Below are 57541 nucleotides of genomic sequence, written 5' to 3'. Positions count from 1 at the left end.
GCGAAAAGGGCGTGCCGGTGCTGGTCGACGGAAGCCAGGCCGCCGTGCACATGCCGGTCAACGTGGCCGATATCGGCTGTGATTTCTACGCCATCACCGGGCACAAGCTTTATGGCCCCAGCGCTTCGGGCGCGATCTGGATCCGGCGCGAACGCATGGACGAAATGCGTCCCTTTCTGGGTGGCGGCGACATGATCCGCGAGGTCCACAAGGACGAGGTCACCTATAACGACCCGCCGATGAAGTTCGAGGCCGGCACCCCCGGCATCGTCCAGCAGATCGGGCTGGGCGTCGCGCTGGACTACATGATGGATCTGGGGATGGAGAATATCGCCGCCCATGAAAAGGCGCTGCGCGACTATGCCCGCGCCCGGCTGGACGGGCTGAACTGGCTGACCGTGCAGGGGACCACCCCGGACAAGGCGGCGATCTTCTCCTTTACCATGCAGGGCGCGGCCCATGCGCATGACATCTCGACCATCCTTGACAAAAAAGGTGTCGCGGTGCGCGCCGGGCATCACTGCGCCGGGCCCTTGATGGACCATCTTGGCGTCTCGGCGACCTGCCGGGCGTCTTTCGCGCTGTACAACACCACCCAGGAGGTCGACGCGCTGATCGACGCGCTGGAACTGGCGCACGATCTGTTCGGCTAGGGCGCATCGCACAAAGCACACCGCATTGGGGCCAGCCCCGTGCGGTTACGTCTTGCAGGGCATTTGCAGGGCGGTTATAGACGCCAAAGCACGCACCCGTAGCTCAGCTGGATAGAGCGCTGCCCTCCGAAGGCAGAGGCCAGAGGTTCGAATCCTCTCGGGTGCGCCACTTCCCCTTTGAATTCTGAATGGTCACGCGGCTTGGGCGCGGCGGTTCCCTGTCTTGCGGGGGCTGTGTTTGTTTAGCCTGGCTACAGCAATCATTAAGTCATTCTTCTTTGTCGCTCTTTCGGGATTTGGCTAATCAGGGTCAAGGGCAGGCGCCCGGCAACAGGAGCACAGCGATGAAGGTTCAATCCGAAACGGCCCAGGCGCCAGATCTGCGCGCGATGGCCCATGCCATGCGCTTTTTGTCGATGGACGCGATCGTACGGGCCGAGGACGGGCATCCCGGCACGCCCCTGGGCGGGGCGGATATTGCCACGGCGCTGTTCAGTCAGGCACTGAAATACGATCCCAAGGTACCCGACTGGCCCGACCGCGACCGGTTCGTGCATTCTGCGGGGCATGGGTCGATGCTGCTGTATTCGGCGCTGCACCTTGCGGGCTATGACAAGATCGACATGGCGCAGATCAAGGCGTTTCGCGTGCTCGGTTCGCACACCGCCGGGCACCCGGAGTTTGACATTCAGGCCGGCATCGAAACCACCACCGGGCCGCTGGGGCAGGGGATCGCCAATGCGGTGGGCATGGCGGTGGCCGAACGCATCCTGAACCACCGCTTTGGCGACGGCATCGTCGATCACTACACCTATGCCTATACCGGCGATGGCTGCCTGATGGAGGGGATCGCCGCCGAGGTCATCGCGCTGGCCGGGCACCTGAAACTGGGCAAGCTGATCTGGCTGTGGGACGACAACCAGATGACCGACGACGGGCCGACCGATCAGGCGGTGTCGGAAAACCAGCAGATACGCTTTGAAAACAACGGCTGGCATGTGCAATCGGTCGATGGCCATGACGCGCAGGCCGTGGCGGCGGCGATTGCGGTGGCCAAGGGCGATCCGCGCCCCTCGATGATTGCCTGCCGGACGCTGATCGGGTTCGGCATTCCGCGCATCCAGAACGACCGCGCCGCCCATGGCGGCAAGATCACCAAGCAAGATACCGACGCCGCCCGCGCCAACCTGGAATGGCCCTATGCGCCCTTCGAGATCCCGCAGCACATCTATGACGCCTGGGGCGTGGCGGGGCAAAGCGGGGCAAAGGCCCGCGCCGCCTGGCAGGCCCGCGTCGACGCCATGGACCCGCAGGACCGCGCCGAGTGGGACCGCGTCATGGCCGGCAAACTGCCAGAAGGCTGGCAGCAGACCATCCGCGAGGCCAAGCAACGCTTTGTCGCTGAAAACACCCCGCGCCCCGGCATCCAGGCCTCGGGCGAGATGCTGTCGGCGCTGGCAGAATGCATCCCCGAACTGATCTCGGGCGCGCCCGATCTTGAGGCCGCGACCAAGCATAAACGCCAGCTGGCGCCCTTTACCGCCAGCGATCGCGGCGGGCGGTATATCCACTATGGGGTGCGCGAACACGCCATGGGCGCGATGATGAACGGCATGACGGTGCATGGCGGGCTGGTGTCGATGGGCACCACCTTTCTGGTCTTTTCCGACTATATGCGGCACACGCTGCGCATGGCCGCCTTGATGCGGATCCCGGGGTTGTTCGTGTTCAGCCACGACAGCATCGGCATCGGCAAGAACGGCCCGACCCACCAGCCGGTGGAATATCTGGCCAGCCTGCGCGCCTTTCCCAACATGTGGACGATCCGCCCCGCCGATGCGGTGGAAATGGCCGAGGCCTGGGAACTGGGCCTGCATCACCGCGAAGGGCCGACCGCGATCATCGCCTCGCGCCAACCGCTGGACGTGCTGCGCGGCGGGGCGGGGTCGGAAAACCGGACGGCGCGCGGCGCCTATGTCCTGGCCGAGGCGGCAGACGGCGCGCGGCGCGTGACCCTGATCGGCACCGGCTCAGAGGTCGCGGTGGCGCTGAAGGCGCGCGAGGTGTTGCAGGCCAAAGGCATCCCGACGGCGGTCGTGTCCATGCCCTGCTGGGAGCTGTTCGAGGCGCAGGACAGGGCCTACCGCGATGCGGTGCTGCCGGCGAATACGGTGCGCGTGGCGGTCGAGGCCGCGGTGCGGCTGGGTTGGGACCGCTACATCGGGCCAGAGGGCGCTTTCATCGGGATGGAGGGGTTCGGCGCCTCGGGCGATTATCCGGACCTGTACCGCCACTTCGGGATCACCCCCGAGGCGGTTGCCGCCGCCGCCGAGGCGCGGCTGTGATCGGCCGGGAAGGGGGCGCTGCCCCCTATCTGCGTCGCCAGGCTGTCCGCCAAGCTGAAACAGGCCTGCAACGCGTTCCGTGTGGCGGCCGGTGGACCGGATTGATGGTGCAGCCGTCCGATCCGTAAGTCCGCATTTTGCAGGTACTTTCGCGGGCTGGCGTCCGCCGGGGGGCGTGAGCCTGCCCATGATGCTTTGCGCGGACATGACACTGCCCAGGCGTCTGCGCCGCCGATCGTATCCAATTGCATGGCGGCCGGCCAATCCCATTGAGAAGGGGCAAGTTTCGGGCGGCCAGGTTGGGCGCGGATAGCCCGCGCGCTTCCGCGTAAAGCGGTCAAATCCCGGACACCCAGAAAAGAACTCCGCTGGGGCAAGTCTTGCCTTGGTGTCGCGCGAAATGAACCCTTTACCTGACTAAAATACTTGGATTATAGCGGTGCGAAAACATGACACAATCACTCACCTATTCTGCGCACCGCGACGAACCGCAAATTCAGTCCGCGCCGCAGGCAAAGAAAGACAGCCACGATGACCAATGACCCGATCCCTGCCAGCATCTCGACCGACCCGGCCGACGGCACGGTGCGGTATGACGCCGAAAGGCTGATCCCGAACAAGGTGAAGGCCGAAATTGTCCTGAATGGCCAGTCCTATACCTTGCGGATCACCCGAACGGGCAAGCTTATCCTGACGAAATGACCCAGCCCGCCCTAGCCGGGCTGCCGGCTGCCTCGCTTTCCGGCTATCAGGACCGGGCAGAACGCAGTCTGCCGACAGACCTTGCCGCCTATTTCCTGCGCGGCGCCGGGCAAGAGCGGACGTTGAACCGCAACCTGTCCGATCTGGGCCAAGTTCGCCTGTTGCCGCGCGCACTGCGCGATCTGCGCGGGGGCAGCACGGCGCTTGCGCTGTTCGGCCAACGGCTGGCCGCGCCCATCCTGGTGGCGCCGATGGCCTGGCAGAGGCTGCTGCACCCGGACGGCGAAGCGGGACTTGCAGCGGCGGCAACGGCGCAGGGGCTGGGAATGGTGCTGAGCGCGCAGGCATCGACCCCCATGGCGCAGGTCCGGGCAGCGGGGGCGGGGTGTGGCTGGTTCCAGATTTACTGGCAAAACACGCGCACAGACACCCTGGCGCTGGCGGCGCGGGCCGCACAGGCGGGGTTCAAGGCGCTGGTGGTAACGGTCGACGCCCCGGTCAGCGGGCTGCGCGACGCCGAGATCGAAGCAGGCTTTGCGCTGCCCGGCGACATGGTGCCGGTGAACCTTGTCGGGTTTGCGCCGCCATCCTTCGCGCCGCTGACCGAAGACGAATCTGCGATCTTTGACCGTATCGCCCATGTGCTGCCCGATTGGGCGGACCTGGCCTGGTTCTGCGCCAACGCGCCCTTGCCGGTCCTGGTCAAGGGCATCCTGCACCCCGAGGACGCGGCGCTGGCCGTGAAGGCTGGGGTGGCGGGCATCATCGTGTCGAACCACGGCGGCCGGGTTCTGGACGGGGTGCCTTCGGCCATTTCCGTGCTGCCTGCCGTGGCCGCGCGGGTCCAGGGCGCCGTGCCGCTTCTGATGGACAGCGGCATCCGCCGGGGCGAGGACATCTACAAGGCGCTGGCGCTGGGTGCGACGGCCGTCCTGGTCGGGCGCCCGCTGTGCCACGGGCTTGCCCTTGGCGGGGCGCTGGGGGCAAGCCACGTGCTGCGCCTTTTGCGCGACGAGTTGGAGGTGACGATGGCGCTGATGGGGCGGCGAAGGCTGGGTGACATCGGCGGCACGGATGTCGTGCTGCCGCCCGGTTTCAGCCCTTTCTGATCCGGTAATTCAGCGGGATCACCAGGGTAAAGCGGTCGCCTGCCAGGTGGTTGGGCGGGGTCGGCAGCTTGTCCAGCCCGTCAAAGACCTGCAACGCCGCCTTGTCCAGAACCGGATACCCCGACGAGACATGCACCGCCCGGTCCAGGATCGCACCATAGCGGTCGAGGGTGAATTTCACCATCACTTCGCCTTCGATGCCCTTCTTGCGCGCAAGCTGCGGATAGGCCTTGGCCTTGGCGATGCGCAACACGACGGCCTTTTGCCAGTCGGTGACCTCTTGCAGTTGCTCGGCTGTCAGACCCTCGCTGCTGGCTTCGGCCTTGTCGGCCTTTGCCTCGGCTTCGACCCCGGAGACCGAAGCCGTCGCGGCGTCGGCCGCAACGGCGCCCATCTGCGACGCCTGGTCGATCTGCTCTTCGACAAATTCCTGCGCGATTTGTGTTGCCCTCTCGGCGGTGTCCTCTGCCGGATCCGGGCTGGCGATGCGGAATTTCAGGTCATCCTCGGCCACGTCATACGGGGTCTGGTTCAGCTGCGGCGCGTCGACGGCGCGGGCTGCCTCGACCGCTTCGGGGGATTCGGTGACGGTTGGCGCGTCGATGGCCTCGGCCACCTCGGCGCTGTCTTCGCCGGCGGCCGAGGGGGCTGCGATGATGTCGGACAGATCGAACAGGATCGCGCCCTGAACGCCGGTTTCCTGCTGCGCGACGTCCGGTATCGGGGCCTGCGCGCGGGTCAGCACCCCGGCGGGCAGGGCGACATGCGCCGACAGGCTGAGCGCAAGGCCCAGCGCTGCCAGCGGCCAATGTCCAGAGGAACCGCGATAGCTCAGGCTCATTTCGGGGCCTCTGGTTCGGGGGGCGCCGCGGCCTCGTCCAGCCCGACAAGGCCGACCTTCAGGTATCCTTCGGCGCGCAGCAGGTTCATGACGGCGATCAGTTCGCCGTAGGGCACGGATTTGTCGGCCCGGATATACAGGCGTTCATCGCGGTTCAGCCGCGTGGCGATGCCGATTTCCATGAGCAGCGTGTCGCGGGTGGCAGCCGCATTGCCCACGGCCAGCGACAGGTCTTCCTTGAGGGTGACAAAGACCGGATCAGAGGGGCGCTGCGGAGCGTCGGCCACGGCCACGGGCAGTTCCACGGGAATGTCGACGGTCGAAAGCGGCGCAGCCACCATGAAGATGATCAGCAGCACCAGCATGACGTCGATGAAGGGGGTGATGTTGATGTCCGCGTTTTCGGCAAGATCATCGCCTGCCTCGGGTCCGATGCGCGCGCCCATGAGCCTACTCTGCCGCCTGTGCCAGGCTGACGACATCGCCGGCGCGGGTTGCAAGATCCAGATCGCGCGACAGGGTGCGCAGGACCAGCGCCGCCGCGTCGGCCAGGTCCACCCGGTAGCCGCCCGTCCCCCGCGCAAGCAGGTTGTAGAAGATCACGGCCGGGATCGCGGCCACAAGGCCGATGGCGGTGGCCAGCAGCGCCTCGGCGATGCCGGGCGCGACGACGGCAAGGTTGGTGGTGTTGGTCTCGGCGATCGAGACAAAGCTGTTCATGATGCCCCAGACGGTGCCGAACAGTCCGACAAAGGGTGCGGTCGATCCGGTGATCGCCAGCAGGCCGGTGCCGCTCTGCATGCTGCGGGCGGCGCCTGCCTCGATCCGCGACAGGGCGCTGTCGGCGCGTTCCTTGATGCCATCGGCGGGCGCGCCGCCCGAACGCTGGCGTTCATCCAGCGCGGCGCGCACCATCGCGCCGACCACGCCGTTTCCGCGGGCAAAGCGGCCCCGCGCGGCATCCAGCGAACCGGCCCGGTCCAGCGCACGATAGGTCCGGCGCAGGCGGCGGCGGGCAAAGGCCAGCAGCACCAGCCGGACGACAAAGACCGCCCAGACCAGGACAGAGGCCACCGCAAGCGAGACCATCACACCCTTCACCACCATATCGGCGGCCAAGTACATCCCCAGCGGGGACATGTGATCCTGCCCGGCCTCGGCCAGCCAGGCGGCAAGCGCGGTGCGCAGGGGGGCAAACCAGAGTTCCATGCTCAGACCTCGGTCCATTGGCGGATCATGTTGTGATAGATGCCGGTCAGGCGCAGGACCTCGGGATCGTCGGTGCCAAACCGTTCGGCCAGCGACTGGATCGTCTGGTCCAGGTCGAAAAGCATGGTGCGCTGCTGGTTCGAGCGCACCATGCTTTGCAGCCAGAAAAACGATGACACCCGCGCCCCGCGCGTGACCGGGGTCACCTGATGCAGCGATGTCGATGGGTAAAGCACCATGTCGCCGGCGGGCAGCTTGACCTCTTGCAGGCCATAGTGGTCCTCGACCATCAGGACGCCGCCGTCATAGCTGTCGGGTTCGGAAAAGAACACGGTCATGGACAGGTCGGTGCGCAGCCGTTCGCCGGTGCGCGGATTGATGCGGATGGCATTGTCGACATGCACGCCAAAGGTTTCGCCGCTTTCATAGCGGTTGAACATGGGCGGCAGGATGCGCAGCGGCAGGGCGGCGGACAGGAACAGCGGGGTCTGTTGCAGGCGTTGCAGGATGGTCTGCCCCAGATCCTCGGACAGTTTTGTGGCTGTGCCAAGCTGCTGGTTGCGCTTGACCTGCTGCGACTGCACGCCCGCCGTCAGGCGTCCGTCCTGCCAGTCAGCAGCGTCCAGACTGGTGCGAATGGCCTGCACCTCGTCCTTGCTGAACAGCTGGGGAATGGTGATGAGCATGTCTGCTCCTTTCAGGAATTGGGGGTTGGGGCCGGCGCACTGGCCGGCCCCTGATCGGTGCGAAAGCTAGAATTTCAGGTCCATCGCGGCCCAGATCTCGCGGCCCGGCGCGACATAGGTGAAAGGCTCACCGGACCGGTAGGCGGTATCGTAATTGACCGCGTCCAGCGCGTTCTTGACGCCAAAGCGGACTTCGGCCCTGTCGCTGAGGTCGTAGGACCCGACAAGGTCAAAGGACCAGTAGGCCGGCAGGGTGTTGTCGTTCGGGGCCAGGGTGCCCAGTTCCCGTTCGCCCATCCAGTTGGCCTGAATACCCAGCATCAGGTCGTTGCTGACGTCATAGGTGGTCAGCAGGTTGAACTGTTGGTGGGCAACCGTGGCCAGCGATTCACCGATTGCCGTGGGATCGTCGGATTCAAGGATTTCGCTTTCCATGTAGACCGCCCCGCCATACAGGCCGATCCGGTCGTTCAGCTTGCCCGCGACACCCAGTTCGATCCCGCGGAACCGGTATTTCAGCGTGTCCTGCGTGACAGTGGCCCCGCGCGGCCCGACGTCTTCGCGCGCGTTGTCCTTGGTGGTCTGGAACAGCGCCGCAGTCAGCAGCAGGTGGTCACGCAATTCATACTTCACCCCCAGTTCGAACGCGGTGTTGCGTTCCGGCGAAAGATCTTCGCCGCCCTCGTCAAGACCGCCGTAAAACCCGCCGCCCGCTGCGATTTCCTGCCCCATCGGGTTCGTCGACGTGCCGTAGGCGCCATAGACCGAAACGTTTTCACGGGGCTTCCACGTCAGGCCAAGGTTGCCGTTCCACATCGTATCGCTGCGCGACAGGCTGTAGGCATCGCCTGCGCGATCCTTGCCGGTGCGCGTGATGTCATAGTGATCGACGCGCAGGCCCGCATCCAGCAGCCATTGCGGCGTGATTTCGATGCGGTCCACGAAATAGGCCGAAATGGTCCGAACGTCGGTTTGCGTAAAGTCGTCCGAACGCACCGGTTGCACACCCATCCAGCAGGCCGAGGGATCGGGGTTGATTGCGCTGACGGTGCAGCCGCGTTGACCTGCGGGGGGCTCATAATCCTCGGATTGCAGATTGTCGTAGCCGGTGGCGCGCACCTTTTCGTGTTGCAGCAAAAGCCCGGCGACGAAATCATGTTCAACGCCAAGCCATGACGCGCTGCCGGTCAGCTCGGTCGTGTTCGAGATCACGTCGGTTTCCTGGTAGGTCGATTTGAAGCTGAGCCCGACGGTCCAGTCCTGCGGGTTGGCCGAACCGTTGTCTTCGACACTGCTGGGGGCGGTCAGGACATAGTCATTGACGCTGGTCGAGCCGCGCAAGGTGTTGGTTAGCTTGAGGTTGCCGTCGATATCCCAGATGGCGCGGGCGGTGGCGGCATGGCGCGTGACATCCTGAAAATCGCGGCCTTCGACCCCGTAGAACGTGTTGCGGTCGATGCCATGGTCGGTGACCGGCCCGCTGGGGATCGAAACGCCATCGGTTTCGTCACCGTCGGTGATGAACGGCACGCCCCAATCGGGCATCTGCTCGATCTTCGTGTAGGAATATTCGCCCTCAAGGGTGACGCTGTCGCTCAGCCTGTAGCGCAGGGCGGCGGCCAGCCCCTTGCGGTTGTCATGGGCCGCGTCACGCCCGGCGACAGCTCCGTCTTGCAGCAGGCCGTTGAACCGCAGCTGCAGACGGTCATCAAGGACCCGGTTCAGGTCAAAGGTCTGACGCACGGTGCCGGCGCTGGTCAGCTCGGTCGAAAACTTCGAGAAATCCACATCCTGCGGTTTCTTGGTGGCGACGTTCAGCGCGCCGCCCGTGGTGCCGCGTCCGGCGACCGACCCCGAGGGGCCCTTGAGCACTTCGACCTGCTCGGTGTCAAAGGTTTCGCGCACCGATACGCCGGGATCGCGCACGCCATCGACGTAGATGTCGTTGTTGGCCTTGAAACCGCGGATATAGATGTTGTCGCCATAGGCGTTGCCGCCTTCGCCGAAGCCCAGCGAAACACCGGGCGTCGACCGGGCCAATTGCCGGATCGAGGTGGTGTTGGTGGTGGTCAGCACCTCTTTGGTGATGGCGGTCACGGTGCGCGGCATGTCCGCGATGTCACCCTGCAAGACAGAGTTCGTCAGGCCCGTTGCGCGGAAAGGCGCGTCGGGGTCGGCGTTGGGGTTTGATCCGGCGCGGGCCTGTGCCTCGGCTGCGGCCTGGGCGGCTGCGGCCTGCGCTGCGGCGCGTTCGGCGGCTTCTTGTTCGGCGCAGATCGGGGTGCCGGCGTAGTCCGGGGTGCAAACCGTCGGCGCGGCGGGGCGGTGCGCGGCGGTGCGGGTGGGCTTGGCCGCGGGTTTGGGGGCCGGGGCGGGCGCCTGCGTGGTTTCCACATCCACGGTCGGAAGCGTGATCACCCCACCGTCGGGCGCGGTGTCCTGGGCATAGGCGGCGCTGGCAAAGCAGGCGGCGGTCAGGGATGCCCCGACCAGGGTTGTGGCAACGCCACGGCTGTTGGCGGCCGCCAGGGGCCGCGCTCTCATAGTGCGCATGTTTTCGGTCCTCTCGAAATCCTGATTGTCGACGCTGATGAGGCTGTCTGGATCGAGAGGACCTGGATGGCGCAGCGAGTCGCGCCTTAATAGATGACTATTTTTGTCAACAAAAGGGGCTTTGCGAAAAATCGTACTGAAAAAGACCAGTAGCGCCGCCGAGCCCCGCGAAAGACAAACAGGATTTTCCGGCGGCGTGGGAGCGCCTGTCAGAGCTTGGCGCGGTCTGATTTCCAGGGCGCGATGGCAGTAGTCGGCTTCACTGCTGCTCAAATGATCAGACCGGGCCGCCGGGCATGGGCTGCAAGGATGGCGGCCGATCCTTCGTCAGATAGGGCACGAAGCACAAGCACCGGGTTTGGACGGTCGCCGTTTCCTTTTTAAGCAAATGATCCGTGCTTTTCCCCGGCCAAGGGGCGCCCAGGTGATTTTGAACGGCGCCACATGAAAAGGCCCTGAATACTTGGGCCTGCGATCCGAAAACCTGCCTGCCAAGCAGGCGTCTCGGGTTCCAGCGAAGCCCCGGAAAAGACCATATGGATGCCCGCCAACCGCTTCGGGGAAGAGATGATTAACCCGGCAGGAATAATCTGGACGTCACTCAACCAAATCGAAATGGCCCATGCCCACCCAAGTTGTGACCATATCAAATTGGAACCAAGCCGCATTCTGGGGGCAGGTTCAGGCGGATGCACCGGGCAGTGTTCTCGATTTCTCGGGCCTGCCCGACAACTTTGGTGTCACGCTGAACAGCGAGACCGGTTTGCTGACGATCACCGATGGCGTGACGGTCTTTTCGGTGGGGGAAACCGGCGGGACGGGAACACCGGACACGACGCTGGAACATGGAACCAAACTTGCGTTCTTCACCAGCATTCTGGGCGGCCAGGGCACGAACGATCTGGCCGGATCAGCCGAAGATGACGGCATCGTCGGGAATGACGCGGCTGACACGCTGACCGGCGGCAATGGCGCCGACTCGCTTTCGGGCGGCGCAGGCAGCGACAGGTTGCTCGGCGGTGCCGGCAACGATTTTCTGGATGGCGGCGCAGATGGCGATGTCTTCGTATTGTTCGACGGCTTTGGCAATGACACCATCGTCGGCGGAGAGGGCGTCACCCTGGGCGCCGATATCGACGTAATAGACCTGTCGGAACTGACCGGACCGATCACCGTGACACTGACCGGGAACGGATCGGGAACGGTGTCGGATGGTGTGCAGACAATTGTCTTTTCCGAGATCGAGACTCTGGTTCTGGGCAGCGGCGCTGACGTGGTCGATGCCTCGGCGGATGGTACAGGGCTGACAATTCTGGGCGGCGCTGGAACGGATGTGCTGTCGGGCGGTCTGGGCAACGACACGCTGGATGGCGGGCTGGATGCCGATACGCTGGATGGCGGCGACGGCGCGGACTCGCTGGTGGGCGGCGGTGGCAATGACAGCCTGCTGGGCGGCGCTGGAACCGATGTGCTGTCGGGCGGTCTGGGCAACGACACGCTGGATGGCGGGCTGGATGCCGATACGCTGGATGGCGGCGACGGCGCGGACTCGCTGGTGGGCGGCGGTGGCAATGACAGCCTGCTGGGCGGCGCTGGAACCGATGTGCTGTCGGGCGGTCTGGGCAACGACACGCTGGATGGCGGGCTGGATGCCGATACGCTGGATGGCGGCGACGGCGCGGACTCGCTGGTGGGCGGCGGTGGCAATGACAGCCTGCTGGGCGGCGCTGGAACCGATGTGCTGTCGGGCGGTCTGGGCAACGACACGCTGGATGGCGGGACGGATGCGGATACGCTGGACGGCGGCGACGGCGCGGATTCGCTGCTGGGCGGTGATGGCAATGACAGCATCCGGGGCGGCGCCGGCGACGACATTCTGTCAGGCGGACTGGGCGACGATACCTTTGCCATCGACGGCACCTCTGCGGGGCTGGACCAGATTTCCGGGGGTGACGGTTACGACGTGCTTTTGGGGGGCGCCGGGTCAGACAGCTTTCTTGTCACCAGCGGCCTGACAAACCTGTCCGAGATCGAAGAGATCGACGGCGGGTCAGGCGGCTTTGACCAGGTTCTGGGCACGCAGGGTGGCGATACCCTAGATTTTTCGGGCATCACGCTGACCAATATCGATCAGATCGATGGCCGCGACGGCGACGACGTGATTACCGGAACCGATCAGGGCGACCGGCTTCTGGGCAACGCCGGCAACGACACGATGTTCGGGGCCGGCGGGAATGACACCTTCAGCGTCTACAGTTGGGACGACGGAGTTGACCATTACGATGGCGGCGACGGCCATGACATCATTCAGGGCGGCGACAACGCCGATTATTTCCGCGTTTTGGATGGGCTGTCGAACCTTGTCTCGATCGAGGAAATTGATGGCGGCATCGGTGGCTATGACGTGGTCGAGGGGACTGCGACAAGCGAAACGCTGGATTTCTCGGGCATTGCGCTGACAGGCATCGACCTGATCGATGCAGGTCAGGGCGACGACCTGGTGACCGGCTCGGGCGCGGCGGACACGATAACCGGCAATGCCGGGGCCGATACGGTGCACGGCGGCGGTGGCGGCGACAGCCTGATCGGCGCGGATGGCGCCGACGTCCTGCACGGCGATGCCGGGGCCGACACGCTCAAGGGCGGATTGGGCAACGATCAGCTGTATGGCGGCGCCGACATCGATCTTGCGCAATTTTCCGGAAGCTTCTGGGACTATACCATCTCGGTGTTGCCGGACGGGCGGGTCACGGTGGCGGATGGGGTCGGCGGGCGTGACGGGACCGATACGCTTGACGGGATCGAAAAGCTGAGTTTTGGCACAGCAACCTATTCGTTGGTGACAGGCAGCGTCGCGGACGATCCGTTGCTGCAATTGGCGGATAACGGGCAGGCCGGGCTGATCGTGGCGGGGGCCGGCAACGATTCCGCCGTCGGGGGCAATGCCGCAGACGTGATCCTGGGCGATGCAGGTGACGACACGCTGAGCGGCGGCGCAGGTGCCGACCGGCTTGATGGCGGCACGGGGGCCGACGTGCTGTCGGGGGGGCTGGGCAACGATACATTCTACGGCGGCGCAGGCGCCGACTGGATGGAAGGCGGCGATGGGACCGACTGGTTCGTGCTGCGCGACGGCTTTGACAATGACACCGTGCTTGCGGATGCCGGTTGGGACGTGCTGGACGCCGGTGGCCTGACCACGGCCGCCACGGTGAACTTCAGCGGGCCGGGGAGCGGGACTCTGGCCAGCGCCGGCTATACGCTGAATTTCTCCTCGATCGAGGCGATAATCCTGACCGAGAGCAGCGATGCGCTGGACGCGACAAGCAGCTCTATCGGGCTTTGGCTTGATGCGCGGGGCGGAAACGACACGGTTCTGGGCAGCAGCAGCGGCGATGCGCTTGCCGGCGGCAGCGGAAACGACCTGCTGGAAGGGCGCGCCGGCGCCGACGACATGAACGGCGGCTGGGGTGACGACACGCTGCTGGGCGGGGACAACGGCGATATCCTGCGGTTCAACAGCGAAAACGGGACAGACGTCATCCAGGGCGGTGAAGGCGGGACCGGAAACGACACGCTGCAAATCGGCAATGCGTCCTTGGTCACCGGGGCGCAAGTGACCTTTACCGGCGACGAGGCGGGGACGGTGTCGTTCATGTCCGCGACCGGCACGGCCACCTTCAGCGAAATAGAACTCGTGCGCGGGACAGGGACCGGCGACAGTCTGGACGCCTCGGCCACCACGTCGGGGATCGCACTGGATGGCGCGGCGGGCAACGACACCTTGATTGGCGGGACCGGGGCGGACCTGCTGACCGGCGGCAGCGGGAATGACCGGTTCGTCATGGCCGACGGCTTTGGCACGGACACGGTGAGCGGTGACCTGGATTACGACACCATCGACTTTGGCGCAGTGTCCCTGGCGGTAACGGTGACTTTTTCAGGCGACCTTGCAGGGAGTGTCACGGACGGCGTTTCGACCTTGTCCTACCTGAGCACCGAACAGCTGAACCTGACCCAGCAGGATGACCTGCTGGACGGCAGCGCCGGTACGGCGGGATTTTCGGCCGCCGGGCTTGGCGGATCCGACACCATGACCGGCGGCAGTGGCAATGACACGCTGGATGGCGGAGACGGAGCCGACAGGCTTTTCGGAGGGGGCGGTGCCGACTGGATTGTCCTGGGCGACGACAACGCCGTTGGCTATGCCGACAGCGCAGAGGGCGGCGCGGGCAACGACACGATCCACAGCCTTGAAACGCTGGCGACATCGGCGGACACGGTGCGCGGCGGCGACGGCGACGATTCGATCTGGATGGCCGGGGGGTCCAACCTGCTGTTCGGCGACGCGGGGAACGACCTGATCTATGGCGGCACCGGCAACGACACCATCGAGGGCGGGACCGGTGCCGACACCATCTATGGCGAGGACGGCTCTGACCTTATCCGCGGCGGGGACGGCAACGACCTGCTGGTGACGGGCCTGGGCAACGATACCTTGTATGGCGACGCGGGCGACGACACGCTGACCAACTCGGCGGGTGACGACAGCCTGGTGGGTGGCACCGGCAACGACAGCATCATTGCCTCGCTGGGCAATGACACGCTGGAAGGCGGCGATGGCGATGACACGCTGATCGGCGGCGAAGACAATGACAGCCTCTTGGGCGAGGCCGGCAATGACCGCCTGGAGGCGGGGACCGGCAACGACTATGCCGATGGCGGCGCCGATGCCGACCTGTTCATCGTCCAGGATGGCTTTGGCAACGACACGCTGCTGGGCGGCGAGACGGTGACGACCGGCACCGACAGCGATACTTTGGATACGTCAGGCGTGACCGGGGGTGTCACGGCGACGTTTACCGGCACCGGTACAGGGGCGTTGACCGAAGGCGTGAATGCGCTGAGCTTTGACGGGTTCGAACGGCTGGCGCTGGGCGCTGGTGCGGATACCGTCGATGCCACGGCGGATGCTGGCGGAATGGAAATCGACGCCGGGGGCGGTGCGGACCTGGTCACCGGCGGCAGCGGCGCCGATACCATCGCGGGTGCGACCGGCGATGACACAGTGCTGGGGGGCGCTGGCAACGATTCCATCACTGGCGGCGATGGCGACGATTCGCTTGAGGGCGGTCTGGGGGATGACACCCTGGATGGCGGCGCGGGGGCTGACTGGTTCGCCATCGGCCAGGGGAATGACGTGATCACCGGCGGCGAGACCGGGACAGACGCGGACACGCTGAGCATTGCCGCGGATGGCGACGCGATCGATGTGGTGCTGACCGGCGACGGCGCGGGCAGTTACATTGACACGGGCGGCGCCAGCGGCACCTTGACCGGGATCGAGGTCTTCGATTTGTCCGCGGGGGCGGATACCTTTGACGGCAGCGGCGACACCACGGGGGTCACCGTGCTTGGAGGCGATGGCGCGGACACGATCCTTGGCGGCAGTGGCGGCGATCTGATTGATGGGGGCGCCGGGTCTGACACGGTGGACGGTGGTGCCGGACAGGACACGCTGGATGGCGGCGCCGGCGACGATCAGATCACGGGCGGCGCGGGCGACGATCTGTTTCGCGTGTCAGCCGGCAACGACACGATCACCGATTTTGGCGCCGGACAAACCGGCGTGGCGGGCGATGGCAACCCTGCAAACAATGACGCTTTGGACCTGGGCGCCTATTACGACAGTCTTGATGAACTGCGCGCGGACCAGGCCGATGACGGCATCCTGAACCAGTCGAACGCCTTTGACGACGAAGGCCGGGCAGTCGATTATTCCGACAACAGCCAGTTCGCGGGGGGCTCACTGACGGTTCAGGGTGCATCGCCATCCAGCTTTACCTACGACAACACCGGCGTGGTGTGTTTCGTCTCGGGGACGATTATCCTGACGCCTCGTGGCGAAATGCGGGTGGAAAGGCTGCGGGCGGGCGACTTGGTCTGCACGATGGACAATGGACCGCAGCCGATCACCTGGATCGGGCGACGCCATCTGGGACCGGCGCAGCTGATCGAGAACCCATCCCTGAAGCCTGTGTTGATCCGCCAGGGGGTGCTTGGCGCCAAGCGGGATCTGATGGTGTCGCGGCAGCACGGCGTGCTGATAACGCAAGATCACTTTGTCCGGGCGACCCAAATGGCCGGGACCATGCCGGGCGTGCGCCATGCGCTGGGCAAACGTTCGGTGACCTACTTCCACATCCTGTTCGAGGCCCATCAGGTCATTTTTGCCGAAGGCGTGCCGAGCGAAAGCTTCTATCCCGGCCCGATGTCCCTGCAATGGCTGGCGCACGGTCAGTTGCGCGAGGTGAAAGACCTGCATCCCGAACTGGATCGGTCTTCGGATCGTTGCGCCGTGCGCTCTTCCTACGGCGCTTTGGCACGTGATTTCATGGCACGGCAGTTTTTCGTGGATCAGGTGAAGCGCGGGACCGAATGGCCGCCGCCCCATGCGGTGCGTCAGTGAATAGTGAAACCTGCGTCATGGTCCTTTTCGACCGTGGGGGGCAGAGCCAGATGGCAAACGGCTGATACATCAGGCCGTTCGAGGTGGATTTGCCTTGGGTCCTTGAGGATGCTGCATTCAACAAGCAGGCATAAAGGTTGGAAAAGGGGGCGCTGCCCCCATCGCTGACGCGATTCCCCCGGAGTATTTTGACCAAGAAGAAGCCAGGGAAGGTGCCCTGGCGGCGGTCAGTCCTTTTCTGCCAGAAGAGCGGAGAGGCCGTCTTCGAGGGCTTTGAAGGCTGGTCCGAGTTGGTCTTCGATCCGGGCCTGGTATTCCATGGCCAGCGGCAGCAGGTCTGCCATCAGGGCGCGGCCCTTGTCGGTCAGGGTCAGCCGGATCAGGCGGCGGTCGGTTTCATGGGCGCGCTTGGCGATCAGCCCTTGTGCTTCGAGCCGGGTGGCGGCGCGGCTGACCTTGCTTTTCTCCATGGCGACGCGGATTTCGATATCGCGGATCGAGACATCCTGGGCCTGTGTCAGATGGACCAGGACCCGCCATTCGGGGATCGAGATGCCAAAGCGGTCGCGGTATTGGCGCGCCAGCTCTTCGCTGGTTTGCTGGGCGGCGACGGCCAGGCGGTAAGGGGTGAACCGCGCCAGATCGAACTGCGGCAGATCGGGTTTTGGCTGTTTGCTCATCGGGGTTCCCCTATCGTCTGTTTCGGGACAATGCCGGTGATGGCGCGCGCCCGCAACCGCGGCCCTGCGGCGGGGCGAAAAAGTCTGGGTATTGTGGGCGCTGCCCATTGCGCAGGGCCGCCGGATTTGCCACCGTTGCCACAGGGGAGAGTGACGGATTTGGCACTGCGCGATATCAGCTGGCTTTTGTTTTATGCGCTGGTCCTGGGGGCCTGGGCGGCGCTGTACCTGATGGCGCTGGGCAGCGGTGCGATTGCCTGGGGCGGTCCTGGCGCGCTGGCCGAGGCGCTGGCGACGCTTTGCACCGGGACCGGTGCGGGCGGCGCGGGCCTGTTGGGGCTGTGGACGATGTGGGCGGTGATGGGCGCGGCGATGATGCTGCCGACGTTGCTGCCCATGCTGTCGACCTACAGCGGGTTCGCCGGGCGGCTGCAGGGCGGGCAGGCCGGCTGGTGGGGGATCGTGGCGGGCTATGCGCTGGTCTGGGCGTCGTTTGCGGTTCTGGCGGCGCTGGTTCAGGCGGGGCTGGCGCGGGTCGGCCTGGTGGACCGGTTCGGCGCGGCGACCGCTGTCTGGTTTCAGGCGGGGCTATTGATCGTGGCGGGGGGCTATCAGCTGAGCAAGGCCAAGACGCATTGTCAAAGCGCCTGCCTGTCGCCCATGTCCTATTTCATGGGACGGTTTCGCCCCGGGTTGGCCGGCGGGGTCCGGATGGGGATCGAACAGGGGCTGTGGTGCGTCGGTTGTTGCTGGGCGATCATGGCGCTGGGTTTCGCCGGCGGGGTGATGAACCTGGCCTGGATGGGGCTTGCGACGCTGTTCATGGTGCTGGAAAAACTGCCGCAGATCGGGGCGCGGCTGCGCCGCCCTGCGGGCGTGATATTGGTGTTGGCCGGTCTGGCCCTTATGGCTTTTGAAATTGGAAAGGCAGGTGCGATATGGCTTTGATCAGGCGACCGGGGGCGGACAAGCTGCCCATTTCTCAGAGGATCGACCAGAGGATGCCGAACCCCAAGCGGCGGCAGATGCGGCCTACGGACTGGGCGATCAAGGGCGAATTGTTCCTGAACTGTTCGTGCACGGTGTTCTGTCCTTGCGTGGTGAGCCTTGGCAAGCATGACCCGACCGAGGGCACCTGCAAGGCCTGGATGGCGATTGCCATCGACGAGGGGCATTACGAGGGCGAGTCCCTGACCGGCGTCAATGTCGGGTTGATGGTCGAGATCCCCGGCAAGATGGCCGAGGGTGATTGGCGGGTGGCGGTCTATATCGACGACAAGGCGACGCCCGCTGCCTACAACGGCTTGCTCAAGATCCTGTCGGGCGAGGCGGGGGGCACCACGGGCCTGTTCACCATGCTGGTCAGCACCATCATCGGCCACGAGCGCGAGAAGGTCGAGATCGTGCGCGAGGGCAAGAAGCGCGGGCTTTACATCGGCCGCAAGATCCAGGGCGAGATCGAGATGATCGAAGGGTCGAGCCCCGATCACCCGGTCATGGTGTCCAACACCCAGTACTGGATGGGCCCGGATGTCATCGTCGCCAAGGCGGGCAAGAGCAAGGTGCGCGATTATGGCCGCATCTGGGACCTGTCCGGCAAGTCGGGCGAGATTTGCGCGATTGACTGGAAGGGCGCGGGCAAATGATGATCACGCCGGAGTATTGCCTGACCATGGCGCGCTATAACGCGTGGCAGAACAAGCAGTTGAAGGCGGCGTTCCAGGCACTGGGCGACAAGGAGCTGGGCAAGGATCGCAAGGCGTTCTTCGGCTCGATCCTGGCGACGGCGAACCATGTGCTGTGGGGGGATCGCCTGTGGTTGTCGCGCTTTACCGGGGTGCCGGCACCGGCGGGCGCCATCGCGGAGAGCACGGGCCTGACGGACAGCGGGGCGCAATGGGCGGTCGAGCGGTTTCGCACCGACGGCGCCTTGATCCAGTGGGCCGAGCGGCTGCGCGCGGTCGAATTGTCCGGGCCGCTGAGCTGGCATTCGGTGATCCTGGGGCGTGAGATCAGCAAGCCAAAGGCGCTGTGCGTCTTGCATCTGTTCAACCACCAGACCCATCACCGCGGGCAGATCCACGCCATGTTGACCGCCGCCGGGGCCGAGGCGCCGGTCAGCGATCTGGCCTTCATGCCCGAAGAGGGGCCGTGGCTGTGACGACGGTACGGCGCTCGGGCTGATGCCCGTCGCCCCGCCCGCCGTCCCATCACGCGGCATTGCAACAGAGTCAAACGAGACAGGAGAAAGAGCATGTTCAAGGCATTGATCGTCGAGAAGGACGAGGAAACCGGCAAGACCAGCGCCTCGGTGCAGCAGATCGGTGAAGACCGTCTGCCCGAGGGCGAGGTCACGGTCGCGGTGGAATATTCCACGGTGAACTACAAGGACGGGCTGTGCATCGGTCCGGGCGGCGGGCTTGTGCGCAATTACCCGCATGTGCCGGGCATTGATTTCGCCGGGACGGTCGAGGCATCGTCGGATGACCGCTACAAGCCCGGCGACAAGGTCGTGCTGACCGGCTGGCGCGTCGGTGAGGCGCATTGGGGCGGCTACGCGCAAAAGGCGCGGGTCAAGGCCGATTGGCTGGTGCCGCTGCCCGCCGGTCTGGACAGTCGCGCCGCCATGGCCGTGGGCACCGCCGGGTTGACCGCGATGCTGGCGGTGATGGCCCTGCAGGATCACGGGATGGTGCCGGGCAACGGCCCGGTTCTGGTCACGGGCGCTGCGGGCGGTGTCGGATCGGTCGCGGTGGCGATCCTTGCCAACCTCGGGTTCGAGGTGGCCGCCGTCACCGGACGCCCCGAGCAGGAATCCTATCTGCGCGATCTGGGTGCCTCCGAGATCGTGGCGCGCGACGAGTTGACCGAAGTCACCCGCAAACCGCTCGAGGCCGAGCGTTGGGCGGGCTGCGTCGATGCGGTGGCCGGGGCCATGCTGGGCCGCGTGCTGAAACAGATGAAATACGGCACCTCGGTTGCCGCCATCGGCCTTGCGGGCGGCGCTGCGATCGAGGGCGCGTTGATCACGCCCTTTATCCTGCGCGGCGTCAACCTGCTGGGCATCGACAGTGTCATGCAGCCCTATGACAACCGGTTGCGCGCCTGGGAACGGATCGCCAAGGACCTGCCGATGGACAAGCTGGAGGCGATGGTTCAGCCCGCCACGCTGGAGGACCTGCCGCAACTGGGCAAGGACATCCTGCAAGGCCAGGTCCGCGGGCGCGTGGTCATCGACGTCAATGCCTGACCCCAGTCCACAGGATCTGGACCGGATCGCCCGCGAACGACAAGAGATGCTGCGGCCGCAATGGCTGCTGCGGTTGTTTCGCGGCGATCTGCCCCTGGGCGAAACCTTTTGGGGTGGGCACCTGGGGCTGCAACTGGTGCTGATGCCGCTTTGGTTGACGCTGATCATGGTCGTGCCATTGGTGGTGCCGGGCCTGCGCCCGGCCAGCCTGATGCTGTTCTTTGGTCTGACCCTTGCCCTGTCGGTGGGGGTGACGCGCGCGGTGATCCTGGTCGCACCGCGCGCAGGCAAGGGGGGCTGGCGCTGGATCGCGGTGCTGGTCAGCCTGGTGATCACGGCGCAGCACATCTGGCTGCTGAGCATGTGGCTGCGCGGCGATCTTTGACCGCGCCTTAGGCCCTGCAACCCACCCCTGAAACGGGTGTCATCAAGAAGGAAACAACAGGTGTTGGATATCGATTTCGTCAGGGCGCAGTTCCCCGCCTTTTCCGAAGCCAGCCTGCAAGGTCAGGCGTTTTTCGAGAATGCGGGCGGGTCCTATGCCTGCCGCCAGGTGATCGACCGGCTGGACCGCTTTTACCGCCAACGCAAGGTGCAGCCCTATGCCCCCTACAAGGCCAGCCGCCTGGGCGGCGAGGAAATGGACGAGGCGCGCAGCCGGTTGTCGGCGCTTTTGGGGGTTGATCCGGACGAGCTGAGCTTTGGCCCCTCGACCACGCAGAACACCTTTGTTCTGGCGCAGGCCTTTCGCAAGTTCATGGCACCCGGCGAGGCGATCATCGTCACCAATCAGGATCACGAGGCCAACACCGGCCCGTGGCGGCGGCTGGCCGACGAGGGGATCGAAATCCGCGAATGGCAGATCGACCCGGAAACCGGGCATCTGAACCCCGAGGATCTGGAATCCCTGCTGGACGAAAAGGTCCGGCTGGTGTGTTTTCCGCATTGCTCGAACGTGGTGGGCGAAATCAATCCGGTGGTGGAAATCACCGCGCTGGCCCATGCGGCGGGGGCCTTTGTCTGTGTGGATGGGGTCAGCTATGCGCCGCATGGCTTTGCCGATATCGGCGAGATGGGGCCGGATATCTACCTGTTTTCGTCCTACAAGACCTATGGCCCGCATCAGGGCATCATGGTGATCCGCCGCGCCTTGGCCCAGGCGCTGCCGGGGCAGGGGCATTATTTCAACAACGACGTGCTGTACAAGAAATTCACCCCCGCCGGGCCGGATCACGCGCAGGTCGCGGCCTGCGCCGGGATGGTCGATTACATCGAGGCATTGGCGGACCATCACGGGGTCAGTCCGGGCGCGGTTCACGATCTGATGCGCGCGCACGAGGAAAAGCTGCTGCAACCGCTGCTGGATGCGCTGTCGGCGCGCAACTCGGTGCGGGTTTTGGGGCCGGACAGGGCGGCGGGGCGCGCGCCGACCGTCGCCGTCCATTGCACCCGTCCGGGCGAGGCAGTGGCCGCCGATCTGGCGGCACATGGCATCATGGCGGGGGGCGGCGATTTCTATGCGGTGCGCGCGCTGCAGGCGCAGGGCATCGACCCGGCGCACGGAGTCCTGCGGCTGTCCTTCACCCACTACACCACAGAGGACGAGATTTCGCGGCTGATCAACGCCTTGGACCACGTTCTTTGATCCAGTCGCCGCGCTGGCCCGTATCTGTTTCGACAAAAGGCCGTTTCGCGGCGTTTTACCCCAAGGCGCGGAGGCAGGCTTGCACGACACATCACCCATCATCGTCTGGATCAGGCGGGACCTGCGGCTGAGCGACCATGCGGCGCTTCATGCAGCCTCCGCGACCGGGCGGCCGGTGATCCCGGTCTTCATTCGCGACGCGCTGGTCGATGGGTTGGGCGCTGCGCCGAAATGGCGGCTGGGGCTGGGGGTCGACCATTTCGCCAAGTCGCTGGCGGCCAAGGGATCGCGCCTGATCCTGCGGTCAGGCCCGGCCGTCGATGTTCTGACGGCGCTGGTCAGGGACACCGGGGCGGCGGGCGTCTACTGGATGCGCGCCTACGATCCAGGCAGCGTCGACCGCGACACCAAGGTCAAGGCCGCGCTGAAGGACCTTGGCGTCGAAGCACAAAGTTTCGCCGGGAACCTGTTGTTCGAACCCTGGTCGGTGCAGACCAAGCAGGGCGGTTTCTACAAGGTCTATACGCCCTTCTGGCGCGCGGCGCGCACCCATGACGTGCCCGCGCCCCTGCCTGCGCCCAAAACCTTGCCCGCGCCGCAATCCTGGCCACAAGGCGAGGCGCTGGAAGACTGGCACCTGGGCCGCCAGATGCGCCGCGGCGCCGCCGTGGTGCTGCCCTATGTGCAGCTGGGCGAGCAGGCGGCGCAGGGGCGTCTGGGGGCCTTTGTCGCCAGCAAGGTGGCCGACTACGCCGATCAGCGAAACCTGCCGGGGGTCGATGGTACATCGTGCCTGAGCGAGAACCTGAGCCTGGGGGAAATCAGCCCGGCGCAGTGCTGGCACGCGGGACGCCGCGCCATGGAAGAGGGCAAGCAGGGCGCCGAAACCTTTCTGAAGGAACTGGCCTGGCGCGAGTTTGCCTATCACCTGATGTGGCACAGCCCGCATATCCTGACCTCCAACTGGCGCGAGGAATGGCAGGCCTTTCCCTGGAACGAAGACGAACGCCTGGCCGAGGTGAAGGCCTGGAAACAGGCGCGCACCGGCATCCGTTTCGTCGACGCCGGCCTGCGCGAGATGTACGTGACCGGGCGGATGCACAACCGTGTGCGGATGATCGTCGGATCGTACCTGACCAAGCACCTGCTGTGTCACTGGAAGATCGGGCAGGCCTGGTTCGAAGAGTGCCTGATCGACTGGGACCCGGCGGCCAATGCCATGGGCTGGCAATGGGTTGCGGGCTCGGGGCCTGATGCCTCGCCGTATTTCCGGGTGTTCAATCCGGTCACCCAGCGCGAAAAATTCGACCCGGACCGCGCCTATGTCGATCGCTGGATCGCCGAGGGGCGCAAATCGCCCTCGGCCGAGGCGCTGAGCTATTTCGACGCCATTCCGCAACGTTGGGGCATGTCCGCCGCGAACCCCTATCCAGACCCGGTCGTCGCCGTCGACGAAGGCCGCAAACGCGCGCTGAGCGCTTATGAAAACAAGGGCTTTTGAGCCGCACAACAGGTAGATACTTGCCAGATCGCGACGGTTTGTCAAAGCTGTCCGGGATGTCCAGTGGGAGGACAGTATGATGAAACACGCCAATGACACCCAGTTCGTAGAACCGCTGCTGACCAGCACCGAGGGGCAAAAGAACCTGCCGCGCTATTTCGCGCAGGTCTTTGCGGCGGCCAGTGCCATGAACAAGGGGCAGCTGGATTTCATCCTGCCGGACGGGCGGCAGTTTCGCGCGCAGGGGCGGCATCCCGGCCCGGTGGCGCAATTGCACATCCACAACGGCGACATCTTTGCCCGCCTGATCCGCGAGGGCGACCTGGGCTTTTGCGAGGCCTACCTGGACGAATGGTGGTCCTCGCCGGACCTGATGGCCTTTCTGGACCTGGTCCATGCGGACAACGACGACCTCTACGACGGTTTCCCGGGGATGAAGCTGGTGCGCGGCTATGAAATGCTGCGGTTCTGGCTGCAATCCAACTCCAAACGGCAGGCGAAAAAGAACATCTCGCACCACTATGACCTGGGCAATGATTTCTACGCGCTCTGGCTGGATCGGACGATGACCTACAGTTCGGCCCTGTTCGAGACCGGCAGCGAGACGCTGGAACAGGCGCAGATCGCCAAATATGCCTCGATGGTGGATCGGATGGGCGTGCAACCCGGCGATCACGTGCTGGAAATCGGCTGTGGCTGGGGCGGTTTCGCGGAATATGCCGCAAAGGAACGCGGGCTGCGGGTGACCTGCCTGACCATCAGCGAGGAACAGTTCAAATACGCCCAGGACCGTATTGAACGGGCAGGGCTGTCGGACCGTGTGACCTTCAAGTTGCAAGATTACCGCGACGAACGTGGCCAATATGACGGCATCGCCAGCATCGAGATGTTCGAGGCGGTGGGCGAAAAATACTGGCCGGTCTATTTCGAAACGGTGCGCCGGTGTCTCAAACCGGGGCGGCAGGCCACGTTGCAGATCATCACGGTGCAGCACCGCCGCTGGGATGTATACAGGAAGGGCGTTGATTTCATTCAGAAATACATCTTTCCGGGTGGCATGTTGCCCAGCCCGGTGGTGCTGCGCCAGCAGATCGAAAAGGCCGGGCTGGACGTGGTGGGCAGCCGTGAATTTGGCGAAAGCTACAGCCGTACACTGCGCCTGTGGCATGCGGATTTCAACGACCGCTGGGACCAGATAGCGCGACTTGGATTCGACACTCGGTTCCAAAGAATGTGGAATTTCTACCTTGCGTCTTGCGCCGCGACCTTTCACTTCGGTAACTGTGATGTGACCCAGATAACGATTGCAAGGCCGAGCTGACCCAGATGCCCACCGCCGCCAAACTTGTCGCAGCGCTTTGTCTTGCCGCTTTGGGATACGCCATCTCGGAGTTGATCAAGACGCTGGAGCCGGCAAGCACGGATTTCGGCATCTTCAGCATCGTCAATGCCCTTCTGGGGCTGATCTGCGGCTGGGTGATCATCGGCGGGCGCGCCGGGCGCGGGCAGGCGGCGGCGGTGTCCAACGGCATCACCGGCACCGTGGCGCTGGTGTTCTGGGGGCTGTTCATCCAGGGCGGCAACGAAATGCTGCGCCTTGCCATGCGCAACCGCTTTGACGGCCCGGTCGAGGCGCTGGCCGCGATTTTCGAGATCATGATCGACTTTGGCCAGGTCCTGCTGAACCCGATGGTGATTGGCGGGCTGATCTGCGGCGCGCTGGTCACCGGCTATCTCAGCGAAATCGCTGCCGGACGTTGGAGATAAACCCTGCCCGATCTGTTCTTTTACGGCACGCTGCGCCATCTGCCCCTGCTTGAACTGGTGCTGGGCCGCCCCGTGCCCGAAATGCGCCAGGCCCGCCTTGACGGCTATGCGGTGCACAGCGCCAAGGACCAGCCCTTTCCGATGATCGTCGCGCAGAACGGCGCGCAGGCGCAGGGCGTGTTCATGCCGGGGCTGTCCGCCGTGGACGTCGCGCGGCTGGATTTCTACGAAGGTGGCTTTGCCTTTGACCTGATCCCGGTCACCGTTCACACCGCCGACGGGCCCGCCGACGCGCAGGTCTATCTGCCGCGCGCCGGGCAATGGCAGATCGGCCCGCTGTGGTCGCTGGACGACTGGGCCGCCCGGTGGGGCACGATGACGGTGACGGCCGCCCGCGAAGTGATGGACCGTTTTGGCACGATGGAGGCCGACCGGATCATCCCGCTGCTGCCGTTCTTTCGCGCGCGCGCCTGGGCCCGGCAGATGGCCGCCAGCGGGGCGCCGCAGACCCTGCGCAACCCGATGACCATGGACGATGTGTCGATCGTGGCCGAGCATCCGGGCTTTGACGGATTCTTCCGCATCAAGTCCTTTGACCTGCGCCACCGCCGCTTTGACGGCAGTCAAAGCCCGGTGATGTCGCGCGAAACCTTTGTCGCCTTTGATGCGGCGCTGGTGCTGCCCTATGACCCGGTTCTGGACAAGGTGATGCTGATCGAACAACTGCGCTATGGCCCGATCCAGCGCGGCGATCCGGCGCCTTGGGTACTGGAACCCATCGCCGGGCTGGTCGATGCCGGCGAGCAGCCCGAAGACACCGTGCGCCGCGAGGCGCTGGAGGAAACCGGGCTGACCATCGGCCAGCTTTTGCCGATCAGCCGCGGCTATGCCTCGCCGGGGTATTCGACCGAGTTCTTTCACTGCTTCCTTGGGCTGTGCGATCTGTCCGGCTGGCAGGAAACCGGGCAGGGCGGGCTGGACAGCGAACACGAGGACATCCGCAACCACACCATCCCCTTTGATCACGCCATGGCCCTGATCGACAGCGGAGAGGTGAACGCCGTGCCGCTGGCGATGATGCTTTTGTGGCTGGCAACAAAGCGTGATCGGCTGCGCGCCCAGGCCTGAGTGCCCTTGAGTTCCGGCAGTCCCAGCCCTACACCTTGGGAAAGCACGCGTACGAAAGGACCCCCCATGCGGATCGCTCAGGATTTGGCTCAAGCCGTCGGCAACACCCCGTTGATCAAGCTCCGCAAGGCGTCGGAAATCACCGGCTGCACCATTCTGGGTAAGGCCGAGTTCATGAACCCGGGCCAGTCGGTCAAGGACCGCGCGGCGCTGTTCATCATTCGCGACGCGGTGCAAAAGGGTCTGCTGAAACCGGGCGGCACCATTGTCGAAGGCACCGCTGGCAACACCGGCATCGGGCTGGCGCTGGTCGGGGCCTCAATGGGGTTCAAGACGGTGATCGTCATTCCCGAAACCCAAAGCCAGGAAAAGAAGGACATGCTGCGGCTGGCGGGCGCCGAGCTGGTGCAGGTGCCGGCCGCGCCCTATCGCAACCCCAACAACTATGTGCGCTATTCCGGCCGTCTGGCCGAGGAGCTGGCCCGCACCACCAACGAAGGCGTGATCTGGGCCAACCAGTTCGACAACGTTGCCAACCGCCAGTCGCATATCGAAACCACCGGCCCCGAGATCTGGGACCAGACCGGCGGCAAGGTCGATGGGTTCATCTGCGCGGTCGGGTCGGGCGGCACGCTGGCGGGCGTCGGCATGGCGCTGCAACCCAAGGGCGTCAAGATCGGCCTGGCCGATCCGGACGGCGCCACGCTGCACAGCTTTTACACCACCGGCGAACACAAGGCGACGGGCGGGTCGATCACCGAGGGCATCGGGCAGGGGCGGATCACCGCCAACCTCGAAGGGTTCACCCCCGACTTGTCCTACAACATCCCCGACAGCGAAGCGCTGCCGGTGGTCTTTGACCTGTTGGCCGAAGAGGGCCTTTGCCTGGGCGGATCGTCGGGCATCAACGTGGCGGGCGCGATGCGCATGGCGCGCGAAATGGGGCCGGGCCACACCATCGTGACCATCCTGTGCGACTATGGCACGCGCTATCAATCCAAACTGTTCAACCCCGAATTCCTGGCCGAAAAGGGTCTGCCGACGCCTGGATGGCTGTCGCGCGCCCCGGCCAGCATTCCGGGCGTTTTCGAGGACGTATGACACATCTACTCAGCAGGCTGATCGGCTTTTGCGCGGCGCTGGTTCTCAGCGCCGCAATTGCCTTTGCACAAGACACGACCGAACTGGACTATGACGCCTGGCAAGCGCTTGCTTCGCGCGCTGAACAGTCCGTCGAGGAAGGCAGCGCCTCTGACAGCGCGCTGGAGTCGTTGCGCGCCGAGATTGTCGGCTGGCGCCAGGAATTCCTGGTGGCGCAGGATGCCTCGTCTTCGCGGATCGCCAACCTTCAGGCGCAGCTGGACGTGCTGGGCGCGCCGCCCGAAGAAGGCGCAAGTGAAAGCGCCGAAATCGCCGAACGGCGGGCCGAGCTGAACGATCAGCTGGCCCGGCTGCGCGCGCCGGTACGCCGCGCCGAAGAGGCCTATACCCGCGCCGATGGCATCATCTCCGAGATCGACACCATCATCCGCGACCGCCAGACGGACGAGCTGCTGAACCTGGGGCCGTCGCCCGTCAACCCAAAACACTGGACCCGCGCGATCGAGGATTTCTCCAGCTCGATGCGGCGGTCCTGGACGGAACTGTCCCGCAATCTTGGCTCGGAGGCGCTGCGTTCACAGGCGCAGGCCAACCTGCCGTTGATCCTGTTGCTGGTGGCCGTGGCGATCACGCTGTTGGCGCGCGGTCAACGTTGGGCGCGGGCGGGCGTCAATCAGCTGCGCGGCGCCACGGTGCGCGGCACCGGCGTGTGGCGCTTTGTGCTGTCGCTGGGGCAGATCCTGTTGCCCTTTGCCGGGATCTGGGCGCTAAGCCAGGCGCTGTTCGCCACCGGCATGATCGGCCCGCGCTGGACCATCGTGCTGGAGCAGGTGCCGTTCTGGGCGCTTTTGCTGCTGGGCATCCGCTGGCTGGCGGATCAAAGCTTCAACGCCAATGACGACATTGCCACCATCACGCTGGATGGGCCGGAACGGTTTCGCGCGCGGGCCTTCAGCAACCTGCTGGCGCTGACCTACGTGGCGCGCGATGCGCTGCAATCGCTGATCGAATTCGACAACTTCAGCACGGAAACGGCGGCGGTCCTGGATTTCCCGCTGCTGGCGCTGTCGGGTTATTTCCTGTTCCGGCTGGGACGCGTGCGCAACCGCGCGCCTTTCGCAGGCACTTCCGCAGCGCTTGTTGATGACGGCCCGTTCCGGCTGCGCTTTGCCCGGCTTTTGGGGCGCTCGGCGATGATTGTCGGGGTGGTCGGTCCGATCATGGCGGCCATCGGCTATTTCCGCGTCGGAGAGGCGCTGGTTTATCCTTTCATCGCCTCGCTGGCGATCATCGGTCTGGTGCTGGTGCTGCAGCGGGTGGTCAACGACCTGTACGAACTGGTGACGGGCGAAAGCGGCGCCAAGGCCGACAGCCTGATCCCGGTGCTGGTGGGCTTTGTGCTGGTGCTGCTGGCCTTGCCGCCGCTGGCGCTGGTCTGGGGTGCGCGGGTTGCTGATCTGACCGAAATCTGGGCGCGGTTCCGCGAAGGATTCCAGATGGGGGAAACCCGGATTTCGCCCACTGATTTCCTTGTGGTCGCGGTGGTCTTTGTCGCGCTTTACATGCTGACGCGGCTTTTGCAGGGGGGCTTGCGCAGTTCGGTCCTGCCCAAGACAAAGCTGGATACCGGGGCGCAAAACGCCATCGTGTCCGGTGTCGGCTATTTCGGCATCTTCCTTGCGACGATCATCGCCGTCACCGCCGGCGGGCTGGACCTGTCGTCGCTGGCCATCGTCGCCGGTGCGCTGTCGGTGGGCATCGGTTTTGGCCTGCAGAACATCGTGTCGAACTTTGTCTCGGGGATCATCCTGCTGATCGAGAGGCCGATTTCCGAAGGCGACTGGATCGAGGTCGGCGGGCGTCATGGCATCGTCAAGGACATCTCGGTGCGCTCGACCCGGATCGAAACCTTTGACCGCTTTGACGTGATCGTGCCCAACGCCGACCTGGTGTCGGGGCAGGTGACGAACTATACGCGCGGCAACCTGATTGGCCGGGTCACCGTGCCGGTGGGCGTTGCTTATGGCAATGACACGCGCAAGGTTGAACGCATCCTGCTGGGCATTGCGCGCGATCACGACATGGTGCTGATGAACCCGGCGCCCAGCGTGGTCTTTTCCGGGTTTGGCGCAGACAGTCTGGATTTCGAAATCCGGGCCGTGGTGCGCGATATCTTTTCGGGCCTGCAGATCAAGACCGAGATGAACCACCAGATCAATGAACGCTTTGCCAAGGAAGGGATCGAGATTCCCTTTGCGCAGCGCGATATCTGGATCCGCAACCCCGAGGCCCTGACCGGCGCCAAGCCGCCCGCCGCAGCGGCGGCCGAACCGTCGGCATCCGAAACCGGGGAAGATCCCGAGGCCGAGGACAAGGACGCGCAGGAGAAAGGGACTAAGGCATGAGCAGCCATCTGTACCGCAGCGATCCCTACCAGCGCGAAGCCCCGGGCCGCGTGGTCGCCCATACCGACGAGGGCGGCGTGATCGTCGAGCCGGCGCTGTTCTACCCCAAGGGCGGCGGCCAGCCCGGCGACAGCGGCTGGCTGGAATGGGACGGCAAACGCCTGCCCATCGCCACGGCGGTCAAGGGCGAGGATGGCCAAAGCTCGGTGCTGGTGCCGGCGGAACCGGCCGCGTTGCCGCCCAAGGGCGCGCATGTGGTGCAGGTGCTGGATTGGGAACGGCGGCACAGGCACATGCGCGTTCACACGGCGTTGCACCTGCTTAGCGTGGTGATCCCGCTGCCGGTGACCGGCGGACAGATCGGCGCGGGAACCGGGCGGCTTGATTTCATGATGCCCGAGCCGCCCTCGGACCCCGGCGCGCTGGAACGCGCGCTGAACGATCTGGTAGACCGCGATCTGCCCGTGGGTGAGGACTGGATTACCGAGGCCGACCTCGAAGCCAACCCCGAGTTGATCAAGACCCTGTCGGTGAAACCGCCGCGCGGGTCTGGCATGGTGCGGCTGGTCTGGATCGGGCAGGGGCGCGACCAGGTCGATCTGCAACCCTGCGGCGGCACCCATGTGGCGCGCACCGGCGAAATCGGCGCGGTGTCCTTTCGCAAGATCGAGAACAAGGGCAAGCAAAACCGCCGCGTCAGCATCACCCTGGACAGCTAGGCCGGGCGCGGCGCAGACCGGGGCGCGCAGCCCCCGGCGGCGGCTAGTCCTTTTTCAGGGGCACGCCGTACAGCTCCATTCGGTGGCCGGTCAGCTTGTACCCCAGCTTTTTCGCGATCCTTTCCTGCAAGGCTTCGATTTCGGGGTCGACGAATTCGATGACCTTGCCGGTTTTCACGTCGATCAGGTGGTCGTGGTGGGCGCGCTCGGCGTCTTCATAGCGGGCGCGGCCATCGCCGAAATCGACCTTGTCGAGGATCCCCGCCTCGTCGAACAGCTTGACCGTGCGATAGACCGTGGCGATCGAGATCTTGGGATCGCGGGCCGCCGCGCGGGCATAAAGCTCTTCGACGTCGGGGTGGTCGTGCGATTCTTCCAGCACCTCGGCGATGGTGCTGCGTTGGCCGGTCATGCGCAGGCCCTTGGCGCGGCAACGTTTGAGAATGGAGTGTTTCATGGTCGGGGCCCTTGTCGCGCGTCTGGTCCCGTTGTGCCAAATGCCGGGGCCAAGGCCAAGGGGCTAGGCGGCGGGGCTGGCGGGAATCGGCAGTTGCCTGCGGTGCCACAGGAACCCGGCAAGGCTGATCACGACGATGGCGCCCCCGGCCAACATGCGCGGTGTCGGCGCCTCGCCGGTGCCAAGCCAGACCCAGATCGGCGCAAGAACCGTTTCCAGCAGCAACAAGAGCGAGACATTGGCCGCCGCCGTATGGCGCGAGGCCTGCGACAGCGAGAAAAACGCCAGCGGCAGGATCACCAGTCCGGTCAGCAGGATCGCCGCGACATTGCCATCGGTCATGCGCGCGGGCGTGGTGATCGCAAGGCCGGTACAGCCCGCCAGAAGCGCGCCGCCACCGATGGCCAGCAGCAGCGGCAGATCGGGCGCATGGCGCAGCGTGACAAAGTTCAGCGCCAAGGCAAAGGCCACGCCCAGACCGCAGGCCGCGCCGAACAGCGCGCCGGGGTTCAGCGCAAGATCGCCCTTGCCGGTGATGGCCAGGGTGATCCCGGCCAGAACTGCGGCAATGGTGGCCCATGTGGCCGGCGGCGTGGCCTCGTTATGCAAAAGACGGGCCAACAAGGCGGCCCAGACCGGCACCGTGGCCACGCCCAGAAGGACCGGCGCCACCGGGGCACCGCCGATCCCCATCGGGAACAGCAGGGCGTTGAAAAACTGGCACAGCACCACCGTGATCCCGGCCCGGGTCAGGACCTTTGGCAGATCGCGGCTTCGCGCCTTGCTGGTCAGGCCCCAGGCCAGCAGGAACAGCGCGCCCATGCACAGCCCGCGCCAGCCCAGCATCTGGAATCCGTTCATCCCGGACCAGCGCATGAACAGCGCATCCGGTGTCAGGACCAGCGCTCCTAAAAGCGCCAGCCCAAGGCCATAGTGGCGATGTGTTCCCATGTCAGGCGTAAAGCGGCTGCAGGCCCATTTGCATGTGCAGGGTGTTGACCGTGGGTTCGTCCAGCCCCATCGCCTTGGCGAGGGCGTTCAGGTATTGCGCCTCGTCCTGGGTGTCGACGCGGATTGTCATAAGAGAGGCAGAATAGACCTGCGTGCGCAGATGCGCCGGCGTGTCGGCAGCCAGCCCCTTGACGTCGATCGGGGCCGCCAGCTGCGCCTGCACAAAGGCGATGTCCTGCGCGTCCGCGTCATCGCCCAGGGTTTCAAGGATCTTGGCCTTTTCGGCCGCGTCGATGCCGCCATCGGATTTCGCCGCCTGGATCATGGCGCGCAGCATCAGTGCGGCCATTTCCTCGGCGTCGGGGGCGGTTTCGCGGGTGTTCAGCGCATCCATCATCGCGCCTGCACCCTTGCCCTGCGCCATGGCCGCGCTGCCGCCCGCCGCCGCCAGCAATCCGGCAAGCCCGGCACCGCCGCCGCCCAGTTGCGACAGCAGCCCGCCGCCGGCCTTGGCGTCGCCTTGCCCGCCACCAAGCGCGCCCATCAGCGCCGAAAGGTCCATGCCGCCGGCCTGCATCTTTTCCATCATCTCGGCCATGGGGTTTGCACCGCCGCCGGTCATGTTGCCCATCATCGCGCCCAGCCCGTTCTGCTTGAACTGGTCGATCATGTTGCCCATCGGGTTGGCCGCGCCCTCGGGCATCTTGCCGGACAGGGCCTGGCCCATCTGCGCCTGCGCGGCCGAAGCCGGGTGTTCGCCCTTGATCTGCGCGCCGCCGCCCAGAAGGCTGCCAAGCCCCTGTCCGCCGGACATCTTGTCGACGCCGCGCGCGGCGGCATATCCGATGGCGACCTTGGCCAGTGTTCCCATGAGACCCATGACGACTTCCTTCCCCGAAAAATACGTTACGCACGCAGACTGGCAGATTCTGTCCGCAAAGTCACAGGCTTGATTGACGGCGCCTGAAAAGCGGTGTCCAACAGGGGCATGGCACGCAAGGACAGTATGGATTTACCCGGCGCGGCGGGGATGGTGGCGTTCGCCTCGATGCTGGCGCTGAACCAGGTGGTGATCAAGGTTTCGAACGGCGGCTTTGGCCCGGTGTTCGGGGCGGGGGTCCGCTCGGTTCTGGCACTGCTGGTGCTGGGGCTTTGGGTGGTCTTGATGAAACGCCCCCTGACCGGGTTGCGTCAAAGCCTGTGGCCGGGGCTGATGCTGGGCCTATTTTTCAGCGCCGAGTTCCTGTTCCTGTTCATCGCTTTGGATCATACTACGGTCTCGCGCTCGGCGATCCTGTTCTATTCGATGCCGGTCTGGCTGGCCTTGATCGCGCATTTCACCTTGCCCGGGGAAACCCTGTCGTCGCGCCGCGCGCTGGGGTTGGTGCTGGCCATGGCGGGGGTGGTCTGGGCGCTGCTGGACCCGGCCAGCCTGCGGGCGGGCAGCCTGTTTGGCGATACCCTGGCCTTGCTGGGGGCGCTGTGCTGGGCGGCCATCGCTCTGACCGTGCGGCTGACCAAGGTGTCAGACCTGCCGCCCGAATCGCAATTGTTCTGGCAACTGGCGGTTTCCGCCGTGGTGCTGGTGGTTCTTGCGCCGCTGTTCGGTCCGCTGATGCGGGCGCCGACATGGGTGCACTGGGCCGGGATGGGCTATCAGGCGGTGCTGGTGGCCAGCCTTGGGTTCTTGTTCTGGTTGCGGCTGATGTCGATCTATCCGGCGTCGGACATTGCCGCGTTTTCCTTTTTGTCGCCGGTGCTGGCGGTCGGGTTTGGCTGGGCGCTGCTGGGCGAACCGGTCGGGCCGGGGTTCCTGGGCGCGCTGGGGCTGGTCGCGGTGGGGATCGTGCTGATCAACATCCGCCGCAAGCGGGTTCAGGCGATCTAGGTTCCGCAGAATGTGGCCTTGACCACCTCGGATTTGGTCGGGGCGCGGCGCAGATCGGCCTCGTCCGGTTGATCGTCGAAGGGGCGGGCCAGAACGCGGTTGAGCCGGTGGAACAGGCCGTCGTCGCCATTGGTGGCGGCCTCGATCATTTCCTCGATCCGGTGGTTGCGCGGGATGTAGGCGGGGTTGCTGGTCAGCATCAGCGCCTGCGGGTCAGCCTCGTCCGCGATGCGCTCGCGCCAGCGCGCGGCCCATGCGTCAAAACCGTCGCGGTCGGCGATCTGGTCGCGCGCGTCATCCGTCGCAAGGGCGCGGAAGGTGTTGGTGAAGTCCGAGCCGCCGTTCTGCATCAGGGTCAGCAGATCACCGATCAACCCGGCGTCATAGGATTGCGGCGTGGCAATCCCCAGCTTGGCGGCAAAGCGGCGGGTCCATTCGGCGCGGATCAGGTCCGGCATGGCGTGGATGCGGTCGGTGAAATCGGTGATCGCGGCATCGACATCGGGCATCAGCGGCACAAGGGCGGTGGCCAGCTGCGCCATGTTCCACACGATGATATCGGCCTGCGCGGCATAGCCGTAACGCCCAAACCGGTCGATCGAGGAAAACACCGTGTCGGGGTGATAGCTGTCGACAAAGGCGCAGGGACCATAGTCGATGGTTTCGCCCGACAGGGTGCAGTTGTCGGTGTTCATCACGCCGTGGATGAAACCCAGCGCCATCCACTGCGCCACCAGCGCCGCCTGCCGTTCGATGACGGCGCTCAGCAGGTCTGCCGGGGATTGGACCTGCGGATAGTGGCGCTGCACGGTGTAGTCATACAGCGTTTGCAGGGCGGTCTGGTCGCGGCGGGCGGAAAACACCTGAAAGGTGCCGACGCGGATATGGCTGGCGGCGACACGGGTCAGCACCGCGCCGGGCAGGGGGCGGTCGCGGATGACCTCCTCTCCGGTGCGGGTGGCGGCAAGGGCGCGGGTGGTGGGCACGCCAAGGGCATGCATCGCCTCGGAAACCACGTATTCGCGCAGCACCGGACCCAGCCAGGCCCGCCCGTCGCCGCGCCGGGCAAAAGGTGTGGGCCCCGAGCCCTTGAGCTGGATATCGAGGCGCATCCCGTCGCGCCCGACAACCTCGCCCAGCAGCACGGCGCGGCCATCACCCAGTTGCGGGTTGTAGCTGCCGAACTGGTGGCCGGCATAATTCTGCGCCAGCGGCTGTGCGCCTTCGGGCAGGGCATTGCCCGCCAACAGCGCGGCAAGCTGCGGGTCGTCCTGTCCGGTGATGCCCAGATCGGCGGCCAGCGCGTCGTTGAAGGCCACGATCGAAGGGGCCTTGACCGGGGTGGGCCGTTGCAGGGCAAAGAAGCCATCGGGCAGGCGGGCATAGGTGTTGTCAAAGGGGATGTGCAGGGTCATGTCGTTTAGATAAGGCCTGTTGGCGCGGCGACCAGAGGCGCCAGCGGCTTTTCCATGGTGATCGAGGTGGGACGGTCAAACCCGGGGTGTGCCTTGTGCGCGGTGGTCACAAACCCCAGCGCGGCAAAGGCGGCGTGATTTGCCGTCAGCTCGATCCGGGTTTCCAGTTGCAGTTTCGGCAAGGACAGGTCGCGCGCCAATGCCTCGGCCTGCGCGACAAAGGCGCGGCCCAGCCCGCGGCCCTGCGCACCGGGCGCGATGGCCAGTTTGCCGATATACAGCGCATCGGGGCGCGGCGCGAAAAAACCGCAGCCGGTCAGCGGATCTCCCGACAGGTACAGGTGTTCGTCCTGCGCCTTGCGGGCCAGGATTTCGGGCGTCAGCTGGTGGGCCGATGAGGGCGGGTCGATGACCCCGTCCATATAGGCGAAACTGTCCATGATCAGGCGGTGCAGCCCCGGCCAGTCGCAAAAATCGGCGGCGGCAGGGCGCGGGGTCATAACATGCGGCTCATGTACATGTAATCTTCGCGGCCGACAAAGCGGGCGCGGCGGTAAAAGCGCTGCAACCGGTCATCGGTGCGTTCCGCTTCCAGGTGCAGGGCCTTGATCCCGGCGTCTTTCATGGCCTTGCAGATGCCGTTCAGCGCCTCGAACCCCATTCCGCGTTTGCGCACGGCGGGGCGGATGTACAATTCGTCGACGATCCCGTCGAGACCGCCGAATTCAAGGCTCCAGCCGAAGGTGATGCACAGGTAGCCCACCGGCGCGCGGCGCGGTCCGATCAGCCAGATCGCCCCATGAGGCGAGCCTTCGAGCAGCGGTTGCACGGCGGCGGACTGGTGGTCGGCATCGGTGTCAAAGCCTTGCTCGGCGTGAAAGGCCGCCACGAGGGGCAGCAGCTTGTCGGTATCATCAAGACCCGCGAGATGGAGGCTTTTCATCGGTGTTCCAGTGCTTGGGCCATGCCCGGGGGCGGCATTGGCGCGGTCGCGGGCACCCTAGGCGGGCAGCCTGTCCAGATGCAAGCCCGCGCGCCGGAGGGGGCAGGCAGCGGGCAGGATTAGGCGAAGGCCCGCCACCCGTTACAGCCGCGCCAGCCGTTCCGTGAGCAGTTTGAAAAAGTGGTCTGCGTCCAGATCGCCGATGAACAGCGCATTGGCCTTGCGGTCGGTCACCCGCCACCAGTCGGCGACGGTCATGCCGCGGCACAGGGCGCTTTGGGTTTCGATCTCGACGTTGATGTGACGGCCGGAAAACAGGTGCGGCGCCAGAAGGTAGGCGGTGACGCAGGGATCGTGCAGCGGCGCGCCTTCTGATCCGTATTTCTGCAGGTCGAAGCGTTCAAAGAAATCGGTCATCTGGGCGACGGCAATGCCGACGCGGGTGCCAAGCGCGCGGAACGCCTCGTTCCTTGTCTTGGTGACCAGCGTCTTGTGCGTGACGTCCAGCGGCATCACCACCAGCGGCACGCCCGACCGGAACACGATTTCGGCGGCCTCGGGATCGACATAGATGTTGAACTCGGCCGTGGGGGTGATGTTGCCTACCTCGAAATAGGCGCCGCCCATCAGCACGATTTCCGCGATGCGCGGCGCGATGTCGGGGGCGCGTTGCAGGGCGGTGGCGATATTGGTCAGCGGACCCAGCGGACACAGCGTGACCGAGCCTTCGGGGTGGGCGCGCAGCGTGTCGATGATGAAATCCACCGCGTGCTGGTCCTGCAGCGGCATGGTGGGTTCGGGCAGCGTGGGGCCATCAAGGCCGGTCTTGCCGTGGACATGTTCGGCGGTGACCAGATCGCGCCCCAGCGGCCTGTCGCAGCCTGCGAAAACCCGGGTTTCGGGCATGCCCGCCAGTTCGCACACGATGCGGGCATTGCGCGTGGTCAGGGGCAGCGGCACGTTGCCGGCAACGCAGGTGATCCCCAACACCTCGAGTTCGTCGGGCGAGGACAGCGCCAGCAGGATCGCAACCGCGTCGTCCTGGCCGGGGTCGGTGTCGATGATGATCTTTCTGGGGGGCATCGGGGGTCTCCTGTCGGGTGGGGAATTGGTGGCATGCGCGCTGCCGCGCTGCAAGGGCCGCGCGCGGCCTTCCGCCGAAGGTGGGCTTGGGGGCGTGACGCCGTCAGGTCTGTGATATAAGGGGAGGGTTCATTTTTTTTGCCCCTTGCGAGGATCGCTTTGGCAGGGGGAAATTACGAAAGGTCAACTTTTACCCAAAGGCATTGAAGCGTCTGGCCAGAGGGGTAAATAGAAGACATGAAAATCCGTGTTTTTAAATGTAAAGCCTGTAACCACAACAACCGCTTGGGGGCAGCGACCTGTTCGTACTGCTTCAGGCCGACCGCTGTGTGGAATCGGGTATGGTTTCTTTTGCTGATCGCCGCGATCGCAGCATATTGGGGCGCTTCGGCGCTTGATCTGCTTCCTGGCGACGCCTGAGACTGACGGGTTTTCCCGCGCTCAGGCTGAACAGCTGGCACCGCCAAGGACACAGAACTTGGCGCAGTGGGGATGGTTCAGGGCAACGTCCTGTTCGGCCTCTTGCAGGGTGGTGCCCAGTTCGAACCGCGCATCATAGGCCAGAAGCGTGCAGGCCAGAACGCTGGGCGTGCTGGCACCCTTGCGTTTGACCACCATGCGCGAACTGGCACACATCACGCTGTCCGGGGATTTGTTCAGGATACCCCAGCAGGCGGTGGTGATTTCCGGCACCGGTACGTTTTCATCCATTTCGGGGAACAGCACCGTCGTGGCCGGATCATGGGCGTCGATGTCAAAGCCTTCGGCGCGGAACAGCGCATCATAGCCGGCGCGGGCATCGGGTTCGGATTCGCCCCAGACGGTGCGGCCGGCCACAGCCATGCGGATGCCTTGCGCCTGCAACCAGCGCATCCCCTGCAAGGTGCGTTCAAAGCTGCCCTTGCCGCGTTCGGTGTCGTGATGTTTGGCCGTCCAGTGGTCGACGGAAATGCGCAGGGTCAGCTTGTCTGCATAGTCGCGGTGCAGCGCCTGCAGGCCTTCGCGCACGCGCGGGCGCATCATCGGCAGCATGGCATTGGTCAGGATCAGCACATGGTACCCGCGGGCCAGCGCGGCGCGGGCCATGTCCATCATCTGCGGGTTCATGAAGGGTTCGCCGCCGGTAAAGCCGATCTCGTGCACGCCCCATTTGCGCTGCTCCAGCTGGTCCAGATAGTCCTCGACCTCGGGGGTGGTGATATAGACCAGCCGGTCATTGTCCGGCGAGCTTTCGATATAGCAGTTGGCGCATTCGATGTTGCACAGCGTCCCGGTGTTGAACCACAAGGTCTGCGGATCGCTCAGCGCAACGCGGGCGCGCGGCGCGCCGTCGGCGGTCACTTGCGGGTCGACGAATTTGCCGCGGGGGGCCTCAACGCTGTCTTTCATCGGGTCACTTTCTTGTCGTTTGACCGTTTGGTAGACCGCAGGGCGGGGCGCTGCCAGCCCCGAGTTTTTTCCTGACAGCATTGTGAAGGGGCATATCCCTGTTAGACTCGGGCGCAAAGCTGCGCTAGAAGGGCGCCGAGTTAGCGCTAACGGCGCATTAGGAACAGGAACAGGTGCCCCATGGTTTCACGTGTCATCCCAGTGGATCCTTTTGATCTGGTCATATTCGGCGGAACCGGCGATCTGGCCCGCCGCAAGATTCTGCCCGGTTTGTTCCGGCGATTCTGCGCCGGACAGATGCCCGAGGGCGCGCAGATCATCGGCGCCGCGCGCACGGAAATGGACGACGCCGGCTTTCGCGACATGGTCGCCGAGGCGATCCGCGAATTCGGCGGCGGCCGGTCCTGCGAAGACGGCACGCTGGACGAATTCCTCAAGCTGATCGGCTACCAGGTGGTCGATGCCAAGGGCGAAGACGGCTGGAAAGAGCTGAAGGCGCGTTTGAATGATGGCCTGATCCGCGCCTTTTACTTTTCGGTAGGGCCCAGCCTGTTTGGCGATCTGGCGGAACGGCTGCGGCATTTCGGGCTGGCCGATGACGACAGCCGGGTTGTCGTGGAAAAGCCCTTTGGTCACGATCTGAAAACCGCGCGGGCGCTGAACGCGACCCTGGCGCAGCATTTCGACGAAACCCAGATTTACCGGATCGACCATTACCTGGGCAAGGAAACCGTGCAGAACCTGATGGCGGTGCGCTTTGGCAACGTGCTGTTCGAACCGCTTTGGAATGCGCAATATGTCGACCACATCCAGATCACCGTGGCCGAAACCGTCGGGGTCGGCGGGCGCGGCGGCTACTATGACAAATCGGGTGCCATGCGGGACATGGTGCAAAACCACCTGATGCAGCTTTTGTGCCTGATCGCGATGGAGCCACCCGCGCGGTTCGAACCCGACGCGGTGCGCGATGAAAAGCTGAAGGTCATTCGCGCGCTGGACCCGGTTCTGCCGCATCACATCGTGCGCGGCCAGTATGACGGCCACGGAGTCGAACCCAGCTACCGCGAGGACGCGGGCGATCCGCGCTCGACCACCGAAAGCTTTATCGCGCTCAAGTGCCATGTGTCGAACTGGCGCTGGGCCGGCACGCCGTTCTACCTGCGCACCGGCAAGAAGTTGCGCGCACGCGCCTCGGAAATTGCCGTGGTCTTCAAGGACGCGCCGCATTCGATCTTTGGCGCCGATGCCGGACGGCACCGCAACATCCTGACCATTCGCCTGCAGCCCAACGAGGGCATGGAACTGGGCGTGACCATCAAGGAACCGGGGCCGGGCGGCATGCGTCTGGTCGATGTGCCGCTGGACATGAGCTTTGCCGATGCGCTGGGCCCGGATTCCGAAGAGGTGCCGGATGCCTACGAACGGCTGATCATGGACGTGATCCGCGGCAACCAGACCCTGTTCATGCGCGGCGACGAAGTCGAGGCCGCCTGGGCCTGGACCGATCCGATCATCGAAGGCTGGCAGAACCGGGGCGAAGCGCCCAAACCCTATGACGTCGGCAGCTCGGGTCCCGATGACAGCCTGATGCTAATGCACCGGGACGGGCGCAAATGGCGGGACATTCGCACATGAGCTATGAATTCATTGAATATGCCGACCGCGACATGCTGGCGATTGATCTGGCGAACCAGATTGCCGGCGACCTGCGTTCGATCCTGGGGCACGAAGAGCGCGCGGCGCTTGCCGTTCCGGGCGGGACCTCTCCGGGGCCGGTGTTCGACGATCTTTGCGCCGCCGATCTGGACTGGAGCCGGGTCGACGTGATGCTGACCGACGAACGCTGGGTTCCCGAAGATCACGAACGGTCGAACACCCGGCTGCTGCGCCAGCGGCTGCTGGTGGATCGCGCCAAGCGGGCGGGTTATCTGCCGCTATACGCGCCGTTTGACCAGCCCGAAGAGGCGCTGGAAGATCTGGCGCGGCCGATCAAGGGCGAAATGCCCTTGGCGGTGGTGCTGCTGGGCATGGGGGCGGACATGCACACCGCATCGCTGTTCCCCGGCGCCGACAAGCTGGCCGAGGCGCTGGCCCCGAATGCGCCCGTGCTGATGGCGATGCGCGCCCCCGGCGCGCCCGAGCCGCGCATCACCCTAACAGCCCCGGTGCTGGACGGCGCGCTGCGCAAGCATGTGCTGATCTTCGGCGCGGAAAAGCGCGCGGCGCTTGAGGCGGCAAAAGGCAAATCGGCGCTCGAGGCGCCGATCAACGCGGTGCTTTCGGGCGCCAAGGTTCATTGGGCGGAGTGACGCACATGTTTGACGCTTTGAAACAAAAGGCCGCGGCGGTGGCGGATCGCCGGATCGACGGGCTTTTTGACGATGCCGGGCGCGCGGGCGATTTCAGCCTGTCGGCGCTGGGCATGCTGTTCGACTATTCCAAGACGCAGATTGATGCTGATATCCGCGCCGAGCTGCTGAAACTTGCCGAAACCGCAGGCGTCGAGGCGCGCCGCGATGCCATGTTCGCAGGCGCCAGGATCAACGAGACCGAGGGCCGGGCCGTTCTGCACACCGCGCTGCGCAATCTGGACGCCGCTCCGGTGGTGGTCGACGGTCAGGACGTCATGCCCGAGGTGCTGCATACGCTGTCGCGCATGGAAAAGCTGTCCGAGGAACTGCGCGCATCGGATGTGACCGACGTGGTCAATATCGGCATCGGCGGGTCCGATCTGGGCCCCAAGATGGCGGTTCTGGCGCTGGCACCCTATCACGACGGACCCAAGTGCCATTTCGTGTCCAACGTGGACGGCGCGGATATCGCCGATACGCTGGCCAAATGTGACCCGGCGCGCACGGTGTTCATCGTCGCCTCCAAGACATTCACCACCATCGAAACCATGACCAACGCCGCCAGCGCCAAGGCCTGGCTGGCGGACAAGGGCGTCAGCGATGCGGGCAAGTTCATTGCTCTGTCGTCGAACGTGCAGAAGGCCGGTGATTTCGGCATCCCGGCCGAGCGTGTGTTCGGTTTCGAGGACTGGGTCGGTGGGCGCTATTCGATGTGGGGGCCGATCGGCCTTTCTCTGATGATCGCCGTCGGTCCGGCCAATTTCCGCGCTTTCCTGAGCGGTGGACAGGCGATGGACCGCCATTTCCAAAACGCGCCCTTGGCGGAAAACCTGCCGGTGCTTCTGGCGCTGGTCGGGATCTGGCACAATCAGGGGATGGGTCACGGCACCCGCGCCGTGCTGCCCTATGACAACCGCCTGTCGCGTCTGCCCGCCTACCTGCAACAGCTGGAAATGGAGAGCAACGGCAAGGGCGTCAGCATGGATGGCGCCGATCTGCCCTACAACTCCGGACCTGTGGTCTGGGGCGAGCCGGGGACCAACGGCCAGCACGCCTTTTACCAGTTGATCCATCAGGGCACCCGGGTTGTGCCCTGTGAATTCATGGTGGCGGCGCAGGGGCATGAACCGGCGCTGAAACACCACCACCAATTGCTGGTCGCCAACTGTCTTGCGCAATCCGAAGCCTTGATGCGCGGGCGCGATCTGGACGAAGCACGCGGCAAGGTTGCAGGCCTGTTCGAAGGCGCCGAGCTGGAACGCCAGGCGCGGCACCGGGTTTTCCCCGGCAACCGGCCGTCGACCACGCTGGTCTATCCCAAACTCGATGCCGAAACGCTGGGCAAGATCATCGCGCTGTACGAACACCGGGTGTTCGTCGAGGGTGTGATCCTGAACATCAACTCCTACGACCAATGGGGGGTCGAGCTGGGCAAGGAACTGGCCACCGCGCTGGGGCCCGTCGTCGCCGGAGAGGCCCCGACCACGGGCAAGGACGGATCGACTGCGCAGCTGGTGGACTTCGTGCTTGGCCATCAAGGCTGAGATATTTTCGGGGCAGGGCCTTCTTTCAGATGGTCCTGCCCTGACACGCCTTTTCCGGATTGCCGGTTTTCTGGCCAAGCTATGGGTACGATTGACGTTTTTCCGGTCGCTGAGGGGCGCCATGAACGCAAATCCCGCCCGCAAGTTCCGTGATTTTCGAAAAATATAGTCCGGAACCGGGGCGGGTTTGGCCGGTTCTTCCTTCACACAATCCGAAGGGAGATTTGACATGAAACGCACCACCGCACTTGCAACCCTGATCCTTGTTCCCGGCCTGGCCTTTGCCGAAAGTCACGCCGCCACGGGCGACATGGCGGCCGAGACGACCGTGATCACCGAACAATCCGACATGGCGCATTCCGACGCCGGGATGGACATGGCCGCCGACAACCTGATCCGCACCCGCGACATCACCGGCGGCGCGGTCTACACCATCACCGACAGCGCCGATCTGGTTTGGGATGGCGACCTTGTTTACGACAGCATCCAGGATGGCTGGGACAAGGTCGGCGAGATCGAGGATATCGTCCTGTCCAGCGACGGCACCTTCAAGGGCGTCGTGGCCGAGGTTGGCGGATTTCTCGACATTGGCGACAAGCATGTCCTGCTGACCATCGACAAGGTCAAGCTGGTCCCGGTCGATGACGCCTCCTATGCCATTGTCGTGCCTTACACGCTGGAACAGCTGAAAGGCATGGAAAACATCGACGAAGGCTTTTGGAACTGACCCTCGGGTTCCTCAGGCACGTCTTGCGCCCGGGCAATTTGCCCGGGCGTTTTCACGTTGGAATGTCGAAATCCGGGGCGGCGAGGGTAAAGCCGTCAAAGGTAAAGCCCGGTGACACGGTGCAGCCCACCAAAGTCCAGTCCCCGGTGCTGCGCGCCGCCTGCCAGTGGTCTGCGGGTACGATGATCTGAGGGCGTTGGCCGGCCAGAAGGTCAGGGCCCAGTGTGTGATCGCGTCGCGGACCGGCTTCTGTCGCAGACAGCGACAGGATCAGCGGCGCCCCGGCGTAGTAATGCCAGATCTCGGTGGCATCGACGCGGTGCCAATGGCTGCGCTCATCACCCTTGAGCAGGAAATAGATGCAGGTGCCGGCGGCGCGCCCGGTCGCCGTGTCATCCACCCATGTCTGCCGATAGTGGCCCCCTTCGGGATGCGGCGACAGGCGCAACAACTGAATGATTTCATCTGCTTTGGGGGTCACCGAACGCTCCGCTCAAGATTGTTTAACGCACTGGCCCGACCCTGTGCCGACGCAAAACCGCTTCGAGCAGGAGGCATGAGATGGCACAGAGCGTACGGCACATGGCCGAAGAAATCGTTGCCCGAGAGGGCGGATATGTCAACGACCCCGACGATCCCGGCGGGGCAACGAAATACGGCGTCACGATCCACACCATGCGCAGGCTGGGTCTGGATCTGGACGGCGACGGCGCGGTCGACGCCGAGGACGTCAAGCGCCTGACCCGCGCGCAGGCGGTCGAGATTTTCCTGCAGCACTACTTTTTGCGGCCGCGCATCGCCGAGCTGCCCGAACCGCTGCACGCCACGGTCTTTGACATGTATGTCAACGCCGGGGCCAATGCGGTGAAGATCCTGCAACGCCTGCTGGTGCAGATGGGCGAAACCGTTGACGTGGACGGGGCCATCGGCCCGCAGACCATCGCCGCCTGCGCCCGCGCCCTGTCCAAGGCGCCGGGGCACATGGTCGATGCCTACGGGATCGCGCGGCGCAACTATTACTTCGGCATCGCCGACCGGCGCCCGGCCTCGCGCAAGTATGCGCGCACGCGGGCAGGCGGCAAGGGCGGCTGGATCAAGCGCGCCGAAGAGTTCATTTCCGGCCGTTATCACCTGACCGAGGCCGAGTTCAATGCGCGGGTGGCGGCATGGGGATGATCGACAAGCTGTTCGGACTGCTGTTCGGATCGGGCCGCAACGTGGTCGCCGAAACCGCCGAGGTGTTCCGGGTGAACGCCGAAAACGAGGCCGAGCGCGGGCTGAATCTGCGCTCGGCGGCGCTGGACCAGTTCGGGCAGGAATTCCGCATCGTCCAGCGCGGCTGGTTCGACCGGCTGATGGATGCGCTGAACCGCATTCCCCGCCCGGCGATGGCGCTGGGAACCATGGGGATGTTCGTCGCCGCCATGGTCGATCCGGTCTGGTTCGCGGCGCGCATGGCGGGCATTGCGCTGGTGCCGGAACCGCTGTGGTGGCTTCTGGGCGCGATCGTCAGCTTTTATTTCGGCGCGCGCCACCAGGCCAAGGGCCAGGAATTCCAGCGCGAGGTGGCCGCGACCATCGCCGCCGTGCCGCAGGTGGTGCGCGCCGTGCGCGAGGTCGAAGCCATGCGCGACATCAGCCCCCGGGGCGCCGCATCCCCGGGCGCGCCGGGCGAGGACATCGCCGACAACCCCGCGCTGGCGGACTGGCGCGCAGGGCGCTGAGCCAAGGCATTCAGTTGCGACAATGTGAACAGCAAGCCGGGCCAATTCCGATTGGCCCGGCTTCGTTGTGGCCCTATAACGGAAGGCATGATTACAGAACTCGGACATTTCGCCCTGATCCTCGCCTTCTTTGTGGCGATCGTTCAGATGATCGTGCCCCTGGTGGGGGCGCAGCAACGCTGGGCAGGCTGGATGGCCGTGGCGGAACCGGCCGCGACGGCGCAGTTCCTGTTGGTGGCGGCATCCTTTGCCGCCCTGACCTATGCCTTTGTCACCTCGGACTTTTCGCTGGTGCTGGTCTATTCCAACAGCCATTCGGCCAAGCCGATGCTGTACAAGATCAGCGGCGTCTGGGGCAACCACGAAGGCTCGATGCTGCTCTGGGTCCTGATTCTGAGCCTGTTTGGCGCCATGGCGGCCTGGTTCGGCGGCAACCTTCCCCCCAGCCTGCGGGCGCGGGTGATCGGGGTGCAGGCCTCGATCGGGGTGGCGTTCCTGGCCTTTACGCTGTTCACCTCGAATCCCTTCACGCGGATGGGCGTGGCGCCGATGGACGGCACCGACCTGAACCCGCTGTTGCAGGACCCCGGTTTGGCCTTTCATCCGCCGTTCCTGTACCTTGGCTATGTCGGGCTGAGCATCTGTTTCAGCTTTGCGGTCGCAGCGCTGATCGAAGGGCGCGTCGATGCGGCCTGGGCGCGCTGGGTGCGGCCCTGGACGCTGGCGGCCTGGGTGTTCTTGACCATCGGCATCGCGCTGGGGTCCTGGTGGGCCTATTACGAACTGGGCTGGGGCGGTTTCTGGTTCTGGGACCCGGTGGAAAACGCATCCTTCATGCCCTGGCTTTTTGCCGCCGCGCTGCTGCATTCCGCCATCGTGGTGGAAAAGCGCGAGGCGCTGAAAAGCTGGACCGTGCTTCTGGCGATCCTGGCCTTTGGATTTTCGCTGATCGGCACCTTTATCGTGCGCTCCGGCGTGCTGACCTCGGTGCATGCCTTTGCCAATGATCCCGAACGCGGGGTGTTCATCCTGGGCATCCTGGTGTTCTTCACCGGCGGCGCGCTGACGCTGTTTGCCGCCCGCGCCAACGTGATGGAGGCCAAGGGCGTCTTTGGTCTGGTCAGCCGGGAATCGGCGCTTGTGGCCAACAACATCCTTTTGGCGGTGTCGTCCTTTGTGGTCTTTGTCGGAACGCTGTGGCCGCTGGTCGCGGAAATGGCCTTTGACCGCAAGCTGTCGGTCGGCGCGCCGTTCTTCGACATGGCCTTTCCGCCCTTCATGGTGCTGCTGGGGCTGTTGATGCCCGTGGGGGCGATGATCGGCTGGAAACGCGGCAAGCTGGGCCGCGTGCTCAAGGCGCTGATCCCGGCCTTCGTCCTGGCGGTGGCGCTGATGGGGTTGGTCTGGGCGATGCAGACGGAAAAGACGCTGCTGGGGCCGGTGGGCGTGTTCCTGGGCACCTGGCTGGTGGCCGGGGCGGCGACTGACCTTTTGTCGCGCACCGGGCAGACCCGGGATTTCGGACGCCTGCTGCGGCTGCCGCGCTCGGAATGGGGCAAGTCGGTGGCCCATGCCGGGCTGGGGATCACCATGCTGGGGATCGCCGGGCTGACCGCCTGGGACCAGGAGGACATCCGCGTCGCACAGATCGGCCAGCCCTACGCTGTCGGCGCCTTCGAGATCGAACTGGCCGATGTGCAGAACGTGCCGGGGCCGAACTGGTTCGCCACGCAAGGCGAAGTGATCGTGCGCCAGGACGGTGCCGAGGTTGCGCGGCTTTACCCCGAAAAGCGCAACTATCCGGTGTCGCGCATGCCCACGACCGAGGCGGCCATCGACTACCGTTTCATGCGGGACGTCTATGTGGTGATCGGTGACAGCCAGGACGGCGGAGGCTGGGTCGTGCGGACCTATATCAAGCCGCTGGCCAACTGGATCTGGGCGGGCTGTCTGCTGATGGCCTTTGGCGGGCTTCTCAGCCTGTCGGACCGGCGCTATCGCGTCGCGGCCGGGGCGCGCAAGAGCGTTCCCGCACAGGGAGTACCGGCGGAATGAGACTGCTGAAAGCCTGGCGGGGCGGAACCCCGCCCTACATCCTGGCGCTTGTGCTGATCTGCCTTGGCGGATTGGCGCAGGCCGTGCAACCGGACGAGATGCTGGAAGATCCGGCGCAAGAGGCCCGGGCGCGCGAAATCTCGGCCGGGCTGCGCTGCCTGGTGTGCCTGAACGAAAGCATCGACGAAAGCAACGCGACGCTGGCGCGCGATCTGCGCATCCTGGTGCGCGAACGCATCCTGGCCGGGGACAGCAACGACGAGGCGGTGGAGTATATCGTCGACCGCTACGGCGAGTTCGTGCTGCTCAAGCCGACGACCGGTGGCTGGAACTGGCTGCTTTGGGCCTCGGGGCCGTTGTTGTTTATCTTTGCCCTGCTGACGGCGGCGCTGTATATCCGTGGCCGCGCCCAGGCCCCGGCGGCCAGCGAGGCGGGGCTGAGTGAGGAAGAGCGCAAGCGGCTGGAGGAGATCCTCAGGAACTGAGGATCGCGCCCGGGGCCGAAGGCGGATGCCTCCGGCGGGGATATTTTCAGCACAAAGAAGCAGGCGGGCGGCGCGGGTTTTCACGCGCCACGAGCTTTGACGCGGCGTTTCGCTTTGCCTTTCGGGGGCTTGCGGTATTTCATGGCGCGGAACATAGAACGAGGCCCTGCCATGCAATACCAGACGATCACCAGCGCGCTGAACGATGATGTCGCCATCATCACCCTGAACCGTCCGGAGGTGATGAATGCGCTGAACACCCAGATGCGGGCCGAGTTGACCGACGCGGTGGTGCAGGCCGGCAAGGCGGCGCGGGTCGTGGTTTTGACCGGCAATGGCAGCGCCTTTTGTTCGGGGCAGGATCTGGGGGATGGCGGCAATGCGGTCAACCTGGATCTGGAGCGGGTGCTGCGCGAGGAATACGTGCCGATGCTGCGCGCCATCGTGGATTGCCCGGTGCCGGTGATTTCGGCGGTGAACGGCGCCGCGGCGGGGGCGGGGGCCAACCTGGCGCTGGTGGCCGATGTGGTGATTGCCACGCAAAGCGCGTTTTTCATGCAGGCCTTTACCCGGATCGGATTGATCCCGGATGCGGGCGGCACCTGGGCCTTGCCGCGGCAGATGGGGCTGGCCAAGGCCATGGGGGCGGCGCTGTTTGCCGACAAGATCACCGCCCAGCAGGCCGACGACTGGGGTATGATCTGGGAGGCGGTGCCGGACGAGGCTTTTGACGCCCATTGGCGCGCCCGTGCGGCGCATCTGGCCAAGGGGCCGACGGTGGCCTATGGCCATCTCAAGACCGCGCTGCGCGGCGCCTTTGAGAACGACCTGGAGGCGCAGCTGGCCATCGAGGCGCGGCTGCAGGGCGAATGCGGCAAGACCCGCGATTTCAAGGAAGGCGTCCTGGCCTTTCTGGACAAGCGCCCGGCCAGTTACGAGGGGCGCTGAGCCCCGTTGTTGATGTCCAATGCAAAAGGCCCGGTCAATCGACCGGGCCTTTTTCGTTTTGGATGGGGCCGGTTCAGCGGCTTTCGATATCGACGTAGTTGCGCTCGGTCTCGCCCTTGTAGAGCTGACGCGGGCGGCCGATCTTGTGCGCCGGATCGGCCAGCTGTTCTTTCCACTGCGACACCCAGCCGACGGTGCGCGACAGCGCAAAGATCGGGGTGAACATCGAGGTCGGAAAGCCCATCGCTTCGAGGATGACACCGGAATAGAAATCGACGTTCGGGAACAGCTTTTTCTCGGCGAAGTAGGGATCGGCAAGGGCCTGCTTTTCCAGTTCCTTGGCGGTGGCCAGGATCGGGTTGTTGTGCACGCCCAGCAGGTCCAGCACTTCGTCGGCGGACTGTTTCATCACGGTCGCGCGCGGGTCGAAGTTTTTATAGACGCGGTGGCCAAAGCCCATCAGGCGGAAGGGATCGTCCTTGTCCTTGGCGCGGGCGATAAACTCGGGGATATTCTCGGGCGAGCCGATTTCCTTGAGCATTTCCAGGCAGGCCTGGTTTGCGCCGCCGTGCGCCGGGCCCCAAAGGCAGGCGATGCCGGCCGCGATGCAGGCAAACGGGTTCGCACCCGAGGACGAGGCCAGACGTACCGTCGAGGTCGAGGCGTTCTGTTCGTGGTCCGCATGCAGGGTAAAGATGCGGTCCATGGCGCGGGCCAGGATCGGATCGACGTGATATTCCTCGGCCGGGACGGCAAAGCACATGTGCAGGAAGTTCGCGGCGTAATCGAGATCGTTGCGCGGGTACACGAAGGGCTGACCGATCGAATACTTGTAGGCCATCGCGGCGATCGTCGGCATCTTGGCGATCAGGCGGTGCGATGCGATTTCGCGCTGCTGTTCGTCGCTGATGTCGGTGCTGTCGTGGTAAAAGGCCGACATCGCGCCGACCACACCCACCATGGTCGCCATCGGATGCGCATCGCGGCGGAACCCGCGGAAGAAGTTGTGCATCTGCTCGTGGATCATGGTGTGGCGGGTGATCGTGTTCTCGAACTCTTCCAGCTCTTCTGCCTTGGGCAGATAACCGTAAAGCAGCAGGAAGCAGACTTCGAGGTAATGCGATTTCTCGGCCAGCTGGTCGATCGGATAGCCGCGGTGCAGCAATTCGCCCTTGTCACCGTCGATGAAGGTGATGGTGCTGTCGCAGCTGGCGGTCGAGGTAAAGCCGGGGTCGTAGGTGAACACGCCGGCCTGGCCGTACAGCTTGCGGATGTCGATCACGTCGGGCCCGGCGGTGGGCGAGTGAACCGGCAGCTCATAGCTGTTGCCGTCAATGGTCAGCGTTGCGGTTTTGGAGTTATCGGCCATGCATATCATCCCTTCATATACGGTGGGGCAGGGGCCCCTTTGGCCCGTGCCTGTCAATTTCACATGGCCGCCGGGGCGCGCGCCGCGCTAGGCCCCGTTTCCGGCCGCTTCCAGACGGGCGAGGCTTTCCTCCCGCCCCAGTACGAGCATCATGTCAAAGACGCTCGGGGTGACCGCTCGTCCTGCGAGGGCGGCGCGAAGCGGCCCGGCCAGTTTTCCGAACTTGGTCCCCTGATCTGTGGCAAAACGGTTCAGAACCTCCTCCAGATCATCTCGGGTCCAGCTAGCATTTTGCAACTGCGGCGTCAACGCACTCAGTATACCACGGGATACCGGGTCAAGGGCCTTGGCGGCCTTCTCGTCCATGTCGATGGGCCGGGATGCCAGGATAAACTGAGCCTTTTCAAGAAGTTCCGGAAAGGTCTTGGCGCGCTCCTTCAGGCAGAACATGCCCCGCGACAGGCCGTCGCGCTGGGCGTCTGTCAGGGGGGCGGCGCCGGTTGCACCCAGAAATGCCTCAAGTTCTTGCAGCAGTGCAGCATCCTCAGCCTGGGCGATGTGCTGACCGCACAGGTTTTCCAGTTTCTTGAAGTCGAGCCGGGCGGGGGACTTGCCGATTCCCTCAAGATTGAACCACTCCTTTGCCTGATCATCGGTAAAGAATTCGTCATCGCCGTGGCTCCAGCCGAGGCGGGCAAGATAGTTGCGCATGCCGGCGGCGGGATAGCCCATGGCCTGGTATTCCTCGACCCCCAGCGCGCCATGGCGCTTGGACAGCTTTTTGCCGTCGGGGCCGTGGATCAGCGGGATATGCGCCCAGATCGGCACGTCCCAGCCCATGGCCGTATAGATGCCCATCTGGCGGGCGGCGTTGTTCAGGTGGTCATCGCCGCGGATCACATGGGTCACACCCATGTCGTGGTCATCGACCACCACCGCCAGCATGTAGACCGGGCTGCCGTCGCTGCGCAGCAGGATCATGTCGTCCAGCTGGTCGTTGCGGATCGTCACCTTGCCCTGCACCACGTCGTCGATCACCGTCTCGCCGTCCTGCGGCGTCTTGAGGCGGATCGCATAGGGCGCGTCGGGGTGCGTGGCCGGATCGGCATCGCGCCAGGGGCTTTGAAACAGGGTCGAGCGTTTTTCTTCGCGGGCGGCCTCGCGGAAGGCCTCGATTTCCTCTTGCGTGGAAAAGCACTTGTATGCCTTACCCTTGGCCAGCAGCTCCAGCGCGACCTCGTGGTGGCGCGCGGCGCCTGCCGCCTGGCTGACCACGTCGCCGTCGTGTTCCAGCCCCAGCCAGTCGAGCCCCTTGAGGATCGCGGCGGTCGCGGCGGCGGTCGAGCGTTCCTTGTCGGTGTCTTCGATCCGCAGCAGGAACTTGCCGCCCCGGCCACGGGCAAAAAGATAGTTGAACAGCGCGGTGCGGGCGCCACCGATGTGCAGATACCCGGTGGGCGAAGGGGCAAAGCGGGTTACGACGTCGGTCATCTTGGTTAACCTTTTGATAACGGTGGCAAGGATAGGTTGGCTCGTTCCTTACCCACCCCCTGTGCGCGGGGCAAGCTATGGCTCGGTTCTTTCTGTGGCCGCAAAGCGTGATCCTTGCGCAGCGCGGCTTTCTGTTTCCCTGGACGGCGGTCTTTCTGGCCATCGGCATCGGCGGCTATTTCGCCCTGCGGGTCGAACCGCCGGTGGCGCTGTTGTGGCTGATGCTTGGGCTGGGGGGGCTGGGCCTGATTGCGGCGCTGCGGGCGGGCGCGGTGCTTGGGCCTGTGCTGATCGCGCTGGCGCTGATCGCCTGCGGTTATGGCAGCGCCGGGCTGCGCGCCCATTGGACGGCCGGGCCGGTGCTGGATTTCCGCTATTACGGCCCGATCGAGGGGCGCATCGTCGCCATCGACCGGTCAGGCTCGGACGCGGTGCGGCTGACGCTGGACCGGGTGGTGCTGGAACGCATGGCGCCCGAACGCACCCCGGCGCGGGTGCGGGTATCGCTGCATGGCGACCAGGGCTTTTTCCAGCCCAGCCCGGGCGCGACCATCATCCTGACCGGCCATCTGTCCGCCCCCGGCGGCGCGGTCGAACCGGGGGGCTTTGATTTCAAACGCCACGCCTGGTTCCTGCGGCTGGGCGGCATCGGCTATACCCGCAACCCGGTGCTGCTGCTAGAGCCGCCCGGCCCGGGGCAAGCGATCTTCAAGGCGCGGATCTGGCTGTCGAACCGCGTGCAGGCGGGGCTGAAGGGCGAGGCCGGAGCCTTTGCCGCGGCGGTCATGACAGGCGACCGGTCCAGCATGGGCCGCGACACCCTGCAGGCACTGCGCGACACCAACCTGGCGCATCTGCTGGCCATTTCGGGGCTGCACATGGGGCTGCTGGCGGGCTTTGTCTTTGCCGTTTTGCGTTTTGGCCTGTTGCTGCACCCGGTGCCGCGCCACGCCTGGCCGGTCAAGAAACTGGCCGCCCTGGGCGCGCTGGTCGCGGCCTTTGGCTATCTGCTGCTGTCGGGCGGCAATGTCGCGACCGAGCGCGCCTTTATCATGGCGGCCACGGCGCTGTGCGCGCTGATCCTGGACCGCCGCGCCATCAGCCTGCGGGCGGTGGCCATGGCGGCGCTGATCGTGTTGGTGCTTCACCCCCAGGCACTGGTCAGCCCCGGTTTCCAGATGTCCTTTGCGGCGACCACGGCGCTGGTGGCGGTGTTCGAGCAGGTCACGCGGTCCAAATCCGGCCGCAGCTGGCCGCGCTGGACTGCGCCGGTGCTGTCGCTGGTGCTGTCCTCGGCGGTGGCGGGGCTGGCCACGGCGCCGGTGGGCATGGCGCATTTCAACCAGGCCTCAAGCTATGGGTTGATCGCCAACCTCGTATCGGTTCCCGTGATGGGGCTTTTGGTGGTGCCGATGGGGGTGCTTGCGGTGCTGCTGATGCCCTTCGGGCTTGAACATCTCGCGCTGGCCATCATGGGGCTGGGGCTGGACTGGATCCTGTTCGTCGCCGACCGGATCGCCGGGTGGAGCGGCGCCGTCCGCCCGGTGGTCGCGCCCGCGCCGCATGTCCTGCCGATCCTGGCGCTTGGCGGTCTGATCCTGTGCCTGTGGCAGGGACGCGGGCGGCTGGCGGGGCTGGCGCCCATGGCGCTGGCCATCGCGCTGTGGACACAATCCGAGCGCCCGGCGCTGCTGATCGCCGACAGTGGCACCCTGGTCGGCGTGATGACCGATCAGGGGCGGGCGCTGTCGCGCGCCAAGGGGTCGGGGTTCATTGCCGATACCTGGCTTGAGAACGATGGCTTTGGTGGCACGCAGGCCAGCGCCGCCGGGCTTTGGCCGCAGATCCATGACCGCGTGGCGCGCGCGCAGATCGGCCCGATCGAGGTGGTGCATCTGCAGGGCAAGGTGGCGGCGCGCAGCTTTGACCGCTGCAGCGCCGACCAGATCGTGATCGCCAGCGCCGAGGTCGCGCCGCGCGGTCCCTGCCGCGTCTTTGATCCCGACCGGCTGAAACAGACCGGGTCGGTGGCGCTGTGGCTGCGCGACACGGGGCTGGACATGAAAACGGCGACCCAGGTGTCGGGCCGCCGTCTGTGGCATGGAGAGGGGCCAGCGCCAAAACGGCTGGCGCAAAAGGGTCAGTAGGTGCGGATCAGCCCGACCAGCTTGCCCTGAACGCTGACGTCGCCTTTGGGCAGAACGCGCGGTTCATAGGCCGGGTTGGCCGCCTCGAGGATGATCATGTTGCCGTTGCGCTTGAACCGCTTCAGCGTCGCCTCATAGCCTTCGACCTGCGCCACGACGATATCGCCGTCGTCGGCGGTGCTGGTTTCGCGGATCACCACGACGTCACCGTCGTTGATCCCGGCCTCGATCATGGAATCGCCTTTGACCTCAAGCGCATAGTGCTTGCCTGCGCCTTTCAGCATCTGCCCCGGCACCGCGATTGCAGGGGGGGCATCGTTGATCGCCTCGATCGGGACACCGGCGGCGATGCGGCCCATCAGCGGCAGTTCCGCGATGTCGACGCGATCCACCTGCCGGGCCTTGCCGGGGGTGGCATCGGGGCGGTCGCCGTCGATCACCCGGGGCGAAAATCCGGCGGGCCGTCCGCCCAGGCTTTCGGGCAGTTTGACGATTTCGATGGCGCGGGCGCGGTGCGCCAGGCGGCGGATGAACCCGCGTTCCTCCAGCGCCGTGATCAGCCGGTGAATGCCGGATTTGGACCGCAGGTCCAGCGCATCCTTCATTTCATCAAAGCTGGGCGGGACACCGTCGCGCGCCATGCGTTTGTTGATGAAATCCAACAGATCGAGTTGTTTCTTGGTCAGCATGCCCGGCCTCCCCCAAATTGCGTTTTGTTAACGTTTGTTCTAGTCCTGTTCCCGTTTTGTGTCAACACATCTGTGGATAACCCCCGTGCCACCACACAAGTGTCGGGCCATTTGTCTTAAAATTTCGATAATTTTTCAGAGCGGCAGGTAGTCGACAGGCTCGCCCACCTCGCGCGCGCCATCACCCACCGGGCGCACCACCAGCGCATTGGCCGCGCCCAGCACGCTGAGCAGGGACGAATCCTGCCGATCAAAGGCGCGCAGGCCGTCGGGGCCAAGCGTGGCGCGCATGTAATGTTCGCGCGGGCCGTTGGCGGGCAGGGGGGCGGCCAGAACGGCGGTCTTGCGCGCGGCGGGGGCGGCACCCAGCCCCAGCATGGCGCGGATTACTGGCGCGACAAAGACATGGCCGCAGACCATGGCAGACACCGGATTGCCCGGCAGGCCGATCATCATCGCCTTGTCCAACCGGCCCGACATCAGCGGTTTTCCGGGGCGCATGGCCACCTTGTGAAAGGCGCGCTGCATCCCCAGTTCTTCTGCCACCGGCGCCACCAGATCGTGATCCCCGACCGAGGCGCCGCCAATGGTGATCACCAGATCGGCATCGTCGATCAGCCCCAGCACGGTTTTCAGCGACGCGGCATTGTCGCGCGCAATCGGCAACAGGCGCGGTTCCGCCCCCAGATCGCGCAGCAGGGCATGCAGGCCAAAGGTGTTCGAGGCGATGATCTGGTCGGGGCCGGGGGTTTCCCCGGGCATGACCAGCTCGTCCCCGGTGGAAATCAGCGCCACGACCGGGCGGCGCGCCACGGGCACCCGCGCAATGTTCATCGAGGCCAGCAGAGCAATGTCGTTCGGGGTCAGAACGCGCGGGGCGGCGACCATGCTGCCAGCCTTGAAATCATTGCCAGCGGGGCGAATGTTGTCGCCTTCGTCCAGACGCTCGCCAATGGTGATCTGATCGGCGGTGCGCTGCACATCCTCTTGAATGACAACGCGATTTGCGCCCGGTGGCACCGGCGCCCCGGTAAAGATCCGCACCGCTTGACCCGGCTTGACGACCCCGTCAAACCGATGCCCAGCCGCACTTTCGCCGATCACGCTCAGCACATCGCCGGGCGCGGCCTGCACCACTGCATAGCCATCCATGGCCGAGGCTGCAAAGGGCGGCTGATCGCGGGTGCTGGCCACATCACGCGCCAAAACCCGGCCCGCAGCATCAAGCAGGGGCACCTCCTCGATGCCCGTTGGGCGGGCAAGGGCGAACAGCTGGTCAAGGGCTTCGGCGACGGTGATCATTTCGCCTCGAAACGCCCGGATTTGCCGCCGTCTTTCAGCAGCACGCGGATGCCGCCGATTTCCATGCCTTTGTCGGCGGCCTTGACCATGTCGTAGACCGTCAGCGCGGCGGTGCTGACCGCTGTCAGCGCCTCCATTTCCACGCCGGTCTGGCCGGTGGTCTTGACCGTGGCCTCGATCTGCAGGCCCGGCAGGGCCGGATCGGCGGTCAGGTCGACCGTGACCTTGGTGATCGGCAGCGGGTGGCACAGCGGGATCAGCTCGGGCGTTTTCTTGGCCCCCATGATCCCGGCAAGGCGCGCGACGCCGATCACGTCGCCCTTTTTGGCGCGGCCTTCGGTGATCAGCGCAAAGGTTTCAGGCGCCATCCGGACCCAGCCTGCGGCGGTGGCGATGCGGCTGGTCACGGGTTTGTCCGAGACGTCGACCATATGCGCGTTGCCCTGCGCGTCGAAATGGGTCAGGCCGGTCATGCGGGCACCGGGTTTTGCAGCAGGGCGCGGGTGGCCTGTTCGACGTCGTCCTTGCGCATCAGGCTTTCGCCGATCAGGAAGGCGCGGGCCCCGAAACCGGCCATGTCGGCCAGATCCTCGGGGGTGTTAAGACCGGATTCAGAGACCAGGAACCGCCCCTGTGGCAGGCCCTTGGACAATTCGCGCGTCGTCTCAAGAGAGGTCTCGAAGGTATTGAGATTGCGGTTGTTTACGCCGATCAAAGGGGATTTGAGCAGCAGGGCGCGCTCCAGTTCCTCGGCATTGTGGACCTCGATCAGCGCGTCCATGCCCCAGCCAAAGGCCGCGTCTTCGAGTTCGGCGGCCTGCGCGTCGGACACGCTGGCCATGATGATCAGGATGCAGTCGGCCCCTAGGCTGCGGGCCTCGGCCACCTGGTAGGTGTCGTACATGAAATCCTTGCGCAGGGCGGGCAGGTTGGTGGCGGCGCGGGCCTGCACAAGGTAGTCCTTGGCGCCCTGAAAGGACGGCGTGTCTGTCAGCACCGACAGGCAGGTGGCGCCGCCTGCTTCGTAGGCGCGGGCCAGCTTGGCCGGTTCGAAATCGGCGCGGATCAACCCCTTGGAGGGCGAGGCCTTCTTGACCTCGGCGATCAGCCCATAGCCGGTTTTCGCGGCCTGCATCAGGGATTTGCCAAAGGGGCGAAGCGGCGGCGCGGCCTTGGCGGCGGCTTCGACCTCGGCCAGCGGGCGGGCGGATTTGTCGGCGGCGACTTCCTCCAGCTTGTAGGCCTTGATCTTGTCGAGGATGGTCTGCGTCATGGTGTTGTCCAGTTGATCGGGCTGTCCCCACCCGCTTTAAGCCACTCGTTGACTTGGGAAAAGGGGCGCGAGCCGAAAAAGCCGCGCCGGGCCGACAGCGGTGAAGGGTGCGCGCTGCGCAGGATCAGGTGGCCGGGGCCGGTGATGTGGCTGGCATAGCCCTGCGCGTGGTTGCCCCACAGGACAAAGGCGCGCGGACGGTCGGACAGTTGTTCCAGCACCTCTTGCGTCAGGCGGGACCAGCCCAGTTTGGCATGACCACCCGCCGCGCCCGCCGGCACGGTCAGCGCGGTGTTCAGCAAAAGAACGCCCTGTTGCGCCCAGAACCGCAGATCGCCGTTTGCTGGGGCCGCGCCAAGATCGTCCTGCATCTCTTTGAAAATATTGGTCAATGATCGGGGCAGGGGGCGCACATCCGGGTCGACCGAAAAGGCCAGCCCATGGGCATGGCCGGGGGTCGGATAGGGATCCTGACCCAGGATCACGACGCGGGTTTGCGCGGGCGAACAGGCGTCCAGCGCGGCAAAGCGCTGCGCGTCGGGCGGCA

General features: G+C 65.1%; 51 protein-coding genes and 1 tRNA gene (2 of these 52 cut by a window edge). 30 read left to right on the top strand and 22 right to left on the bottom strand.

Translation table 11 applies throughout. From position 1 onward, the window contains the following. From QF118_RS14845 to QF118_RS14825, 5 genes are all read left to right on the top strand, one after another. Nucleotides 1-653 carry the 3' portion of a cysteine desulfurase gene (locus QF118_RS14845; protein WP_282299820.1) on the top strand. 568 nt of this gene lie to the left of the window's left edge, so only the last 653 of its 1221 coding nucleotides appear in the window; its start codon lies beyond the left edge, outside the window; the stop codon is at nucleotides 651-653. A gap of 92 nt (nucleotides 654-745) precedes the next feature. Beyond that, nucleotides 746-822 (top strand) — tRNA-Arg (locus QF118_RS14840). Between the two features lie 175 nt (nucleotides 823-997). After that, nucleotides 998-2998, top strand: coding sequence for a transketolase (tkt, locus tag QF118_RS14835; RefSeq protein ID WP_282299819.1), 2001 nt, complete (start codon nucleotides 998-1000; stop codon nucleotides 2996-2998). Nucleotides 2999-3529: 531 nt separating this feature from the next. Then, a complete protein-coding gene (gene hemP, locus QF118_RS14830; protein ID WP_282299817.1) occupies nucleotides 3530-3700 on the top strand; it encodes a hemin uptake protein HemP in 171 nt (56 codons plus the stop codon). Beyond that, the gene (locus QF118_RS14825) at nucleotides 3697-4809 is read left to right on the top strand and encodes an alpha-hydroxy acid oxidase (protein ID WP_282299816.1); all 1113 of its coding nucleotides are present in this window, start codon (nucleotides 3697-3699) and stop codon (nucleotides 4807-4809) included. Before hemP ends, QF118_RS14825 begins: the two co-directional genes overlap by 4 nt. On the opposite strand, the gene QF118_RS14820 is transcribed toward QF118_RS14825, so the two are convergent. The 5 genes from QF118_RS14820 to QF118_RS14800 form a co-directional block, all read right to left on the bottom strand. Beyond that, the gene (locus QF118_RS14820; RefSeq protein ID WP_282299815.1) at nucleotides 4796-5650 is read right to left on the bottom strand and encodes an energy transducer TonB; all 855 of its coding nucleotides are present in this window, start codon (nucleotides 5648-5650) and stop codon (nucleotides 4796-4798) included. The two genes, QF118_RS14825 and QF118_RS14820, sit on opposite strands and share 14 nt — an antisense overlap. Beyond that, on the bottom strand, nucleotides 5647-6096 hold the full coding sequence (gene exbD, locus QF118_RS14815; RefSeq protein WP_282299813.1) for a TonB system transport protein ExbD: 450 nt from the start codon (nucleotides 6094-6096) through the stop codon (nucleotides 5647-5649). The genes QF118_RS14820 and exbD overlap by 4 nt, the downstream gene beginning before the upstream one ends. A 4-nt stretch (nucleotides 6097-6100) precedes the next feature. After that, nucleotides 6101-6877: a tonB-system energizer ExbB gene (gene exbB, locus QF118_RS14810; RefSeq protein ID WP_282299812.1), complete on the bottom strand. Its 777-nt coding sequence runs from the start codon at nucleotides 6875-6877 to the stop codon at nucleotides 6101-6103. Continuing rightward, nucleotides 6862-7545 (bottom strand): Fe2+-dependent dioxygenase, encoded by a 684-nt coding sequence (locus QF118_RS14805; RefSeq protein ID WP_282299811.1) that lies wholly within the window; start codon nucleotides 7543-7545, stop codon nucleotides 6862-6864. The genes exbB and QF118_RS14805 overlap by 16 nt, the downstream gene beginning before the upstream one ends. A 66-nt stretch (nucleotides 7546-7611) precedes the next feature. Further along, on the bottom strand, nucleotides 7612-10098 hold the full coding sequence (locus QF118_RS14800) for a TonB-dependent receptor (RefSeq protein ID WP_282299810.1): 2487 nt from the start codon (nucleotides 10096-10098) through the stop codon (nucleotides 7612-7614). Nucleotides 10099-10720: 622 nt separating this feature from the next. Here QF118_RS14800 and QF118_RS14795 point away from each other — a divergent pair. After that, a complete protein-coding gene (locus QF118_RS14795; RefSeq protein ID WP_282299809.1) occupies nucleotides 10721-16567 on the top strand; it encodes a Hint domain-containing protein in 5847 nt (1948 codons plus the stop codon). A 227-nt stretch (nucleotides 16568-16794) separates the two neighbouring features. On the opposite strand, the gene QF118_RS14790 is transcribed toward QF118_RS14795, so the two are convergent. Continuing rightward, nucleotides 16795-17247, bottom strand: coding sequence for a MarR family winged helix-turn-helix transcriptional regulator (locus tag QF118_RS14790; RefSeq protein WP_282299808.1), 453 nt, complete (start codon nucleotides 17245-17247; stop codon nucleotides 16795-16797). A gap of 150 nt (nucleotides 17248-17397) precedes the next feature. On the opposite strand from QF118_RS14790, the gene QF118_RS14785 reads away from it, so the two are divergent. From QF118_RS14785 to QF118_RS14725, 13 genes are all read left to right on the top strand, one after another. Next, nucleotides 17398-18195 carry a DUF2182 domain-containing protein gene (locus QF118_RS14785; RefSeq protein ID WP_282299807.1) on the top strand — a complete coding sequence of 266 codons (798 nt, stop codon included), beginning with the start codon at nucleotides 17398-17400 and terminating at the stop codon, nucleotides 18193-18195. After that, nucleotides 18186-18893 carry a DUF1326 domain-containing protein gene (locus tag QF118_RS14780; protein ID WP_282299806.1) on the top strand — a complete coding sequence of 236 codons (708 nt, stop codon included), beginning with the start codon at nucleotides 18186-18188 and terminating at the stop codon, nucleotides 18891-18893. The genes QF118_RS14785 and QF118_RS14780 overlap by 10 nt, the downstream gene beginning before the upstream one ends. Then, complete coding sequence (locus tag QF118_RS14775; RefSeq protein ID WP_282299805.1) at nucleotides 18890-19408, top strand: DinB family protein; 519 nt, start codon at nucleotides 18890-18892, stop codon at nucleotides 19406-19408. The genes QF118_RS14780 and QF118_RS14775 overlap by 4 nt, the downstream gene beginning before the upstream one ends. Nucleotides 19409-19501: 93 nt before the next feature. Beyond that, complete coding sequence (locus tag QF118_RS14770; protein ID WP_282299804.1) at nucleotides 19502-20497, top strand: MDR family oxidoreductase; 996 nt, start codon at nucleotides 19502-19504, stop codon at nucleotides 20495-20497. After that, entirely contained in the window at nucleotides 20490-20882 is a 393-nt protein-coding gene (locus QF118_RS14765) for a hypothetical protein (protein ID WP_282299803.1), read from the top strand. Before QF118_RS14770 ends, QF118_RS14765 begins: the two co-directional genes overlap by 8 nt. 60 nt (nucleotides 20883-20942) lie before the next feature. After that, nucleotides 20943-22142 (top strand): aminotransferase class V-fold PLP-dependent enzyme, encoded by a 1200-nt coding sequence (locus tag QF118_RS14760; RefSeq protein WP_282299802.1) that lies wholly within the window; start codon nucleotides 20943-20945, stop codon nucleotides 22140-22142. Nucleotides 22143-22221: 79 nt separating this feature from the next. Beyond that, the gene (locus QF118_RS14755) at nucleotides 22222-23643 is read left to right on the top strand and encodes a cryptochrome/photolyase family protein (RefSeq protein WP_282299801.1); all 1422 of its coding nucleotides are present in this window, start codon (nucleotides 22222-22224) and stop codon (nucleotides 23641-23643) included. A gap of 76 nt (nucleotides 23644-23719) precedes the next feature. Then, entirely contained in the window at nucleotides 23720-24964 is a 1245-nt protein-coding gene (locus tag QF118_RS14750) for an SAM-dependent methyltransferase (RefSeq protein WP_282299800.1), read from the top strand. A gap of 5 nt (nucleotides 24965-24969) precedes the next feature. Then, nucleotides 24970-25410, top strand: a complete 441-nt coding sequence (locus QF118_RS14745) for a TrgA family protein (protein WP_282299799.1) — start codon at nucleotides 24970-24972, stop codon at nucleotides 25408-25410. A 3-nt stretch (nucleotides 25411-25413) separates the two neighbouring features. Further along, a complete protein-coding gene (locus tag QF118_RS14740; RefSeq protein ID WP_282302493.1) occupies nucleotides 25414-26538 on the top strand; it encodes a gamma-glutamylcyclotransferase in 1125 nt (374 codons plus the stop codon). Between the two features lie 66 nt (nucleotides 26539-26604). Then, complete coding sequence (locus QF118_RS14735; protein ID WP_282299798.1) at nucleotides 26605-27639, top strand: cysteine synthase A; 1035 nt, start codon at nucleotides 26605-26607, stop codon at nucleotides 27637-27639. Then, nucleotides 27636-30044: a DUF3772 domain-containing protein gene (locus tag QF118_RS14730; protein WP_282299797.1), complete on the top strand. Its 2409-nt coding sequence runs from the start codon at nucleotides 27636-27638 to the stop codon at nucleotides 30042-30044. The genes QF118_RS14735 and QF118_RS14730 overlap by 4 nt, the downstream gene beginning before the upstream one ends. Further along, the gene (locus QF118_RS14725) at nucleotides 30041-30763 is read left to right on the top strand and encodes an alanyl-tRNA editing protein (protein WP_282299796.1); all 723 of its coding nucleotides are present in this window, start codon (nucleotides 30041-30043) and stop codon (nucleotides 30761-30763) included. Before QF118_RS14730 ends, QF118_RS14725 begins: the two co-directional genes overlap by 4 nt. A gap of 43 nt (nucleotides 30764-30806) precedes the next feature. Here QF118_RS14725 and QF118_RS14720 read toward each other — a convergent pair whose 3' ends face one another. From QF118_RS14720 to QF118_RS14710, 3 genes are all read right to left on the bottom strand, one after another. Beyond that, nucleotides 30807-31220 carry a Fur family transcriptional regulator gene (locus tag QF118_RS14720; protein ID WP_282299795.1) on the bottom strand — a complete coding sequence of 138 codons (414 nt, stop codon included), beginning with the start codon at nucleotides 31218-31220 and terminating at the stop codon, nucleotides 30807-30809. A 63-nt stretch (nucleotides 31221-31283) separates the two neighbouring features. Further along, nucleotides 31284-32171, bottom strand: a complete 888-nt coding sequence (locus QF118_RS14715) for a DMT family transporter (RefSeq protein ID WP_282299794.1) — start codon at nucleotides 32169-32171, stop codon at nucleotides 31284-31286. Nucleotide 32172: 1 nt separating this feature from the next. Beyond that, nucleotides 32173-33051, bottom strand: a complete 879-nt coding sequence (locus QF118_RS14710) for a tellurite resistance TerB family protein (RefSeq protein ID WP_282299793.1) — start codon at nucleotides 33049-33051, stop codon at nucleotides 32173-32175. Between the two features lie 108 nt (nucleotides 33052-33159). Here QF118_RS14710 and QF118_RS14705 point away from each other — a divergent pair, with 108 nt between their 5' ends. Then, nucleotides 33160-34059, top strand: a complete 900-nt coding sequence (locus QF118_RS14705) for a DMT family transporter (protein WP_282299792.1) — start codon at nucleotides 33160-33162, stop codon at nucleotides 34057-34059. On the opposite strand, the gene QF118_RS14700 is transcribed toward QF118_RS14705, so the two are convergent. The 5 genes from QF118_RS14700 to QF118_RS14680 all read right to left on the bottom strand — a co-directional run bounded on the left by QF118_RS14700 (nucleotide 34056) and on the right by QF118_RS14680 (nucleotide 38889). Continuing rightward, nucleotides 34056-35474, bottom strand: a complete 1419-nt coding sequence (locus QF118_RS14700; protein WP_282299791.1) for a protein adenylyltransferase SelO — start codon at nucleotides 35472-35474, stop codon at nucleotides 34056-34058. The two genes, QF118_RS14705 and QF118_RS14700, sit on opposite strands and share 4 nt — an antisense overlap. Before the next feature lie 5 nt (nucleotides 35475-35479). After that, a complete protein-coding gene (locus QF118_RS14695; RefSeq protein WP_282299790.1) occupies nucleotides 35480-35974 on the bottom strand; it encodes a GNAT family N-acetyltransferase in 495 nt (164 codons plus the stop codon). Further along, nucleotides 35971-36417, bottom strand: coding sequence for a GNAT family N-acetyltransferase (locus tag QF118_RS14690; RefSeq protein ID WP_282299789.1), 447 nt, complete (start codon nucleotides 36415-36417; stop codon nucleotides 35971-35973). The genes QF118_RS14695 and QF118_RS14690 overlap by 4 nt, the downstream gene beginning before the upstream one ends. Before the next feature lie 141 nt (nucleotides 36418-36558). Continuing rightward, nucleotides 36559-37500 carry a nucleoside hydrolase gene (locus QF118_RS14685; protein ID WP_282299788.1) on the bottom strand — a complete coding sequence of 314 codons (942 nt, stop codon included), beginning with the start codon at nucleotides 37498-37500 and terminating at the stop codon, nucleotides 36559-36561. Nucleotides 37501-37941: 441 nt separating this feature from the next. Next, nucleotides 37942-38889, bottom strand: coding sequence for a radical SAM protein (locus tag QF118_RS14680; RefSeq protein ID WP_282299787.1), 948 nt, complete (start codon nucleotides 38887-38889; stop codon nucleotides 37942-37944). Between the two features lie 180 nt (nucleotides 38890-39069). Between QF118_RS14680 and zwf the strand changes: the two genes are divergently transcribed. The 4 genes from zwf (at nucleotide 39070) to QF118_RS14660 (ending at nucleotide 43511) form a co-directional block, all read left to right on the top strand. Then, nucleotides 39070-40524: a glucose-6-phosphate dehydrogenase gene (zwf, locus tag QF118_RS14675; protein ID WP_282299786.1), complete on the top strand. Its 1455-nt coding sequence runs from the start codon at nucleotides 39070-39072 to the stop codon at nucleotides 40522-40524. Next, complete coding sequence (pgl, locus tag QF118_RS14670; RefSeq protein ID WP_282299785.1) at nucleotides 40521-41198, top strand: 6-phosphogluconolactonase; 678 nt, start codon at nucleotides 40521-40523, stop codon at nucleotides 41196-41198. Before zwf ends, pgl begins: the two co-directional genes overlap by 4 nt. Before the next feature lie 5 nt (nucleotides 41199-41203). Next, complete coding sequence (gene pgi, locus QF118_RS14665; RefSeq protein ID WP_282299784.1) at nucleotides 41204-42784, top strand: glucose-6-phosphate isomerase; 1581 nt, start codon at nucleotides 41204-41206, stop codon at nucleotides 42782-42784. Between the two features lie 229 nt (nucleotides 42785-43013). Further along, nucleotides 43014-43511, top strand: a complete 498-nt coding sequence (locus QF118_RS14660; protein WP_282299783.1) for a PRC-barrel domain-containing protein — start codon at nucleotides 43014-43016, stop codon at nucleotides 43509-43511. A 52-nt stretch (nucleotides 43512-43563) separates the two neighbouring features. Here QF118_RS14660 and QF118_RS14655 read toward each other — a convergent pair whose 3' ends face one another. Further along, entirely contained in the window at nucleotides 43564-43992 is a 429-nt protein-coding gene (locus QF118_RS14655; RefSeq protein ID WP_282299782.1) for a cupin domain-containing protein, read from the bottom strand. An 80-nt stretch (nucleotides 43993-44072) separates the two neighbouring features. On the opposite strand from QF118_RS14655, the gene QF118_RS14650 reads away from it, so the two are divergent. The 5 genes from QF118_RS14650 to QF118_RS14630 all read left to right on the top strand — a co-directional run bounded on the left by QF118_RS14650 (nucleotide 44073) and on the right by QF118_RS14630 (nucleotide 48723). Continuing rightward, complete coding sequence (locus QF118_RS14650; protein WP_282299781.1) at nucleotides 44073-44687, top strand: holin-associated N-acetylmuramidase; 615 nt, start codon at nucleotides 44073-44075, stop codon at nucleotides 44685-44687. Continuing rightward, nucleotides 44678-45235, top strand: a complete 558-nt coding sequence (locus tag QF118_RS14645; RefSeq protein ID WP_282299780.1) for a holin family protein — start codon at nucleotides 44678-44680, stop codon at nucleotides 45233-45235. Before QF118_RS14650 ends, QF118_RS14645 begins: the two co-directional genes overlap by 10 nt. 87 nt (nucleotides 45236-45322) lie before the next feature. Then, on the top strand, nucleotides 45323-47290 hold the full coding sequence (locus QF118_RS14640) for a heme lyase CcmF/NrfE family subunit (RefSeq protein ID WP_282299779.1): 1968 nt from the start codon (nucleotides 45323-45325) through the stop codon (nucleotides 47288-47290). Next, entirely contained in the window at nucleotides 47287-47775 is a 489-nt protein-coding gene (locus tag QF118_RS14635; RefSeq protein ID WP_282299778.1) for a cytochrome c-type biogenesis protein, read from the top strand. Before QF118_RS14640 ends, QF118_RS14635 begins: the two co-directional genes overlap by 4 nt. 171 nt (nucleotides 47776-47946) lie before the next feature. Then, complete coding sequence (locus tag QF118_RS14630; RefSeq protein WP_282299777.1) at nucleotides 47947-48723, top strand: enoyl-CoA hydratase-related protein; 777 nt, start codon at nucleotides 47947-47949, stop codon at nucleotides 48721-48723. A 73-nt stretch (nucleotides 48724-48796) separates the two neighbouring features. On the opposite strand, the gene gltA is transcribed toward QF118_RS14630, so the two are convergent. Further along, nucleotides 48797-50092 (bottom strand): citrate synthase, encoded by a 1296-nt coding sequence (gltA, locus tag QF118_RS14625; RefSeq protein WP_282299776.1) that lies wholly within the window; start codon nucleotides 50090-50092, stop codon nucleotides 48797-48799. 87 nt (nucleotides 50093-50179) lie between these two features. Further along, entirely contained in the window at nucleotides 50180-51583 is a 1404-nt protein-coding gene (gene gltX / locus QF118_RS14620) for a glutamate--tRNA ligase (RefSeq protein ID WP_282299775.1), read from the bottom strand. A gap of 77 nt (nucleotides 51584-51660) precedes the next feature. Between gltX and QF118_RS14615 the strand changes: the two genes are divergently transcribed. Further along, nucleotides 51661-53730 (top strand): ComEC/Rec2 family competence protein, encoded by a 2070-nt coding sequence (locus QF118_RS14615; RefSeq protein WP_282299774.1) that lies wholly within the window; start codon nucleotides 51661-51663, stop codon nucleotides 53728-53730. On the opposite strand, the gene lexA is transcribed toward QF118_RS14615, so the two are convergent. The 5 genes from lexA to QF118_RS14590 all read right to left on the bottom strand — a co-directional run. Beyond that, the gene (gene lexA, locus QF118_RS14610) at nucleotides 53724-54419 is read right to left on the bottom strand and encodes a transcriptional repressor LexA (protein ID WP_282299773.1); all 696 of its coding nucleotides are present in this window, start codon (nucleotides 54417-54419) and stop codon (nucleotides 53724-53726) included. The genes QF118_RS14615 and lexA overlap by 7 nt on opposite strands. 135 nt (nucleotides 54420-54554) lie before the next feature. Then, nucleotides 54555-55721, bottom strand: coding sequence for a molybdopterin molybdotransferase MoeA (locus QF118_RS14605; protein WP_282299772.1), 1167 nt, complete (start codon nucleotides 55719-55721; stop codon nucleotides 54555-54557). Then, the gene (gene moaC / locus QF118_RS14600; protein WP_282299771.1) at nucleotides 55718-56194 is read right to left on the bottom strand and encodes a cyclic pyranopterin monophosphate synthase MoaC; all 477 of its coding nucleotides are present in this window, start codon (nucleotides 56192-56194) and stop codon (nucleotides 55718-55720) included. Before moaC ends, QF118_RS14605 begins: the two co-directional genes overlap by 4 nt. Further along, complete coding sequence (trpC, locus tag QF118_RS14595; RefSeq protein ID WP_282299770.1) at nucleotides 56191-56994, bottom strand: indole-3-glycerol phosphate synthase TrpC; 804 nt, start codon at nucleotides 56992-56994, stop codon at nucleotides 56191-56193. Before trpC ends, moaC begins: the two co-directional genes overlap by 4 nt. Next, a protein-coding gene (locus QF118_RS14590) for a uracil-DNA glycosylase (protein ID WP_282299769.1) crosses the window boundary here: on the bottom strand, nucleotides 56991-57541 show its 3' portion. It continues 97 nt past the right edge of the window; 551 of the gene's 648 nt are visible here — the last part of the coding sequence; the start codon falls outside the window, past its right edge; the stop codon is at nucleotides 56991-56993. The genes trpC and QF118_RS14590 overlap by 4 nt, the downstream gene beginning before the upstream one ends.

Source organism: Tropicibacter oceani (assembly GCF_029958925.1).
Classification (GTDB): domain Bacteria; phylum Pseudomonadota; class Alphaproteobacteria; order Rhodobacterales; family Rhodobacteraceae; genus Pacificoceanicola; species Pacificoceanicola oceani.
Note: the sequence above shows the minus strand (reverse complement) of the source record. Positions and strands in the feature narration are given on the sequence as shown.

Coding starts and splice junctions, on each gene's coding strand:
- exbB (WP_282299812.1), bottom strand. CDS start 6,877: ATGGACCGAGGTCTGAGCATGGAACTCTGGTTTGCCCCCCTGCGCACC.
- QF118_RS14685 (WP_282299788.1), bottom strand. CDS start 37,500: ATGCCCCCCAGAAAGATCATCATCGACACCGACCCCGGCCAGGACGAC.
- QF118_RS14715 (WP_282299794.1), bottom strand. CDS start 32,171: ATGGGAACACATCGCCACTATGGCCTTGGGCTGGCGCTTTTAGGAGCG.
- QF118_RS14710 (WP_282299793.1), bottom strand. CDS start 33,051: ATGGGTCTCATGGGAACACTGGCCAAGGTCGCCATCGGATATGCCGCC.
- QF118_RS14770 (WP_282299804.1), top strand. CDS start 19,502: ATGTTCAAGGCATTGATCGTCGAGAAGGACGAGGAAACCGGCAAGACC.
- QF118_RS14780 (WP_282299806.1), top strand. CDS start 18,186: ATGGCTTTGATCAGGCGACCGGGGGCGGACAAGCTGCCCATTTCTCAG.
- QF118_RS14790 (WP_282299808.1), bottom strand. CDS start 17,247: ATGAGCAAACAGCCAAAACCCGATCTGCCGCAGTTCGATCTGGCGCGG.
- QF118_RS14765 (WP_282299803.1), top strand. CDS start 20,490: ATGCCTGACCCCAGTCCACAGGATCTGGACCGGATCGCCCGCGAACGA.
- QF118_RS14775 (WP_282299805.1), top strand. CDS start 18,890: ATGATGATCACGCCGGAGTATTGCCTGACCATGGCGCGCTATAACGCG.
- QF118_RS14635 (WP_282299778.1), top strand. CDS start 47,287: ATGAGACTGCTGAAAGCCTGGCGGGGCGGAACCCCGCCCTACATCCTG.
- moaC (WP_282299771.1), bottom strand. CDS start 56,194: ATGACCGGCCTGACCCATTTCGACGCGCAGGGCAACGCGCATATGGTC.
- QF118_RS14795 (WP_282299809.1), top strand. CDS start 10,721: ATGCCCACCCAAGTTGTGACCATATCAAATTGGAACCAAGCCGCATTC.
- trpC (WP_282299770.1), bottom strand. CDS start 56,994: ATGACGCAGACCATCCTCGACAAGATCAAGGCCTACAAGCTGGAGGAA.
- pgi (WP_282299784.1), top strand. CDS start 41,204: ATGTTTGACGCTTTGAAACAAAAGGCCGCGGCGGTGGCGGATCGCCGG.
- QF118_RS14645 (WP_282299780.1), top strand. CDS start 44,678: ATGGGGATGATCGACAAGCTGTTCGGACTGCTGTTCGGATCGGGCCGC.
- QF118_RS14825 (WP_282299816.1), top strand. CDS start 3,697: ATGACCCAGCCCGCCCTAGCCGGGCTGCCGGCTGCCTCGCTTTCCGGC.
- QF118_RS14660 (WP_282299783.1), top strand. CDS start 43,014: ATGAAACGCACCACCGCACTTGCAACCCTGATCCTTGTTCCCGGCCTG.
- pgl (WP_282299785.1), top strand. CDS start 40,521: ATGAGCTATGAATTCATTGAATATGCCGACCGCGACATGCTGGCGATT.
- gltX (WP_282299775.1), bottom strand. CDS start 51,583: ATGACCGACGTCGTAACCCGCTTTGCCCCTTCGCCCACCGGGTATCTG.
- hemP (WP_282299817.1), top strand. CDS start 3,530: ATGACCAATGACCCGATCCCTGCCAGCATCTCGACCGACCCGGCCGAC.
- QF118_RS14805 (WP_282299811.1), bottom strand. CDS start 7,545: ATGCTCATCACCATTCCCCAGCTGTTCAGCAAGGACGAGGTGCAGGCC.
- QF118_RS14745 (WP_282299799.1), top strand. CDS start 24,970: ATGCCCACCGCCGCCAAACTTGTCGCAGCGCTTTGTCTTGCCGCTTTG.
- QF118_RS14720 (WP_282299795.1), bottom strand. CDS start 31,220: ATGAAACACTCCATTCTCAAACGTTGCCGCGCCAAGGGCCTGCGCATG.
- lexA (WP_282299773.1), bottom strand. CDS start 54,419: ATGCTGACCAAGAAACAACTCGATCTGTTGGATTTCATCAACAAACGC.
- QF118_RS14700 (WP_282299791.1), bottom strand. CDS start 35,474: ATGACCCTGCACATCCCCTTTGACAACACCTATGCCCGCCTGCCCGAT.
- QF118_RS14690 (WP_282299789.1), bottom strand. CDS start 36,417: ATGAAAAGCCTCCATCTCGCGGGTCTTGATGATACCGACAAGCTGCTG.
- QF118_RS14650 (WP_282299781.1), top strand. CDS start 44,073: ATGGCACAGAGCGTACGGCACATGGCCGAAGAAATCGTTGCCCGAGAG.
- QF118_RS14820 (WP_282299815.1), bottom strand. CDS start 5,650: ATGAGCCTGAGCTATCGCGGTTCCTCTGGACATTGGCCGCTGGCAGCG.
- QF118_RS14750 (WP_282299800.1), top strand. CDS start 23,720: ATGATGAAACACGCCAATGACACCCAGTTCGTAGAACCGCTGCTGACC.
- exbD (WP_282299813.1), bottom strand. CDS start 6,096: ATGGGCGCGCGCATCGGACCCGAGGCAGGCGATGATCTTGCCGAAAAC.
- QF118_RS14630 (WP_282299777.1), top strand. CDS start 47,947: ATGCAATACCAGACGATCACCAGCGCGCTGAACGATGATGTCGCCATC.
- zwf (WP_282299786.1), top strand. CDS start 39,070: ATGGTTTCACGTGTCATCCCAGTGGATCCTTTTGATCTGGTCATATTC.
- QF118_RS14725 (WP_282299796.1), top strand. CDS start 30,041: ATGAGCAGCCATCTGTACCGCAGCGATCCCTACCAGCGCGAAGCCCCG.
- QF118_RS14705 (WP_282299792.1), top strand. CDS start 33,160: ATGGCACGCAAGGACAGTATGGATTTACCCGGCGCGGCGGGGATGGTG.
- QF118_RS14605 (WP_282299772.1), bottom strand. CDS start 55,721: ATGATCACCGTCGCCGAAGCCCTTGACCAGCTGTTCGCCCTTGCCCGC.
- gltA (WP_282299776.1), bottom strand. CDS start 50,092: ATGGCCGATAACTCCAAAACCGCAACGCTGACCATTGACGGCAACAGC.
- QF118_RS14615 (WP_282299774.1), top strand. CDS start 51,661: ATGGCTCGGTTCTTTCTGTGGCCGCAAAGCGTGATCCTTGCGCAGCGC.
- QF118_RS14640 (WP_282299779.1), top strand. CDS start 45,323: ATGATTACAGAACTCGGACATTTCGCCCTGATCCTCGCCTTCTTTGTG.
- QF118_RS14695 (WP_282299790.1), bottom strand. CDS start 35,974: ATGACCCCGCGCCCTGCCGCCGCCGATTTTTGCGACTGGCCGGGGCTG.
- QF118_RS14800 (WP_282299810.1), bottom strand. CDS start 10,098: ATGCGCACTATGAGAGCGCGGCCCCTGGCGGCCGCCAACAGCCGTGGC.
- QF118_RS14680 (WP_282299787.1), bottom strand. CDS start 38,889: ATGAAAGACAGCGTTGAGGCCCCCCGCGGCAAATTCGTCGACCCGCAA.
- QF118_RS14735 (WP_282299798.1), top strand. CDS start 26,605: ATGCGGATCGCTCAGGATTTGGCTCAAGCCGTCGGCAACACCCCGTTG.
- QF118_RS14730 (WP_282299797.1), top strand. CDS start 27,636: ATGACACATCTACTCAGCAGGCTGATCGGCTTTTGCGCGGCGCTGGTT.
- tkt (WP_282299819.1), top strand. CDS start 998: ATGAAGGTTCAATCCGAAACGGCCCAGGCGCCAGATCTGCGCGCGATG.